This window comes from Pseudomonas sp. 58 R 3 (assembly GCF_900006605.1).
Classification (GTDB): domain Bacteria; phylum Pseudomonadota; class Gammaproteobacteria; order Pseudomonadales; family Pseudomonadaceae; genus Aquipseudomonas; species Aquipseudomonas salomonii.
Genome location: NZ_CVTT01000036.1, coordinates 1 through 54,399 on the forward strand (window position 1 = coordinate 1; position 54,399 = coordinate 54,399).

General features: G+C 61.1%; 61 protein-coding genes (1 of these 61 only partly in view). 40 read left to right on the forward strand and 21 right to left on the reverse strand.

Annotated features, from left to right (window positions below):
• Nucleotides 1-53: 53 nt before the first annotated feature.
• Nucleotides 54-1,276, forward strand: a protein-coding gene (locus tag BFP92_RS05365) for an IS3 family transposase (RefSeq protein WP_122527355.1) whose coding sequence is annotated in 2 segments (ribosomal slippage) — nt 54-405 and nt 405-1,276 — 1,224 coding nt in all. Because the reading frame shifts where the segments join, the coding sequence is not laid out codon by codon here.
• Between the two features lie 77 nt (nt 1,277-1,353).
• Here BFP92_RS05365 and htpX read toward each other — a convergent pair.
• Together htpX and BFP92_RS05375 are read right to left on the reverse strand one after the other, a co-directional pair.
• On the reverse strand, nt 1,354-2,241 hold the full coding sequence (htpX, locus tag BFP92_RS05370) for a protease HtpX (RefSeq protein ID WP_056857171.1): 888 nt from the start codon (nt 2,239-2,241) through the stop codon (nt 1,354-1,356).
• 305 nt (nt 2,242-2,546) lie between these two features.
• Nucleotides 2,547-3,758, reverse strand: a complete 1,212-nt coding sequence (locus tag BFP92_RS05375) for a pyridoxal phosphate-dependent aminotransferase (RefSeq protein ID WP_012723006.1) — start codon at nt 3,756-3,758, stop codon at nt 2,547-2,549.
• A gap of 202 nt (nt 3,759-3,960) precedes the next feature.
• Here BFP92_RS05375 and msrB point away from each other — a divergent pair, with 202 nt between their 5' ends.
• The 3 genes from msrB (at nt 3,961) to BFP92_RS05390 (ending at nt 5,533) form a co-directional block, all read left to right on the forward strand.
• The gene (gene msrB, locus BFP92_RS05380; protein ID WP_065912389.1) at nt 3,961-4,353 is read left to right on the forward strand and encodes a peptide-methionine (R)-S-oxide reductase MsrB; all 393 of its coding nucleotides are present in this window, start codon (nt 3,961-3,963) and stop codon (nt 4,351-4,353) included.
• A gap of 206 nt (nt 4,354-4,559) precedes the next feature.
• Entirely contained in the window at nt 4,560-5,045 is a 486-nt protein-coding gene (locus tag BFP92_RS05385; RefSeq protein ID WP_065912391.1) for a glutathione peroxidase, read from the forward strand.
• Entirely contained in the window at nt 5,042-5,533 is a 492-nt protein-coding gene (locus BFP92_RS05390; protein ID WP_065912393.1) for a MarR family winged helix-turn-helix transcriptional regulator, read from the forward strand. Before BFP92_RS05385 ends, BFP92_RS05390 begins: the two co-directional genes overlap by 4 nt.
• Here BFP92_RS05390 and BFP92_RS05395 read toward each other — a convergent pair.
• Nucleotides 5,487-7,796, reverse strand: a complete 2,310-nt coding sequence (locus BFP92_RS05395; protein ID WP_065912397.1) for a hybrid sensor histidine kinase/response regulator — start codon at nt 7,794-7,796, stop codon at nt 5,487-5,489. The genes BFP92_RS05390 and BFP92_RS05395 overlap by 47 nt on opposite strands.
• A gap of 163 nt (nt 7,797-7,959) precedes the next feature.
• Between BFP92_RS05395 and BFP92_RS05400 the strand changes: the two genes are divergently transcribed.
• Entirely contained in the window at nt 7,960-8,850 is an 891-nt protein-coding gene (locus BFP92_RS05400) for an ATP-binding protein (protein WP_065912399.1), read from the forward strand.
• Nucleotides 8,847-9,329, forward strand: coding sequence for a GAF domain-containing protein (locus BFP92_RS05405; RefSeq protein ID WP_065912401.1), 483 nt, complete (start codon nt 8,847-8,849; stop codon nt 9,327-9,329). The genes BFP92_RS05400 and BFP92_RS05405 overlap by 4 nt, the downstream gene beginning before the upstream one ends.
• A 25-nt stretch (nt 9,330-9,354) precedes the next feature.
• On the opposite strand, the gene BFP92_RS05410 is transcribed toward BFP92_RS05405, so the two are convergent.
• The 8 genes from BFP92_RS05410 to BFP92_RS05445 form a co-directional block, all read right to left on the reverse strand.
• Nucleotides 9,355-12,990 (reverse strand): transporter substrate-binding domain-containing protein, encoded by a 3,636-nt coding sequence (locus BFP92_RS05410; protein ID WP_065912402.1) that lies wholly within the window; start codon nt 12,988-12,990, stop codon nt 9,355-9,357.
• An 8-nt stretch (nt 12,991-12,998) separates the two neighbouring features.
• A complete protein-coding gene (locus BFP92_RS05415) occupies nt 12,999-13,625 on the reverse strand; it encodes a response regulator transcription factor (RefSeq protein ID WP_065912403.1) in 627 nt (208 codons plus the stop codon).
• Nucleotides 13,626-13,881: 256 nt separating this feature from the next.
• A complete protein-coding gene (locus tag BFP92_RS05420; RefSeq protein WP_065912404.1) occupies nt 13,882-14,277 on the reverse strand; it encodes a response regulator in 396 nt (131 codons plus the stop codon).
• A gap of 165 nt (nt 14,278-14,442) precedes the next feature.
• Nucleotides 14,443-15,774, reverse strand: coding sequence for a deoxyguanosinetriphosphate triphosphohydrolase (locus tag BFP92_RS05425; protein ID WP_065912406.1), 1,332 nt, complete (start codon nt 15,772-15,774; stop codon nt 14,443-14,445).
• A 71-nt stretch (nt 15,775-15,845) separates the two neighbouring features.
• Complete coding sequence (locus BFP92_RS05430) at nt 15,846-17,009, reverse strand: EAL domain-containing protein (protein WP_065912410.1); 1,164 nt, start codon at nt 17,007-17,009, stop codon at nt 15,846-15,848.
• Between the two features lie 91 nt (nt 17,010-17,100).
• Nucleotides 17,101-17,433, reverse strand: coding sequence for a hypothetical protein (locus BFP92_RS05435; RefSeq protein ID WP_017136180.1), 333 nt, complete (start codon nt 17,431-17,433; stop codon nt 17,101-17,103).
• Nucleotides 17,430-17,819, reverse strand: a complete 390-nt coding sequence (locus BFP92_RS05440) for a phage holin family protein (protein WP_017136181.1) — start codon at nt 17,817-17,819, stop codon at nt 17,430-17,432. Before BFP92_RS05440 ends, BFP92_RS05435 begins: the two co-directional genes overlap by 4 nt.
• Nucleotides 17,820-17,824: 5 nt before the next feature.
• Nucleotides 17,825-18,139 carry an ElaB/YgaM/YqjD family protein gene (locus BFP92_RS05445; protein WP_017136182.1) on the reverse strand — a complete coding sequence of 105 codons (315 nt, stop codon included), beginning with the start codon at nt 18,137-18,139 and terminating at the stop codon, nt 17,825-17,827.
• Nucleotides 18,140-18,512: 373 nt separating this feature from the next.
• Here BFP92_RS05445 and BFP92_RS05450 point away from each other — a divergent pair, with 373 nt between their 5' ends.
• Entirely contained in the window at nt 18,513-19,721 is a 1,209-nt protein-coding gene (locus tag BFP92_RS05450; RefSeq protein ID WP_065912478.1) for an ammonium transporter, read from the forward strand.
• An 89-nt stretch (nt 19,722-19,810) separates the two neighbouring features.
• Nucleotides 19,811-20,047, forward strand: a complete 237-nt coding sequence (locus BFP92_RS05455) for a glutaredoxin family protein (protein ID WP_065912412.1) — start codon at nt 19,811-19,813, stop codon at nt 20,045-20,047.
• 49 nt (nt 20,048-20,096) lie between these two features.
• On the opposite strand, the gene lysA is transcribed toward BFP92_RS05455, so the two are convergent.
• On the reverse strand, nt 20,097-21,419 hold the full coding sequence (gene lysA, locus BFP92_RS05460) for a diaminopimelate decarboxylase (protein ID WP_065912414.1): 1,323 nt from the start codon (nt 21,417-21,419) through the stop codon (nt 20,097-20,099).
• A gap of 166 nt (nt 21,420-21,585) precedes the next feature.
• Between lysA and BFP92_RS05465 the strand changes: the two genes are divergently transcribed.
• From BFP92_RS05465 to BFP92_RS05475, 3 genes are all read left to right on the forward strand, one after another.
• Complete coding sequence (locus BFP92_RS05465) at nt 21,586-22,497, forward strand: LysR family transcriptional regulator (protein ID WP_065912416.1); 912 nt, start codon at nt 21,586-21,588, stop codon at nt 22,495-22,497.
• Between the two features lie 118 nt (nt 22,498-22,615).
• A complete protein-coding gene (locus BFP92_RS05470) occupies nt 22,616-22,951 on the forward strand; it encodes a hypothetical protein (RefSeq protein ID WP_003189932.1) in 336 nt (111 codons plus the stop codon).
• Between the two features lie 71 nt (nt 22,952-23,022).
• Entirely contained in the window at nt 23,023-23,913 is an 891-nt protein-coding gene (locus BFP92_RS05475) for a pseudouridine synthase (protein WP_065912417.1), read from the forward strand.
• A gap of 56 nt (nt 23,914-23,969) precedes the next feature.
• Here the strand turns inward: BFP92_RS05475 and BFP92_RS05480 are convergent, their stop codons facing one another.
• Both BFP92_RS05480 and mobA read right to left on the reverse strand, forming a co-directional pair.
• Nucleotides 23,970-24,191 carry a YgdI/YgdR family lipoprotein gene (locus tag BFP92_RS05480; protein WP_017136187.1) on the reverse strand — a complete coding sequence of 74 codons (222 nt, stop codon included), beginning with the start codon at nt 24,189-24,191 and terminating at the stop codon, nt 23,970-23,972.
• Nucleotides 24,192-24,270: 79 nt separating this feature from the next.
• Complete coding sequence (mobA, locus tag BFP92_RS05485) at nt 24,271-24,873, reverse strand: molybdenum cofactor guanylyltransferase MobA (protein WP_065912420.1); 603 nt, start codon at nt 24,871-24,873, stop codon at nt 24,271-24,273.
• Between the two features lie 76 nt (nt 24,874-24,949).
• Between mobA and moaB the strand changes: the two genes are divergently transcribed.
• Both moaB and glp read left to right on the forward strand, forming a co-directional pair.
• Entirely contained in the window at nt 24,950-25,489 is a 540-nt protein-coding gene (gene moaB, locus BFP92_RS05490; RefSeq protein WP_065912422.1) for a molybdenum cofactor biosynthesis protein B, read from the forward strand.
• 22 nt (nt 25,490-25,511) lie between these two features.
• Complete coding sequence (gene glp, locus BFP92_RS05495; protein WP_065912480.1) at nt 25,512-26,699, forward strand: molybdopterin molybdotransferase MoeA; 1,188 nt, start codon at nt 25,512-25,514, stop codon at nt 26,697-26,699.
• A gap of 127 nt (nt 26,700-26,826) precedes the next feature.
• Here the strand turns inward: glp and BFP92_RS05500 are convergent, their stop codons facing one another.
• Together BFP92_RS05500 and BFP92_RS05505 are read right to left on the reverse strand one after the other, a co-directional pair.
• On the reverse strand, nt 26,827-27,156 hold the full coding sequence (locus tag BFP92_RS05500; protein WP_065912423.1) for an EscU/YscU/HrcU family type III secretion system export apparatus switch protein: 330 nt from the start codon (nt 27,154-27,156) through the stop codon (nt 26,827-26,829).
• Nucleotides 27,153-28,721 (reverse strand): flagellar hook-length control protein FliK, encoded by a 1,569-nt coding sequence (locus BFP92_RS05505; protein ID WP_065912424.1) that lies wholly within the window; start codon nt 28,719-28,721, stop codon nt 27,153-27,155. Before BFP92_RS05505 ends, BFP92_RS05500 begins: the two co-directional genes overlap by 4 nt.
• A gap of 200 nt (nt 28,722-28,921) precedes the next feature.
• Here BFP92_RS05505 and ccmA point away from each other — a divergent pair, with 200 nt between their 5' ends.
• The 10 genes from ccmA (at nt 28,922) to BFP92_RS05555 (ending at nt 36,276) form a co-directional block, all read left to right on the forward strand.
• Nucleotides 28,922-29,557 carry a cytochrome c biogenesis heme-transporting ATPase CcmA gene (gene ccmA, locus BFP92_RS05510; protein ID WP_056857150.1) on the forward strand — a complete coding sequence of 212 codons (636 nt, stop codon included), beginning with the start codon at nt 28,922-28,924 and terminating at the stop codon, nt 29,555-29,557.
• Nucleotides 29,554-30,222 carry a heme exporter protein CcmB gene (gene ccmB / locus BFP92_RS05515; RefSeq protein ID WP_065912482.1) on the forward strand — a complete coding sequence of 223 codons (669 nt, stop codon included), beginning with the start codon at nt 29,554-29,556 and terminating at the stop codon, nt 30,220-30,222. Before ccmA ends, ccmB begins: the two co-directional genes overlap by 4 nt.
• 93 nt (nt 30,223-30,315) lie before the next feature.
• The gene (locus BFP92_RS05520) at nt 30,316-31,071 is read left to right on the forward strand and encodes a heme ABC transporter permease (RefSeq protein WP_065912425.1); all 756 of its coding nucleotides are present in this window, start codon (nt 30,316-30,318) and stop codon (nt 31,069-31,071) included.
• Nucleotides 31,068-31,244, forward strand: coding sequence for a heme exporter protein CcmD (ccmD, locus tag BFP92_RS05525; protein ID WP_065912427.1), 177 nt, complete (start codon nt 31,068-31,070; stop codon nt 31,242-31,244). The genes BFP92_RS05520 and ccmD overlap by 4 nt, the downstream gene beginning before the upstream one ends.
• A complete protein-coding gene (gene ccmE, locus BFP92_RS05530; protein ID WP_017136197.1) occupies nt 31,241-31,696 on the forward strand; it encodes a cytochrome c maturation protein CcmE in 456 nt (151 codons plus the stop codon). The genes ccmD and ccmE overlap by 4 nt, the downstream gene beginning before the upstream one ends.
• 3 nt (nt 31,697-31,699) lie before the next feature.
• Complete coding sequence (locus tag BFP92_RS05535) at nt 31,700-33,688, forward strand: heme lyase CcmF/NrfE family subunit (protein ID WP_065912430.1); 1,989 nt, start codon at nt 31,700-31,702, stop codon at nt 33,686-33,688.
• Nucleotides 33,685-34,221 (forward strand): DsbE family thiol:disulfide interchange protein, encoded by a 537-nt coding sequence (locus BFP92_RS05540; protein ID WP_056857147.1) that lies wholly within the window; start codon nt 33,685-33,687, stop codon nt 34,219-34,221. Before BFP92_RS05535 ends, BFP92_RS05540 begins: the two co-directional genes overlap by 4 nt.
• A complete protein-coding gene (locus BFP92_RS05545) occupies nt 34,218-34,691 on the forward strand; it encodes a cytochrome c-type biogenesis protein (protein ID WP_017136200.1) in 474 nt (157 codons plus the stop codon). Before BFP92_RS05540 ends, BFP92_RS05545 begins: the two co-directional genes overlap by 4 nt.
• Entirely contained in the window at nt 34,684-35,868 is a 1,185-nt protein-coding gene (ccmI, locus tag BFP92_RS05550) for a c-type cytochrome biogenesis protein CcmI (RefSeq protein ID WP_065912432.1), read from the forward strand. The genes BFP92_RS05545 and ccmI overlap by 8 nt, the downstream gene beginning before the upstream one ends.
• 15 nt (nt 35,869-35,883) lie before the next feature.
• On the forward strand, nt 35,884-36,276 hold the full coding sequence (locus BFP92_RS05555) for a hypothetical protein (RefSeq protein ID WP_056857144.1): 393 nt from the start codon (nt 35,884-35,886) through the stop codon (nt 36,274-36,276).
• Between the two features lie 178 nt (nt 36,277-36,454).
• Here BFP92_RS05555 and BFP92_RS05560 read toward each other — a convergent pair whose 3' ends face one another.
• Nucleotides 36,455-36,730: a DUF6124 family protein gene (locus BFP92_RS05560; RefSeq protein ID WP_065912433.1), complete on the reverse strand. Its 276-nt coding sequence runs from the start codon at nt 36,728-36,730 to the stop codon at nt 36,455-36,457.
• Between the two features lie 590 nt (nt 36,731-37,320).
• On the opposite strand from BFP92_RS05560, the gene phnC reads away from it, so the two are divergent.
• From phnC to phnP, 13 genes are all read left to right on the forward strand, one after another.
• Complete coding sequence (gene phnC / locus BFP92_RS05565) at nt 37,321-38,154, forward strand: phosphonate ABC transporter ATP-binding protein (RefSeq protein ID WP_065912434.1); 834 nt, start codon at nt 37,321-37,323, stop codon at nt 38,152-38,154.
• Nucleotides 38,155-38,186: 32 nt separating this feature from the next.
• Complete coding sequence (gene phnD, locus BFP92_RS05570) at nt 38,187-39,188, forward strand: phosphonate ABC transporter substrate-binding protein (RefSeq protein ID WP_065912436.1); 1,002 nt, start codon at nt 38,187-38,189, stop codon at nt 39,186-39,188.
• An 85-nt stretch (nt 39,189-39,273) separates the two neighbouring features.
• Nucleotides 39,274-40,056 carry a phosphonate ABC transporter, permease protein PhnE gene (gene phnE, locus BFP92_RS05575; protein ID WP_065912438.1) on the forward strand — a complete coding sequence of 261 codons (783 nt, stop codon included), beginning with the start codon at nt 39,274-39,276 and terminating at the stop codon, nt 40,054-40,056.
• A gap of 36 nt (nt 40,057-40,092) precedes the next feature.
• The gene (phnF, locus tag BFP92_RS05580) at nt 40,093-40,797 is read left to right on the forward strand and encodes a phosphonate metabolism transcriptional regulator PhnF (protein WP_074854437.1); all 705 of its coding nucleotides are present in this window, start codon (nt 40,093-40,095) and stop codon (nt 40,795-40,797) included.
• Between the two features lie 3 nt (nt 40,798-40,800).
• The gene (phnG, locus tag BFP92_RS05585) at nt 40,801-41,238 is read left to right on the forward strand and encodes a phosphonate C-P lyase system protein PhnG (protein WP_065912483.1); all 438 of its coding nucleotides are present in this window, start codon (nt 40,801-40,803) and stop codon (nt 41,236-41,238) included.
• Nucleotides 41,238-41,828 (forward strand): phosphonate C-P lyase system protein PhnH, encoded by a 591-nt coding sequence (gene phnH, locus BFP92_RS05590; RefSeq protein ID WP_065912440.1) that lies wholly within the window; start codon nt 41,238-41,240, stop codon nt 41,826-41,828. Before phnG ends, phnH begins: the two co-directional genes overlap by 1 nt.
• On the forward strand, nt 41,828-42,904 hold the full coding sequence (locus BFP92_RS05595) for a carbon-phosphorus lyase complex subunit (protein ID WP_065912442.1): 1,077 nt from the start codon (nt 41,828-41,830) through the stop codon (nt 42,902-42,904). The genes phnH and BFP92_RS05595 overlap by 1 nt, the downstream gene beginning before the upstream one ends.
• Nucleotides 42,897-43,763: an alpha-D-ribose 1-methylphosphonate 5-phosphate C-P-lyase PhnJ gene (locus BFP92_RS05600; RefSeq protein WP_065912444.1), complete on the forward strand. Its 867-nt coding sequence runs from the start codon at nt 42,897-42,899 to the stop codon at nt 43,761-43,763. The genes BFP92_RS05595 and BFP92_RS05600 overlap by 8 nt, the downstream gene beginning before the upstream one ends.
• A complete protein-coding gene (phnK, locus tag BFP92_RS05605; protein ID WP_170875821.1) occupies nt 43,724-44,533 on the forward strand; it encodes a phosphonate C-P lyase system protein PhnK in 810 nt (269 codons plus the stop codon). The genes BFP92_RS05600 and phnK overlap by 40 nt, the downstream gene beginning before the upstream one ends.
• Nucleotides 44,530-45,252, forward strand: coding sequence for a phosphonate C-P lyase system protein PhnL (gene phnL / locus BFP92_RS05610; RefSeq protein ID WP_065912448.1), 723 nt, complete (start codon nt 44,530-44,532; stop codon nt 45,250-45,252). Before phnK ends, phnL begins: the two co-directional genes overlap by 4 nt.
• A complete protein-coding gene (locus BFP92_RS05615; RefSeq protein WP_065912450.1) occupies nt 45,242-46,387 on the forward strand; it encodes an alpha-D-ribose 1-methylphosphonate 5-triphosphate diphosphatase in 1,146 nt (381 codons plus the stop codon). Before phnL ends, BFP92_RS05615 begins: the two co-directional genes overlap by 11 nt.
• Complete coding sequence (gene phnN, locus BFP92_RS05620; RefSeq protein WP_065912451.1) at nt 46,387-46,959, forward strand: phosphonate metabolism protein/1,5-bisphosphokinase (PRPP-forming) PhnN; 573 nt, start codon at nt 46,387-46,389, stop codon at nt 46,957-46,959. The genes BFP92_RS05615 and phnN overlap by 1 nt, the downstream gene beginning before the upstream one ends.
• Nucleotides 46,950-47,699 (forward strand): phosphonate metabolism protein PhnP, encoded by a 750-nt coding sequence (gene phnP, locus BFP92_RS05625; RefSeq protein ID WP_065912452.1) that lies wholly within the window; start codon nt 46,950-46,952, stop codon nt 47,697-47,699. The genes phnN and phnP overlap by 10 nt, the downstream gene beginning before the upstream one ends.
• 132 nt (nt 47,700-47,831) lie before the next feature.
• Here the strand turns inward: phnP and BFP92_RS05630 are convergent, their stop codons facing one another.
• Nucleotides 47,832-48,563, reverse strand: a complete 732-nt coding sequence (locus BFP92_RS05630) for an ArsR/SmtB family transcription factor (RefSeq protein ID WP_065912453.1) — start codon at nt 48,561-48,563, stop codon at nt 47,832-47,834.
• A 74-nt stretch (nt 48,564-48,637) separates the two neighbouring features.
• On the opposite strand from BFP92_RS05630, the gene BFP92_RS05635 reads away from it, so the two are divergent.
• The 3 genes from BFP92_RS05635 to BFP92_RS05645 all read left to right on the forward strand — a co-directional run bounded on the left by BFP92_RS05635 (nt 48,638) and on the right by BFP92_RS05645 (nt 50,479).
• Nucleotides 48,638-49,759: a cytochrome P450 gene (locus tag BFP92_RS05635; RefSeq protein WP_065912454.1), complete on the forward strand. Its 1,122-nt coding sequence runs from the start codon at nt 48,638-48,640 to the stop codon at nt 49,757-49,759.
• Between the two features lie 115 nt (nt 49,760-49,874).
• Nucleotides 49,875-50,063 (forward strand): type II toxin-antitoxin system HicA family toxin, encoded by a 189-nt coding sequence (locus BFP92_RS05640; RefSeq protein WP_065912457.1) that lies wholly within the window; start codon nt 49,875-49,877, stop codon nt 50,061-50,063.
• An 11-nt stretch (nt 50,064-50,074) separates the two neighbouring features.
• Complete coding sequence (locus BFP92_RS05645; RefSeq protein WP_065912459.1) at nt 50,075-50,479, forward strand: type II toxin-antitoxin system HicB family antitoxin; 405 nt, start codon at nt 50,075-50,077, stop codon at nt 50,477-50,479.
• On the opposite strand, the gene BFP92_RS05650 is transcribed toward BFP92_RS05645, so the two are convergent.
• Entirely contained in the window at nt 50,476-51,672 is a 1,197-nt protein-coding gene (locus BFP92_RS05650) for an MFS transporter (protein WP_065912461.1), read from the reverse strand. The genes BFP92_RS05645 and BFP92_RS05650 overlap by 4 nt on opposite strands.
• A 178-nt stretch (nt 51,673-51,850) precedes the next feature.
• Between BFP92_RS05650 and BFP92_RS05655 the strand changes: the two genes are divergently transcribed.
• Entirely contained in the window at nt 51,851-52,465 is a 615-nt protein-coding gene (locus BFP92_RS05655) for a DUF5666 domain-containing protein (RefSeq protein ID WP_065912462.1), read from the forward strand.
• Between the two features lie 62 nt (nt 52,466-52,527).
• On the opposite strand, the gene BFP92_RS05660 is transcribed toward BFP92_RS05655, so the two are convergent.
• Nucleotides 52,528-53,532 carry a sulfate ABC transporter substrate-binding protein gene (locus BFP92_RS05660; RefSeq protein ID WP_065912463.1) on the reverse strand — a complete coding sequence of 335 codons (1,005 nt, stop codon included), beginning with the start codon at nt 53,530-53,532 and terminating at the stop codon, nt 52,528-52,530.
• A 96-nt stretch (nt 53,533-53,628) separates the two neighbouring features.
• Nucleotides 53,629-54,399: the 3' portion of an ion transporter gene (locus BFP92_RS05665; protein WP_065912465.1), read on the reverse strand. 54 nt of this gene lie beyond the right edge of the window; the window shows 771 of its 825 coding nt (coding positions 55-825); its start codon lies beyond the right edge, outside the window; its stop codon occupies nt 53,629-53,631.

A 54,399-nucleotide genomic window follows, 5' to 3' on the forward strand; every position in this document is an offset into this window, starting at 1 on the left:
TGTCCCGTCCTGAATAAGGTTTACACCTTCTGACCCAATCTCAGGAAGGCGTAATGAATTCAGGAAAAAGGCGCAGTCAGCGTGACTACTCGCTGACCTTTAAATTGTCAGTCGTCGATCAGGTCGAAAAAGGCGAGTTGAGTTATAAAGAGGCTCAAGAGCGCTACGGCATCCAGGGCAAATCTACGGTGTTGAACTGGCTACGCAGGCATGGTCGACAGAACTGGAGTCAAAGCGCGTCCATTCGTACCAAGAGATCCCGTTCCATGGATGAGCCCGACAAGCCGCTGACGCCCGAACAGCGAATCAAAGAGCTTGAAGAGCAACTCGCTCAAGCCAATCAGAAAGCTCAGTTTTTCGAAGCCGTTGTTGATGTACTCAAGAATGACTTTGGTGTCTCTGTCGTAAAAAAGCGATCCGGCAAGCCCTCTCCCAAAGGAAAGTCCAAGACCTGAGTATCAGCCGGGCTTGCCAGTTCATCGGGATATCCCGCCAGGCATATTACAAACGCATTCGAGCATGTAATGCTCGAGCCCTCCAGGCTCAGAAGGTTATGGGGTTCGTGCACGAAAAGCGCCTCAGACAACCTAGGCTTGGAACCCGAAAGCTTCATAACCTCATGCATAGCGAGCCCGAAGCCCCGGTAAAGGTTGGTCGAGACTGCCTTTTCGACATTTTGCGGGATCGCAGAGAGTTGGTTCCTCGAAAGCGGGCCTATCACAAAACGACAAACAGTCATCATCGCTTTCACAGGCACCCCAACCTGCTCAAAGAAGGGCCATCACAGGTAGTTGCTACGGCGCCAGAACAAGTTTGGGTAGCCGATATCACCTACTTGCCCACTCAAACGGGCGTGGCCTATCTGAGCTTGGTGACTGACGCCTACTCTCGGAAGATCGTGGGGCATCATGTTCACGAAAGCTTGCACACGGAGTCTGTGATTCAGGCATTCAGTAAAGCCCTCAAGTGCAGAAAAACAGAGCAAAACCTTGTTCATCACTCAGATCGAGGCATCCAATACTGCTCCGAGCTTTATCAGCGGCTGCATGTAAAGCACGGTATCCGGTGTTCTATGACCGATGGTTACGACTGCTACCAAAATGCTTTGGCCGAACGAGTGAACGGGATTTTGAAAACCGAGTTTCTCTTGCATCGGCCCAAAGATGCGGCTGAAGCCGCGCGAATGGTGGATCAATCCGTGCATATCTATAACAGTGAGCGGCCACATCTATCGCTGAAATACAAAACGCCCGATGCGGTGCATCGGGCGTTTTGAGGCTGAAATAGGTGTAAACCTATGTCAGGACTGGACAACTGCAAAGCCGTCACTGCAAAGCCATCATCGCTGAGTTATCAGCCCCGGCGACGCAGCGCATCGATACGCTCCTCCAGCGGCGGGTGGCTCATGAAGAAGCGGGCAAAGCCTTGCTTGATGCCACCGTTGATGCCAAATGCGGTCAGGCTGTCGGGCATGTGCACCGGCAGGCCTTGTTCCGAGCGCAAGTGTTGCAGCGCTGCGATCATCGCCCCGGTGCCGGCCAGGCGGGCACCGGCTTCGTCTGCGCGGAATTCGCGTCTGCGCGAGAACCACATGGTGATCGCGCTGGCCAGGAAGCCCAGTACCACTTCGGCAAAGATAGTCGCCACGAAGTAGGCGATGCCACGGCCTTCTTCGTTCTTGAAGATCACCTTGTCGACAAAGTTGCCGATGATCCGTGCGAAGAACATCACAAAGGTGTTCACCACGCCTTGTACCAGCGCCAGGGTGACCATGTCGCCATTGGCCACATGGCCGATCTCGTGGGCCAGCACGGCCTTCACTTCGTCGTAGGAGAAGCGTTCGAGCATGCCCTGGCTCACCGCAACGAGCGCGTCGTTCTTGTTCCAGCCGGTGGCGAAGGCGTTGGCTTCATAGGCGGGGAAGATCCCGACCTCAGGCATCTTGATGCCGGCCTCGCGGGACAGTTGCTCAACGGTTTGCAGCAACCATTGCTCATGCCGGGTGCGTGGCTGGGTGATGACCTGGGTGCTGGTGCTCATCTTCGCCATCCATTTGGAGATGAACAGCGAAAACAGCGAGCCGGCAAAACCAAAGACCGCACAGAAAACCAGCAGCTGATTGAGGTTCAGATCAACCCCGTTGGCCGCCATGAACCCGTTGAAGCCGAAAAGGCTCAGGGTGATGCTGGCAATCAGCACGACCGCCAGGTTAGTGGCCAAGAACAGCAGGATGCGCATCATGGTTGTAGAGTTCTCCTCATGCTTAATATGTCGCGTACTGCGGGGTATATAAGGTGCGGCCTGGGGTGATTCAACCGAGCGACTATTTCAAACTGTGTCCTACAGCATCAATGTAGAGCCTTGAAGGGAAATTCTGACCTGAAAAGTGACCGCTGATCACCACGCTCATGCCTTGGCGCCCTGTAATTACAAGGGGCTGACCGGTGCGTGGGGTGCAGTGGCAAGCGAGGAGGGGAGGCAGGCTAGAGAAGTGTTGCCAGATACTCGCTGTACGACCGAATGGCGGTCGTACAGCGACTTTTACATTACTGGCGATAGGACTTGAGGAAGTTGCCGATGCGACCAATGGCCATGTCCAGGTCATCCACGCGCGGCAAAGTCACCACGCGGAAGTGATCCGGCCACGGCCAGTTGAACGCCGTTCCCTGCACCACCAGCAGCTTTTCCGACAGCAGCAGGTCGAGCACGAATTTCTCGTCGTTGAGAATCGGGCAGACTTTCGGGTCGATGCGCGGGAAGGCATACAGCGCGCCCATGGGTTTCACGCAGCTGACGCCCGGGATCGCGTTGAGCAGTTCCCAGGTGCGGTTGCGTTGTTCCAATAGACGGCCCTGGGGCAAGATCAGGTCGTTGATGCTCTGGTAGCCGCCGAGGGCGGTCTGGATCGCATGCTGGCTCGGCACGTTGGCGCACAGGCGCATATTGGCCAGCATGTCGATGCCTTCGATGTAGCTCTGGGCATTGTGCTTGGGGCCCGAGATGGCGATCCAGCCGGAACGGAAACCCGCCACCCGATAGGACTTGGACAGGCCGTTGAAGGTCAGGCACAGCAGGTCCGGCGCGAGGGAGCCGGTGCAGATGTGCACGGCGTCGTCGTAGAGGATCTTGTCGTAGATCTCGTCGGAGAACACCACCAGATTGTGCTGGCGCGCCAGTTCGAGCATGCCCAGCAACACTTCTTTGGAATAGACCGCGCCGGTGGGGTTGTTCGGGTTGATGATCACCAGGGCCTTGGTGTTCGGGGTGATCTTGGCCTTGATGTCGGCCAGGTCCGGGAACCAGTCCGCGCCTTCATCGCACAGGTAGTGCACCGGGTGGCCGCCGGCCAGGGTCACGGCGGCGGTCCACAGCGGGTAGTCGGGCGCCGGCACCAGCACTTCATCGCCATTGTTGAGCAAGGCCTGCATGGACATCACGATCAGCTCGGACACGCCGTTGCCCAGGTAGATGTCTTCGATGCCGACACCTTCCACCTGCTTTTGCTGGTAGTACTGCATCACGGCTTTACGGGCGCTGAACAGGCCTTTGGAGTCGCTGTAGCCCTGGGCGGTCGGCAGGTTGCGGATCACGTCCTGGAGGATTTCGTCCGGCGCTTCGAAACCAAAGGGCGCCGGGTTGCCAATGTTCAGCTTGAGGATGCGATGGCCTTCCTCTTCCAGGCGTTTGGCGTGCTTGAGCACTGGGCCGCGAATGTCGTAGCAGACGTTGGCGAGCTTGTTCGATTTGCTGACCTGCATGGCGATGTGATCCTGAAAATGAACGATCCAGACGGCGTGGACACTACCGTACTGCGAAACCTGCGGGGCCCGCACCCATAAATACGTTTGAATGCCGGTAGCGCGGGTGCCAGACTGGCGTTTTGAAGAGGCGCAATCATACGTGCCGCCTGATCCATGGAAAAGACACAGATCAGGGTTTTTCAGTTGCCGAGGTGTACCGATGGATAAGTTGCAGAAAACCGTTGATGAATGGAAGGCGATGCTTGATCCGGAGCAGTACAACGTGTGCCGTCTCAAAGGCACCGAGCGACCTTTCAGCGGCAAATACAATGCCACCAAGACCGATGGCGTGTACCACTGCATTTGCTGCAATGAGCCGCTGTTCGATTCCACCACCAAGTTCGATTCCGGCTGCGGCTGGCCGAGCTTCTACGCACCGATTGCCGACAGCGCGATGATCGAGATCCGTGACGTCAGCCACGGCATGATCCGCACCGAAGTCACCTGCGCCAAGTGCGACGCGCACCTGGGGCATGTGTTCCCGGACGGCCCGCCGCCCACCGGCCTGCGTTACTGCATCAACTCGGTGTGCCTGGACCTGGTTCCACGCTGACTGATCGTTCCCGCGCTCCGCGTGGGAATGCCTCCTGTGACGCTCCGCATCACGACTTCAGAAGCGAACGCAGAGCGTTCTGGGCTGCATTCCCACGCAGAGCGTGGGAACGATCTATGTAAAAGCATCCCTGCGGTCAATTAAATTGCACACAATTGAATTGCCTACTATCTTTGCAGTTCTTTCCCCGTATTCGAGGCGCTGCCATGAGCGACAACCTGCTGAGCATCCCGTGCACCACCATCAAGGGTGAGCAAAAGACCTTGGCCGATTTTGCCGGCAAGGCCATTTTGGTGGTCAACACCGCCAGCAAATGTGGCTTCACCCCGCAGTACAAGGGCCTGGAGCAGGTTTGGCAGCAGTACAAGGATCAAGGTCTGGTGGTGCTGGGCTTTCCCTGCAATCAGTTCGGCAAACAGGAACCTGGCAACGAGGGGGCGATTTCCGAGTTCTGCGAGCTGAACTTCGGCGTCAGCTTCCCGCTGTTCAAGAAGATCGACGTGAATGGCAGCGACGCCCACCCCCTGTTCGTGCAACTGAAAAAACAAGCGCCGGGGCTGCTGGGCTCCCAACGCATCAAGTGGAACTTCACCAAGTTCCTGATTGGCCGTGATGGCAAGTTGGTTAAGCGTTTTGCCCCGACCACCAAGCCCGAAGCCCTGACCCAAGAGATCGAAGCCCTGCTCAAATGACCGACGTGCCCCGTGTGTCCCTGGCCCTGGACGACCAGCTGTGCTTCAAGCTCTATGCCGCGTCCCGCGCGGTAACGCGGGCGTACAAGCCGATGCTCGACCCGTTGGGCCTGACCTACCCGCAATATGTGGCAATGCTGGTGTTGTGGGAGTGGCACGCCGCCGCCCCGGCGCAACCCACAGTCAAAGCCCTGGGCGAGCGCCTGATGCTCGACTCGGGCACGCTGACGCCGTTGCTCAAGCGCCTGGAACAGTTGGCGTTGGTGCAGCGTCGGCGCAGCGCGCTGGATGAGCGCGAGGTGCATCTGAGCCTGAGCCCCGCGGGCGTGCAGTTGCGCGACCAGGCCCATGCCTTGAAAACCCGGCTGCTGTGCGACAGCGGCGTCGACCTGAACCAGGCCGACGTGTTGCGCAAGGGGCTGGACGAGTTGCTGGCGCAGATCAAAGGCTTGTCGAGTTCCGCACCCACAGGTCCAGCAGGGCCTTGAGCTCTTCGCGGCGAAACGGTTTGGCCAGGTAGTCATCCATTCCCGCCGCCCGGCAGCGCTCGCGCTCCTCCGCCAGGGCGTTGGCGGTCAAGGCGACGATAGGCAGTTCCGGCCAGCGCCCGCTGCGACGAATCTGCCGACTGGCCTCGTAGCCGTCCATCACCGGCATATTGCAGTCCATCAACACCATGTCGAAGCGCTGTTCTTCCAGCAATTTGAGCGCTTCGCCGCCATGGGCCGCCACGATCACTTCGCAGCCGAGCTTGCTGAGCATGCCCTTGGCCACCAGTTGATTGACCGGGTTGTCCTCCACCAGCAGGATGCGCGCGCGATGCGCCTGGGGCGCGGCCTCCATCTGGACAGGGTCGAGGATCAGTTGCGCCTCGCTGCGCAGGTTGCGTTGCAGAATCTGGTACAGCGCATTGCGACTCAGCGGGCGTGCCTGTTGCTGCAGCGGCATCAGGGCCGCGACTTCTTCGCTGGGCATGAAGTTGCCGTAGGCGGTCACCAGCAGAATCGGTGCGCTGATACCTGGGCGCAGGCGGAACAGGCACTCCGGGCAATCGGTGATCAGCAGGTCGGGGCGCAGCCCGGTCAAGTCATCGTCCTGGGAATAGCAGCGCAGCGCCAACCCCCAAGCCGGCAGCAAGGTGCCGAGCAATTCCGCCAGGCCGCTGCCGGCGTTGGTGATGGCGATGACTTCGCCCGCGAGTGGCGCTTGGCGTGCGGCCGGTAAATGTGTGGGCAGCGGCAGGTCGGCGCAGAACTGGCTGCCGAAGCCGACTTCCGAGCTGATGCTCAAGCGGCCCTTCATCGCTTCACACAGGTTATGCGTCAACGCCAGCCCCAGCCCGGTGCCGCCGAACTGGCGCGTGATACCCGCACCTGCCTGGGTAAACGGCTGGAATATCTTCACCTGCGCTTCCTGGGCAATGCCGATGCCGGTGTCACAGACTTCGATTTTTACCCGGCCATTCTCGGCACTGAGGCGCACGTCCACGCGGCCGAAGCGGGTGAACTTCAAGGCATTGGACAGCAGGTTGCTGACGATTTGCCGTACCCGTGTCGGGTCGCCAATCACCTGCGCCGCAAACAGCGGGTCGATCAGGCAGGTCAACTCGACACTCGGCGCCGCGTTCTGCGACAGCAGGTTGGCGGTGTCCTCCACCAATGAGCCGAGGTCGAACGGGATGCGTTCGAGCTCCAACTGGCCGGCGTCGAATTTCGACAGGTCGAGGATGTCGTTGAGCAGTTCCACCAGCACCTTGCCCGAATCGTGGGCGATGGACAGTTGCTGGCGTTGTTCGGCGTTCAGCGGGCTGTCCAGCGACAGCGCGATCATGCCCAGCAAACCATTGAGCGGCGTGCGGATCTCATGGCTCATATTGGCCAGGAACGCGGCGCGCGCCTGGGCCATGGCCAGGGCGGTCAGTTTGGCGGCTTCGAGCTCATCGTTGGATTGGCTCAAGCGCTGGTTGCTGGCCTTGAGCTCAAGGGTGCGTGCCGAGACGATATCTTCCAGTTGGCCCAGGTATTCGGTAAGGCGGTCCTCGGCATGGCGCCGTTGCTGGATTTCGGTCTGCATGTTTTCGAATTGCTGGTTGGCGACGTTCACCAGCACGCCGATTTCATCGTTTTCGTGACCCGGCGGGCAATCCAGGCGGGCCTGCTTGCTGGTGCTCAGCGCACGAATAATGCGCACCAGCGGCTGGGTCAGCATCACGTAGAACAGGCCCAGCAGAATGCCTGTGAGCAGCAGGCTGCGGGCGAACCCGTTGAGCAGGGTAATCTCGGCACGGTGCAGGAAACGGCTGCCAAAGGCATAGGTGTCGACGTCCAGGCGCAGCACGCCGAGGGAGTCATTGGGCATGTGGCTCAGGAACAGTCGGTCTTCAAACAGGCGGTTGGCGCCAAACAGGAAGTCACTGATGGGCCGGTACGCGCTCTCTTTGCGCGGCCGGTTCACGTCGGCCAGCACCACGCCATTGTTATCGACCAGTTGCGCGTGGGTGACGGCCGGCGAGTGCAACAGGCCCAGGGCCAGTTCCTGGGCGAGTTCGGCGTCAATGTTGTAGGCGATACGTGAAGCAGGGTTATGACTGATTTCGATCAGTGAGCGTATTTCACGGTTGATCGAGGCGTCTTCGCTGACATAATCAATGCCGATTTGGATCAGGCTGAGCAAGGTTCCCAAGACAAATCCGACTAGCACAGTCAATCGAGCTTGTTTATAAGACAAGCGGTGGGCGAACTTGATATCCATCGGGTGTTGAACCACTTCACGTTTCCCTTCGCCCGGCAAGCATAGCTGAACATCCACAGGCTATCGCTTGGTCGGCATGAATCGTTTTATACGCAGCCTCGTGGGGTCTGCCACAGGGTTGCCAATACGCCATCTTTTGCGACAACTTGCCAGAGGAATAATCGTGGACTCTCGATTGAATGCCTTTCTTGAGCGGGCCGATGCGGTTCTGGCTCGCCTGGAACCGCTGTTACCAGCACCGCGTCAAGCCATCGACTGGAATAATTGTCTCGCCGCCCGTTGGCAGCGCGAAGGCCGCAGCGGCTTTTTGCTGCCGTTGGAAGTGAGCCTGGACATGCGCCTGTCCGACCTTATCGGCGTGGACAAGCAACGTGAGCAACTGGCTCGCAACACTCAGCAATTTCTTGATGGCCTGCCCGCCAACCATGCGTTGCTGTGGGGCTCGCGCGGCACCGGCAAATCCTCCATGGTGCGCGCCTTGCTGGCCCAGCATGCCAAGGCCGGTTTGCGCCTGATTGAAATCGAGCGCGACCACCTGGCTGACCTGCCGCGCGTGGTCGAGCAACTGCTCAAGCTGCCGCAGCGGTTCATCCTGTTCTGTGACGACCTGTCTTTTGAAGCGGGTGAGGGTGATTATCGCGTACTCAAGAGCGTGCTGGACGGCTCCCTTGAGCAAGCGCCGGAAAACGTCTTGCTCTATGCCACTTCCAACCGTCGTCACCTGGTGCCGGAAAACCAGAGCGATAATGACAACTGGAAGCGCGTGGACGGTGAGTTGCACCCCAGTGAGGCAGTGGAAGACAAGATTGCCTTGTCCGACCGTTTTGGTTTGTGGCTGTCGTTCTACCCGTTCAGCCAGGAACACTTCCTGGACGTGGTCGAACACTGGATCGGCGAACTGGCCAACAAGGCCGGCTTGCAGTGGCAGCGTGATGAAGCTCTCGACATCCTGGCCGTGCGCTGGGCCACCGGGCGTGGCAACCGCAACGGCCGGTGCGCGTATCAATTCGCCCGTTACTGGGTAGGTCTCAAGTTGTTGGAGCGTCAACCATGATCGATTTACAACAGGCCGGCACCGGCCTGGACGGTTATGCCATGCTCTGCGCGCAGCTGGAATCGCTGCTCGCCGATGAGCGTGACTTTATCGCCAACAGTGCGCAGTTCTCGGCGTTCCTGTTCAACCAGTTGGACGACTTGAACTGGGCGGGCTTCTACCTCAATCGCAATGAAGAACTGGTGCTTGGACCGTTCCAGGGCCAGATCGCTTGCGTGCGTATCCCCTTCGGGCGTGGCGTCTGCGGCGCGGCGGCGGCATCGCGCCAAACCCAGCGGGTGGAAGATGTGCATGCATTCGCGGGCCATATTGCCTGTGACAGCGCTTCCAACAGCGAACTGGTGGTGCCATTGGTCAAGGATGGCCGGCTGGTGGGTGTGCTGGATCTGGACAGCCCGTCGCTGGCCCGTTTCAGCGAGCAGGACCAGGCAGGCATCGAGCAGTTGGCGGCGATTTTCCTGCGGTTGACCGACTGCTGATCCAGCAGGAGAGGGCGAGTCGCCGTTATTGACTGCCCAGCTTATGGAGCTGCACCTGCAGCGTCCTCTCCAGCTCCAGCATGAGTTTTTCCAGGGCCTTGACCCCCACGTCCAGCGTGGGGCGCGCTTCGTTGCGGGCACAAGCCTGTTCCAGTGCTTCGCATTGCGCGGCCAATGCAGTTGCCTGGACGATGCGCGCGGCGCCCTTGATCTTGTGGGCTTGCTCAATGATGGCCTGGGGCGCCGCTTGGCGGGCCATCAAGGCCACCAGGTCCTCGCGGTCCTGACGGCTGCTGCTCAACAGTTCCGCCAGCAAACGTCGGCTCAATTGCGGGTCGCCGCCGGTCAGTGCGTCCAGGCACTCAAGTTCCAGCCGCTGGCCGCCGGATTGCGGTTTGATCTGCGCCAGATGCTGCTCCAGTGCCGTAAGGCTGATGGGCTTGAACAGGCAGTCATTCATGCCCGCTTGCGCACAACGAAGTTTTTCCTCGGGTTGGGCATTGGCGGTGAAACCGAGGATCACGCAGGGCACCTGTTGCTCTCGCTGCTCGTATTCACGGATCGAACGGCTCAACTCATAGCCATTCATCACGGGCATGTTGCAGTCGGCAATCACCAGATCGAAGTGCTCCTGGCGCCAGGCCTGAAACCCGGCGGCGCCATGTTGGGCCGCCGTGAACTGGTGCCCCAGGTAACCCAATTGCTGGCACATCAGCAAACGGTTCGCCGGGTGGTCGTCCACCACCAGCACATTGAGCACCGCCGCGGCTGTCGGCGCCTGGGACTTGAGCTCGTCCAGCGCTTCAATGGGCTTGAGGCAGGTCATCCTCAGACTGACCTGTACTTGAGTGCCCACCATGGGCACGCTGCTCAGGCTCAGTTGCCCGCCCATCATCTCGCACAGGCTGCGACAGATCACCAGCCCCAGGCCCGCTCCACTCCTGGCCAGGTGCCCGGAGTTGTCCGCCTGGGCAAAGGGTTCGAACAGGCGCAATTGATCCTCCCGGCTGATGCCGATGCCCGTGTCCTCGACCACCAGCTTCATTTGCACCTCGTGGGGCTGTTCGGTGGCTTGCACCTGCACCTTGATCTTCACCTGCCCACGCTCGGTGAACTTGATCGCGTTGCTGACCAGATTGGACAGCACCTGCTTGAAGCGCAACGGGTCTATCAGCACGGCGGTGTTGTCGAGGTGGGTGTCGAATTCGAGCAGCAGGCTGAGGGTTTTCTGGCGGGCCAGGCCGTCGAAGACGCGTACCACCGACTCGATCACTTCGCGCAGGTTCACGCGTTCGGGTGCCAGGCTCAGGCGGCCGGATTCGATGCGTGCAATGTCGAGGATATCGCCGATCAGCTCCAGCAGGTCCTTGGCCGAGTTGTAGGCCACTTCGATCGCCGGGCGGTCGAGATGGCCCTGATCGGCGCGCTTGAGGGTCAGCTCGAGCATCCCGATCACGGCATTCATCGGCGTGCGGATTTCATGGCTCATGGTGGCGAGGAAGGTGCTTTTGGCGCGGTTGGCCTCGTCGGCGCGTTCCTTGGCGGTGCGCAACTCATCGAACAGTTGGCGCCGGTCACTGATATCGATCCAGCCGCCGATGATGCCCTGCACTTCGCCGTCCGAGTCGCGATAGGGCAGGATCCAGTGGTAGATCGTGAGTTTTTTGCCGTGAATGTGCAGGGTGCGATCGAGGATCAGCGGAGTGCCTTCCACCACCACCCGCTGATAGTCGGCATGGTACTGCGCGGCCTCAGGGGCCAGTGCCATGTCCATTTGCACCACACTCTTGCCGATCACCTCTTCGCGTTTGACCCCGAACACTTGCAGGTAGCTGTCATTGCAGGTCTGCAACAGGCCCTTGCGGTCGCGTACGTAGATCGGGTGCGGTGTTTCATTGACCAATGCGCGCATGAACTCGAACTGGTCATTGAGGGCGCGCTCGGCCATTTTGCGATGCTTGATCTGGCGGCGCATGTAGGCGTTCCAGGTCAGGGAAATCAGCAGCAGCAACCCGGTGCCAACGATGATTTGCGCAATCAGTTGATGGTAATTGCGCCAGTAACTGTCGGAGGCCGGCGTGTAACCGCGCCAGCGGCTGTTGATCACGCCCATTTCGTCCGGGGCAATGCTCAGCAGCGCTTTGTCCAGGATTGAGCTCAGTTCAACGGCTCCGCGTGGCGTGGCCAGCGCGAAGGTCGCGGGCAGTGTGCCGATGCTGGCGCTGATCTGCAGTTTGTCCTGGAACACCTGGGACGCCAGGAAATAGTTGGCGATGACCAACGAGTTCACCGCGCCGTCCACACTGCCTTGGGCCAGCATTTCCGAAGCCTTGAAGGTATCGCTGACTTCCACCAGGCGAATCTGTGGGAAGTTATCCTCCAAGGTTTTCTCCAGCGGGTTGCCCAGGGTGATTGCCAGGCGCTTGCCTGCCATCTGCTCCAGGTTTGCGGCCGCGTCGGGCTCCTTGCGGGTCAGCAGGACGTAGGAGTTTTCCAGGTAAGGGCGGCTGAAGCTGAGCTGAGTCTCGCGTTCGGCGCTGGGGACGATGGCCCCGATGACATCAGCTTTACCCGTGGTGAGCTGCTCGATCATGGTGCTGAGTTCGCGACTGCGCTGGACTTCAAAACGCAGGCCGGTGCGCAGGCGGATCAGTTCCAGCAGGTCGGCGGTAATACCGCGAAAGTTGCCGTCGGCATCGAAGAACGTCAACGGCGCGAACGTCTCATTGACCACGACTTTGACCACCGGGTGTTCTTTGAGCCAACGCTCTTCACGCTGGGTCAATTGCAGTTTCTTGTCGGTCAGCAGGATGTCGCTGCCGGCGCTCCAACGCTTGGCGATGCTGTCGCGCTCGTTAATGGGGACGGCCGCCAGCACCGCATCGACGATGCTCAGTAGAACGTCCTGGTCGTGGCGCAAGGCGAAGCTGAACCCATAAGCTTCATGCTTGCCGAAGTTGGCCATGTGGACGTTTTTCAGGTAGCCCTTGTTGATCATGTAATGGGTGGAAATAGTGTCCCCCAGGAACACGTCCGCCTGATCGAAAGCCACGGCATTGAGCGCGTTCTGATAAGAGGGAAACGCGCGGATATCCGCCTGCGGGTACAACTTTTCCACTTCGCTTAACGGCAGGTAGTGATAGACAAGGCTCAAGCGCAGGCCGGCCAGGCCATCGCTCAAACTGCGGGTTTCACCTTCGCGGGTCACCAGTACGGGCTGGTCCACCGCATACGGCTGCGACAGCATGAGCTTGGGGTTGGCAGCCTCAAAGCCGTTGGAAGAGCCCAGCAGGTCGATCTCCCCGGTTTCAAGCGCATGGATCGCAGCGTCTCGTGTCGGATAGCGCAACACCTTGACGGGCAAGGCCATGGCTTTGGCCAGCAGCCCTGCGTAATCGGCGGTCAGGCCCTCATAGTCGCGACCGCTGGAGGTGAGGTCGAAGGGTGGATAGTCGGGGGCCGAGGTGCCCAGTACCAGCTCGCGTTTGTACAGTAGCCACTGGCGCTGGGCCTTATCCAGTTGAGTATCGAGTTGAACGGTACCCGCGCGGCTCAATAAGGTGAAGTGTTCCGGTCCGATTTGAAGGGCTGCGGGCACGGTCGTGCTCAAGCACAGGCCGGCCAATAATATAATCAGATAGTCCTTTATACGCCTGGGCATCCGCTTTCTCACACTAGCGCGTTTCGTTTTGCCATCTCGATAAGTTCTACCAAGGACTTGGCTTTAAGTTTTTGCATCAGCCTTTTTTTGTAAGTGCTTACTGTCTTGTTACTTAGAAACATACCTTTGGCGATTTCTTTGTTCGTGCGACCTTGTGCGAAAAGTTGCAACACCATCAGTTCGCGGTCATTCACGGCCTTGAACAGTTCAAGTTCCAGTGCGTCCTTGCTGTCGACGCCATTGGAACTGAGTGCCTGGCTGGGGAAGTAGTTGTAACCCGACAGCACCGCACGAATGGCGCTCAGCAATTCGCTCAGGTCGCCTTCCTTGCACACATAGCCGTCTGCACCCGAGCGCATGCAGCGCGTGGCAAACAACGTCGGGCTCTGGGCCGTCAGGATCAGGGTTTTCATCGAGGTGTTCATTGCGTTGAATCGGCAGAGCACTTCGAGGCCGTCGAGTTTGGGAATACTGATGTCCAGAATGATCAGGTCGGGCTGGCATTCGCGAACCATCTGTATCGCATCACACCCGTTGTCCGTTTCGCCAACGATTTTATAACCCTCGTGTTCCAGCAACATGCGAATGGCCAGCCGGATAACCGGATGGTCATCAATGATAAAAACCGTGTTCATAATCATATTCCATGCAAGTGCAAATAAAGCGGGCACATTAGCTCAGAAGATGAGGCAGGAGGATGAGCGTTGGGGGGAGTAGATATAAAACAGGAGAATTCCTACATAATAAAAGGTAACGACCTACCGTTCGATAAGGCTTTGCGTCGTCGGATGTAAGCAATAGTTGAATCAGTCAGCCCTGGAACGGTGTCAGGGGTTCAACGAGGGTATTGCAGCGATTATTGACCCGTGAACAGTGTTTACAGTCCTACATTTATATCGAGGACAGTGGCGCAATCAATTCGGCCAGCGCCTCTTTATTCAGCGGCTTCAATAAGTAACCCAGCAGTGGCAAGCCGCGCTGCAGGGCCTGGAGTGTCAGGTTGGACAACTCTGTTGCCGGCAGGCTGCTCAATAAGATGGCGCCGGTGATGAAGTGTCCGCGATGGGCAATGTCTACCAGTTCCAGCCCAGGCAGGTCAGGCAGGCATTGATCGCACAGCATCAAGTCAAAGGGGCGGGCGGCGCAGGACATCGAGCGGATCGCCTGTTCGGCATTTTCCGCAAGGGTCAGTTGCTCGAAACCGAAACTCTTGAGCAGGCACTGAGTGGCCAGGAGCTGAAAGGGATGATCCTCCACCAATAGGATTCGAAGACAGGGTATGGGCATAGAAGGCACATGGCTCAGTCAGAGGGGCGTGACGTAGGAATTGTGTGTCAGGTTCGCAAGAAGCCTGCGCGATTATTCCTCGAGCCGATGTGCGAATTCGATCAGGCCGCTCTGTTCCCGTCGTAGGTAAAGTCTGTACGAGACGCAGGCGGCGAGATCAACGTTTTATTGTGGGCTGGAGCGCCCGGTCATCTCCCGTGCCATTTCGGTGGCGTAGCTGTCGGTCATGCCGGCGATAAAGTCGATCATGCGCAGAAACGAAGCGTGCAGCGACCACGCCGGGTTCGGCGCACTGTTACCCAGCAAGTCAAGGATGCGCCGGTTCTTGAACGACGGCGTGCGCCCGCCATGCTGCTCCAGGGCGGCACCGCAAAAGGCGTTCAGCAGGATTTCCAGGGTGGTGTAGGCGCCGATTTCGTGCAGGGTCTTGCGCTTGTCCTGGAAGATTTTCTTGCGTGCCATGTCCTTGGCGTCCAGTACACAGCGCTTGGCCGGGCCGTGCATGTGTTCCACCAGGTCGCCTGGCAGCGTGCCGGCGAGCAAGGCGTCCTGCTGCTCGACAAAGGCGCGTGCCGCCGCATTGGTCAGGTGTTCGATGGCCTTGCCGCGCAAAATCGCCAGCTTGCGCCGACGTGAATCCAGCGGGCCCAGTTGCCGGTAGGTCTGGGGCAAATCGTCACCCACCAGGTCGAGCAGCAGCGACTCGACTTCGGCATAGTCGAGCAGCTCCATTTCCAGGCCGTCTTCGAGGTCGATCAAGGCGTAGCAGATATCGTCGGCCGCCTCCATCAGGTAGACCAGCGGATGCCGCGCCCAGCGTTGCTCTTCCAATTGCGGCAAGCCGAGCTTGTGGGCGATCTGCTCAAGGATCGGCAACTCGCTCTGGTAACAGCCGAACTTGTGCTTCTTGTAGCCCAACGAATCCGCGTGGCGGGCGGTCCAGGGGTACTTCAGGTAAGTGCCGAGGGTGGCGTAGGTCAGGCGTGTGCCGCCGTCGAACTGATGGTATTCCAGCTGAGTGAGCACCCGGAAACCTTGGGCGTTACCTTCGAAATTGAGGAAGTCATTGCGCTCGGCCGTGCTCATGTCATCCAGCCAGCCGCGTCCGGCCGCCTGTTGGAACCAGTGGCGAATGGCATCTTCACCCGAGTGACCGAACGGCGGGTTGCCGATGTCATGGGCCAGGCAAGCCGATTGCACCACCATGCCCAGGTCGCTTGGCTCGCACCAGTCGGGCAGGGCGCTGCGCAGGGTTTCGCCGACGCGCATACCAAGGGAGCGGCCGACGCAGCTGACTTCCAGGGAGTGGGTCAGGCGTGTATGGATATGGTCGTTACTGGACACCGGGTGCACCTGGGTCTTGCGGCCCAGGCGGCGGAACGCGCCGGAGAAAATAATCCGATCGTGGTCTTTGTGAAACGGGCTACGGCCGAGTTCTTCCGGGCTGTGCAGGGGTTTTCCAAGACGTTCGCGGGTAAGCAGGGTGGGCCAATCCAAGGCGGTTACTCTCCGTGCGGTGAATGACCCTCCCAGCTTCCCGGTTCAGCGCGGCATCGGCAAGCAAAAATCTACAGGCCGGCCGCATCGATATCGATTAACAGCAAGCGCTGACCGTTATCGAAGAACTGTCCGGCAGTGAGGCAATACTGGTTGGTGGTGGCGTCGCGGTAGGTCGACGACAGGGTCAGGCGCCGCTCCTCCCAGCCTTCGGCGAGCAGGTAATAGAAATACGGCCGCCATGACCAGTTGTGGCCCAGGTAGCGGCTGTCGGCCTGCCAGGCATCCTGGCGCCACTCGAAGTTGGGCGTCAACTGGGTGCCATGGCGGTCGCACTGGTAAAAGCGCAGCAGCCATGGAAAGTCCGGCAATTGGGGCAACTGATCGAGCGGCGCGCGGGCCTGTGCCCAGCGTTGCAGGATGCTCATCAGCTCGGCCAATTGCACGCGCAACTGCATCACACGGCCACGCTCGGCGAGTTTGTGCTGTACGTAAACCCTGCGCAGTTGGGCAAAGCGCGCTACGAATGCATCAGTGGCAAACCAGTCCAACTGGGCCTGGGCGAACAGAAAACCCTGCACATAACGCGCGCCGCACTCCAGGGCAAAATTCAGTTGCGCCTCGGTTTCCACGCCCTCGGCGATGATCCAGCAGCCGGTTTTTTCGGCCATTTGCGCCAGTGCCCGCACCACGTCACTGCTCGGCCCGCCTTTAGCGGCTTCCTGGAACAGGCGCATGTCGAGCTTGAGAATATCCGGCTGCAGCGCCAGTACGCGGTCGAGTTGCGAATAGCCGGCGCCGAAGTCATCGATGGCGATGCGTGCGCCGGCCTCTCGATAGCGTGCGACCACCTCGGCCAGGCGCTGGATGTCGCCGCCCAGTTCGGTGATTTCAAACACAATGCGCCGCGGATCGACGTTGTGCGCCTGCACTTGTTTCAGGCTGGGCAAGGCTTGGCCAGGGCGCAGGCGGTTGATCCAGCGGGGTGAGATATTCAGGCTCAGAAACCAGTCGACGGGTGCTTCATGCAGGCGGCTCAAGGCGTTTTCGCGGATCTGCCGGTCCAGGCGGCGCAGGGCCACGCCCGGTGTGCGCGGGTCGGCAAACAGCGGGCCCACCGACTGCAAGTGACCATCGGCCTGACGCAGGCGGCCCAGGGCTTCGACGCCGGCAATGCGTCCGGTGGCGGTGTCGATGAAGGGTTGGAAGCAGGCGAGCGGTTGCCCGTCGATCACGGGGCCTCCTTAACAGAGCTGGCGAAAAAGGCCCGGACCTCAATCACGAGGGCCGGGCCGATTCTGTTTGCAAGAATGCAGCCAGCCAGCTTCAGCCTTTACGCTGCATGGCCAATTTGATCAGCGGGATCAAACCGGCACCCAGCCGCACCAGGCGCGTCAGGCTGCTGATGCCGCCGCCCTTGGCGCCCTTGCCGGTAAAAAAGCCCATCAGGGTCACCGCCGCCACGCCCCACAGCGGCGCGTGCTTGATGCCCAGGCTGTCTTGCCAGTTGTGGCGCATGTCGCGCATTTTGTTCAGCGGCGCCATCAGTTGCTGGGACTCGTGACGGATCTCCTGGCGATGCATTTCCATGCGCAGGCGAATCAACGCCTTGCGCATTTCCCGGCGCGAGGTGTTTTGCGGGATTTCAGTCATGCTCATGGCAGCAGGCGCTCCCGATCATTGGCCAGCTCTTCGAGGGTGGCATGGAAGGGCGTGGACTCATCGAACACCGCCGCTTTCAAACGCACCCCACAGAAGGCCGCAGCCAGGCTGTAGAACACGCAGAGGCAAATGATCCCGGTCAGGCGGTAACCGGTGTCCCACACCAGGATCATCACCAGCGTCGACAGCCCCACCAGCAATAACAGGGCAAACACCAGCGCCAACCCTGCAAACAACAGCAGGCTAACGGTGCGGGCCTTCTGTTCCTGCAACTCGATGCCAAATAATTCGACGTGGCTGTGCAGCAAGCCCAGAACGGCTGCGCCCAGGCGTCGTGAAGTGGAACTTGTGCCCGTGGACGAGCCGGTTTCGCCGATAGACATGATAGTTAGCGCCTTGTAGCCAGCAGACCAATCAGGAAGCCCACGCCGGCGGCAATGCCCACCGACTGCCAAGGGTTGGCCTGCACGTAATCTTCGGTGGCCGTGACCGCCGCCTGGCCGCGTTCACGCAGGGAATCTTCGGTCAGTTGCAGGGTTTCACGGGCTTTGAGCAGGCTTTCGTGAATCTTGCTGCGCAGCTCATCGGCCTGGTCACCAGCGAGTACGGCGGTGTCGTCGAGCAACTTTTCGGTGTCACTGACCAGGGTTTGGAAATCCGCCATCAGTATTTCTTGAGCAGTCTTAGCAGTTCTTCTGGCCATGGGTATCTCCGTGATTGGCTGATTCTGTATGTCTGAGTGTGCGTAGTTTGTGTAGATGAGTTTTCGAGTCACCGGCTTCGGTGAAGGTTCACTTCAATTGTCTGGTACAGCTTTTGCTTTGCCTTGGTGCGCAGGCCCTGAGGCTTGCGCCGAGTCAGGGCGGATCGAGGCCAATGCCTGGAAAAACCTTACCCTAAATCACACAAACTCGCGGAAAAACCCTGTCGGCAACGGCCCGTTGTGTTGATCGCTGCGCTAAAGCGGTTCACGCCTCCTCAAGAGGGGTGGGGCCGCGGGTGCCAATTTAGTGCGCGTAACCCCGGCTTGAACCGCTTTGGTGCTTTTTGCCTTGAATGCAGGCCTGCCAACCTCCATGGAAAATTTGCAAAGCGCAGTGGACACCCTCGTCCACAGCTCCAACACCCTGTTTATCCTGATTGGTGCGGTCATGGTCCTGGCCATGCACGCCGGCTTCGCATTCTTGGAAGTCGGCACCGTGCGCCAGAAAAACCAGGTCAACGCCCTGTCGAAAATCCTCAGTGACTTCGCCATCTCGACCCTGGCTTATTTCTTTATAGGCTATTGGATCTCCTACGGTGTGAGCTTTATGCAGCCGGCCGCGGTGATCAGCGCCGACCACGGCTATGGCCTGGTGAAGTTCTTCTTTCTGTTGACCTTCGCAGCAGCGATCCCTGCGATCATTTCCGGCGGCATTGCCGAGCGCGCCAAGTTCGCCCCGCAATTGTGTGCCACCGCGCTGATCGTGGCGTTTATCTACCCGTTTTTCGAAGGCATGGTGTGGAACGGCAATTTCGGCCTGCAAGCCTGGTTGCTCGCGCGCTTTGGCGCCAGCTTCCATGACTTTGCCGGCTCGGTGGTGGTGCACGCCATGGGCGGCTGGCTGGCGCTGGCGGCGGTGCTGCTGTTGGGCCCGCGTAATGGGCGCTACAGAGAAGGGCGGCTGGTCGCGTTTGCGCCTTCGAGCATTCCGTTCCTGGCGTTGGGTTCGTGGATTCTAATCGTCGGCTGGTTCGGCTTTAACGTGATGAGTGCGCAAACCCTCAATGGTGTCAGCGGCCTCGTGGCGGTCAACTCATTGATGGCGATGGTCGGCGGCACGGTCGCAGCCTTGGTGATCGGCCGCAACGACCCAGGCTTCTTGCACAACGGCCCGCTGGCCGGACTGGTGGCGATTTGCGCCGGCTCCGACCTGATGCACCCGGTGGGCGCGCTGCTCACCGGTGTGATCGCCGGTGGTTTGTTCGTGTGGTGCTTTATCGCCGCCCAGGATCGCTGGAAGATCGACGACGTGCTGGGCGTATGGCCGCTGCATGGCCTGTGCGGCGTGTGGGGCGGCATTGCCTGCGGCATCTTTGGCCAGACCGCACTCGGTGGCCTGGGCGGCGTCAGCCTGATCAGTCAGTTGATCGGCACCGCACTGGGCGTGGCCGTGGCGCTGGTCGGTGGTTTGCTGGTGTACGGCGTGATCAAGCGTGTGCATGGGCTACGCCTGAGTCAGGAGCAGGAGTATTACGGCGCGGATTTGTCGATCCACAAGATTGGCGCGGTCAGCCAGGATTGATCGGCCGCCTGGCAACCGGCTGGCTCGCTCGCCACCGTCAGGTGGGTGGGCTTAGAATGGAGGCCTGTTTTTGATCGGGTCCATTTGCCATGCTGCCTGAATGCCAGTTGTTCGGCACCCTGGGTTGCCATCTTTGTGAGCTTGCTGAAGCCGAAATCATGCCGCTCGTCGAACACGGGTTGCTGGTGGAGTTGGTGGATATCACCGACCCTGCCGACCTCACCGACGTCTACGGGCTGCGCATCCCGGTGCTTCGGCGCCTGGATACCGCGGCGGAGCTGGATTGGCCGTTCGAGACCGAGCAGGTGGTCAACTTCCTTAAATAGCGTGAGCCCGGTGGCTTGCTGACCACCAGGTTTTGGTTGTTCAAGCGCCTTAAGTGTTCTCCAGACCGCAGCGCTCATGCGCGATCAAGTCATCGTGTGATTCGCGCCGCCGTATCAGTGTGGCGTGTGCTCCCTCCACCAGCACTTCTGGCGGGCGCCCTCGGGAGTTGTATTGGCTGGCCATGCTCATCCCATAAGCGCCACATGAGAAAATCGCCAATAAGCTTGCGTCTTCCAGGACGGGCAAAGGCCGACCTAATGCGAAGTGATCGCCGGTTTCACAAATGGGGCCAACAATGTCGATTTCTTCCAGGGGCGCGCCTCCCGCGATACGGACGCTCTCGCTCAACGCCGTCCAATGGCCGGAAAAGTCGCCAAATCGGGTTGGCCAGATGACGTGATTCGCACCGTATAAAGTGGGGCGCAGCAGAACATTCATACCCGCATCAACAATCGCAATCTTGCGGTCCCAGCCTTGTTTGATGTACTCGACCGTGGTGAGTAAAACGCCCGCGTTCGCGCTGATCGAACGGCCCGGCTCAATGATGAAGCGCAGACCACGACGTTTCAGTTCTTGCAGACGCTCGCAAATAAGCGCGCCCGTTTCAGTCAATGAACAGACGGGATTACTTTCGTTGCCGTATTGCGCTGGAAAACCTCCGCCGATATTGATGAACTCAATCGAGCAGTCAGCGGCCTGAAGCCGGTTGACCATGTCTTCAATCTTGTCGATGGCAGACACGTAGGTGTGGGCCGACGGGATCGGGGACCCGAGATGAATATGAATGCCAACGACATCGACGCTCGCGTAACGCTTTGGGGCAAACAGTTCATAGGCGCGTTCAATCGGTATGCCAAATTTTGTCTGGCGGCCGCCGGTGGCTGTTTTCTCATGGGTGCCGGCATCCGCCACATCGGGATTGACCCGAATGGCCACCTTTACCCGCTTGCCGGCCGCCGACGCGATCGCATCCAGGCGCAGCAGCTCTGCCTCGGACTCCGCATTAAAAAGGAACACGCCCACGTCAACGGCATAGCTGATTTCTTCACGGGACTTGCCGACACCCGCGAACACTATCTTGTCTGCGGTCACGCCTGCCATCAGTGCCCGGTACAGTTCACCGCCACTGACCACGTCAAGGCCGGAACCTTGATCGACCAGCAGCTTGAGGACGCTGAGATTGCTGCAGCTTTTTACCGAGAAGCAAATCAAAGGCGACAGTGCAGAAAATGCTTTTTGGACTACGGCATAGTGATTTTTCAGCGACTGTGCTGAATAGAGATAAACAGGGCTACCGTGCTGTTCGACAATGGCACGTACATCCACTTGTTCTGCATGTAAATGGCCGTTGATAAAATGAAAATGATCCATCTTCCTACCTCGATTGGATGAGGCCAACTAAACGCACTGACAACTTTCTCAGCGCAGACGATGCAAGTGTGCATGGCGAAAAAATAAAGAAAAAATATCAAAATGATGGCCATCTATTCATTTCTGATATGGTTTCACCCATTCAATTCAGTGCGTGGGTTTGCTCATGAATTTCAGTTTTCGCCATGTGGAAGTGTTCTGGGCGGTGATGACCACCGGCAGTGCAACCGCTGCCGCTGCTCTCCTGAATACCTCGCAGCCCACTATCAGCCGCGAGCTGAGTCGGTTTGAAACCTTGACTCAGTTGACCTTGTTCAAACGCGCGGGCGCAAAACTGATACCCACCGAGCATGGCCTGATGCTCTTCGATGAAGTTCAGCGCAGCTATGTAGGCCTGGCGCGCGTCAAGAACGCCGCTGAGGCGATCCGGTACTTTCGCCATGGGCAAATTTCGCTGACCTGCCAGCCGGCGTTTTCGAATGCCTTGCTGCCGCAGGTGTGCCAGGATTTTTGTATTAAATTCCCGGGTGTCAGCATCAATGTCACGCCGCAGGAGTCTCCCGCTCTGGAAGAGTCACTGACGGCTCAGCGTTACCATTTGGGGCTGACTGAAACCCTTGAGACGCCACCTGGAACCCACAGCGAAACCTTGTTAAACCTTGATGTGGTGTGTGTCTTGCCCTCTCACCATGCGCTCAATGCAAAAGCAGTTCTCACACCAGAGGACTTCAATGGGCAGAATTTTGTTTACCTGGCGGCGGATGATCCCTACAGGATCAAAACCGACGCGATCTTTCACCAGGCCGGTATTGAGAGACGGCTGGTGGTGGAAACGCATAACGCCAGCGCTGTGTGTGCGACCGTCAACCTGGGTGTCGGCGTTGCAATCGTCAATCCACTCACTGCGCTGGACTATGTGGGCAGAGGTTTGCAGATCCGGCGTTTTTCCCATTCGATCTCTTACTGTGTGAGTGTCGTACGGCCGTTGCACCGCCCCGAATCGTCCAGCGTCCTCCACTTTGTGGAGGTGCTGCGCAGCAATTGCCAGCGCATCAGTGCTCAGTTGCAGAACCTCTGAGCAGACCCACTGGTCGTGTACGGGGGGTCTTGATCGCACGGGCGCGTTTTCGCGATGGCGAGTTTCCAAATATTGCGTTACTGTATGTTTGTACAGCGATTGAATAGAGGGAACGCCCGTGGTGAATGTTGAACAACTGAAAAGCAGCGTCAATCGCATGTCCGCCGACGTCGTGCGCGACGCGGTGAACGAGCTGCGCCTCGACGGCCTGGTCACGGAAGGCAAGACGCCGTTTAACAAAGTGCATTTCAATACCTGCTTTGCTGAAATCGAGGCTTTGTTCCAGCGCGCCGGTTATCACAAGCAGCTGGATGTGGTGGGTTATCAGGGCTTGTTGTACGCGCTCTACGATCCCGGCCGCTGGGAAGCGGTGGACGTGTTGCGCTGGCTCAAGGAATTTACCGAGGCGGCCAGCGCCTCGCCGGTGTTGCGAGCGCAATTGGCCAAGGCCTGAGATCCGCCCTAGGCTCAATCGTGCTCCATGCGGGATAATGCCAGCCGGTTTATCCAGGTTTCGAGCATTGCATGTCCACATCCGCTTTCTCTGCGTCCCAGCATCAAGCCAGCACCTTGTACCTGCCGCCCGGCCCCTGGGCGACGGTGCTCGATTGCCTGTGCGAGCACTTCCCGGCGATTGGCCGTGAGCAGTGGCTGGACCGCGTCGCCCGTGGCCGTGTCTTGGACATCAATGGCCAGCCAATCAGCCTGGACCTCGCCTACAAGGAAGGCCTGTGCATTTATTATTTCCGCGAAGTACTGAATGAGAAGGTGATCCCGGTTCAGGAATCCATCCTGTACGCCGATGAGCACTTGGTGGTGGCCGACAAACCGCACTTTCTGCCGGTCACGCCGGCCGGCGAATACGTCGAGCAAACCTTGTTGCGCCGCCTGATACGCCGCCTGGACAACCCCGCGCTGGTGCCTTTGCATCGCATTGATCGGCACACGGCGGGGCTGGTGCTGTTCTCGGCCAACCCGCAAACCCGGTCGGCGTATCAACAGCTGTTCCCCACGCGGCGCATCGATAAATTCTACGAAGCCATTGCCCCGGCCTTACCCGACCTGACCTTCCCGCTGGTGCATAAAAGCCGCTTGGTCGATGGCGAACCGTTCTTTCGCATGCAGGAAGGGCCGGGCGCCAGCAACACCGAAACGGCGGTGGAGGTGCGCGAGAAAAATGGTGATCTGTGGCGCTATGGCCTGTTCCCCGTGACCGGCAAGAAACACCAGTTGCGTGTACACATGACCGCGTTGGGGGCGAGTATCTGCAACGACCCGTTCTACCCCGACGTGCTCAAGGATGCTGAGGACGACTATGCCAACCCGCTCAAATTGCTGGCCCAGGGCGTGCGCTTTATCGACCCTGTGACCGGTGAACAACGTGAGTTTCGCAGCCGCATCACCCTCGACTGGTAACCGCCGGAAACGACAAGGCCCGCACATGGCGGGCCTTGTGGGCAAACGCTTAAGACTTACAGGTCTTTAACGGTGCGAACCTGATCCTTGTTGATGCGGGTCTGCTTGCCGTCAAGTTGTTCGAACTCGTAGAAGCCAGAAGCCTTGTCGTATTTAGGGGTGTCGACGGCCTGGATTTCGCGACCGTCATTCAGGGTGATCACTGTAGGCGAAGCGCAACCGGCGAGAGTGGCGAGGCCCAGTGCAAGCATGAGAGCGGCGATGGTCCGTTGAGTCATGAGTTTGTCTCCAAGAGAATTCTTTTAAATTGCTGACCTTGTGACGCGCAGGGCGTCGACAAAGTTCCTTGTGCGAGGTTCATTCTGACACGCCGGACCCAGGGTGCAACAGCTCGGGTGTATTCAGGTTGGCCAGGCGTGGGTCATCGGCGGGGCATTCCAGGCCCACTGCGCCCAGCTGCAGGAAGATCTTGCGCGGGCTGCGCTCACCGGCATCCCATGCCTGTTCTACCTGGGTTTTGAGGTGGGTGGGGATGATGCAGATCAAGGGTTCCCAGAATTCATCATGACGCACCATCACCGGCAGCTGCGGGTTGCGGCGTGCCGCCTCACACAAATCGCCCAACAGTCCTACGTCGATGTTGGGGACGTCACACGGCAGTATCAGCACATGCGCATGCCGCGCGGCGGCCAGCCCCGCGCGGATGCCCGCCAGCGGGCCGGGGAAGTCCGGGCTGTCGTCGCTCACCAACTGGTCGGCATACGGCGCGTACTGCTCATGGTTGCGGTTGCACGAGATGATCAGGTCATCGGTGAGCGGGCGGGTCAGGCGCTGCAAATGGGCAACCAACGGCTGGCCGTGCCAGGGCAGCAGGCCTTTGTCCTGGCCGCCCATGCGTTGGCCACGGCCGCCGGCCAGCAGCAGGATCGAACAGGGCGGGGGCAAAGAATCAAGCGACATGGTGGTTCCGCTGCGGCAGGCAAATGGGGGCCTGTGATATAACATCGGGCTGTTCATTCGACAACCGGACCGAGCCATGAAAGCCAAGGCTGATGCGCCTTTCGTACCCCTCAATATCGCAGTGCTGACCGTCAGCGACACCCGCACCCTGGACACCGACACCTCCGGCCAGGTCTTCGTCGATCGCCTGACCGCCGCCGGCCACAACCTGGCCGAGCGTGTGCTGCTCAAGGATGACCTGTACAAAATCCGCGCCCAGGTCGCCCACTGGATCGCCGAAGACGTGGTGCAAGTGGTGCTGATCACCGGCGGCACCGGCTTCACCGGCCGCGACAGCACGCCCGAAGCCGTCAGCTGCCTGCTGGACAAGCAGGTCGACGGTTTTGGCGAGCTGTTCCGCCAGATCTCCGTGGCCGACATCGGCACCTCCACCGTGCAATCACGCGCCCTGGCCGGCCTGGCCAATGGCACGCTGGTCTGCTGCCTGCCAGGCTCGACCAATGCCGTGCGCACCGGTTGGGACGGCATCCTCGCCGAGCAGCTGGATAACCGTCACCGCCCATGCAATTTCGTTCCCCACCTGAAGCAGGCTGAACCCTGCGTATCCCGTGGATAAGCCAGGCAAGACCGGTGCCCTGATGCCGGTGGAACAAGCGCTGCAGCAATTGCTGGACATGGCCGAAGCGGCGCCGATTCGAGAGCAGCAGGTGCTGCCCCTGGCCGACTGTGATGGTCGCGTATTGGCGCAGGACCTGATCTCCACGCTCGACCTGCCGCCCTGGCCGAATAGCGCCATGGACGGTTACGCCCTGCGCCTGGCCGACTGGACCGGCGAGCCGCTGCCCGTGAGCCAGCGCATCTTCGCCGGCCAGGCGCCGCAGCCACTCGCCGTCGGCACCTGCGCGCGCATCTTTACCGGCGCGCCGGTGCCCGCAGGCGCCGATTGCGTGGAGATGCAGGAAAACGCCGTGGTCCACGCCGACGACCGCGTGGGCTTCACCGAGCGTTTGCGGGCCGGCCAGAACATCCGCGCCCAAGGCCAGGAAACCACGGTCGGTGAGTTGGTGTTAAACGCCGGCACTCGCCTGGGCCCGATTGAACTGGGCCTGGCCGCCTCCCTCGGGCATGACTGTTTGAGTGTGGTGCGCCGGGTGCGCGTGGCCGTGCTGTCCACCGGCGACGAATTGATCGAACCCGGCCTGCCGCTGGGGCCGGGGCAGATCTACAACAGTAACCGGCGTGTGTTGTGCAGCTGGCTTGTGCGCATGGGCTGTGAAGTGATTGATGCCGGGATTCTTCCGGATGACCTGGAAAAGACCCGCACACGCCTGGCCAGCCTGGGCAGTGTCGACCTGATCCTGTCCACCGGCGGTGTCTCGGTCGGCGAGGCGGACTTTCTCGGCATCGCCCTGCGTGAAGAGGGCGAACTGGCCCTGTGGAAACTTGCGATCAAACCGGGCAAACCGCTGACCTTCGGGCACTTTCGCGGTGTGCCGGTGATCGGCCTGCCCGGCAACCCGGCCTCGACCCTGGTGACCTTTGCACTGCTGGCCCGGCCTTATCTGCTGCGCCGCCAAGGCGTGCGGGACGTGGCGCCGCTGCGTTTCGAAGTGCCGGTGGGGTTCGTATGGCCTCAGCCGGGCAACCGTCGCGAGTACCTGCGCGGGCGTATCGAGCAGGGCCGGGCGATTATCTACCGCAACCAGAGCTCCGGCGTGCTGCGCAGCGCGGCGTGGGCCGAAGGGTTTGTGGAGGTGTTGGAGGGGACGACACTCGATATTGGCGACCGCGTTAATTTCATTCCCTTGAGTGAAGTCCTGAACTAGACACCGTTCAAAAATGTGGGAGCGGGCTTGCTCGCGAAGGCGGTACATCAGTCACACCTGAGTTGACTGACACACCGCCTTCGCGAGCAAGCCCGCTCCCACAGTTGATTTGTGTACATCTGATAACTCAGTAATCATCCCCACGCTCAGTCACATCCCGCTCCAACGGCTCGGCATTCGGGTCATAGCCCACCGGGAATTTACCCTTGAGCGTCCACGCGAACGCAATGATCTCGGCCACCGTGCGGTACAGCTCCTCCGGGATGCTGTCGCCCAATTCCATGCGCGCCAGCAGTTTCACCAGCTCGGCATTCTCATAGATCGGCACTTCATGTTCCCGCGCCAACTTCAAAATGGCTTCGGCCAAGGCATCGTCGCCTTTGGCCGTCAGGGTTGGCGCTTGCTGGCCGTCGTACTTGAGGGCAATCGCCTGGCGCGGCGGGGTAGGGTTTTTCATGCGGTTTCATCCACCCAGCGTTGCTCCAATCCGGTTCGAGGCCCGCGTGGCGGCGTGCCGAGGTGGCAGTCCAGGTCGCCGACATTGATACCCGAGGTCACCAGGCGCTCGCGCAAGCTGCCCAAATGGCTTTCGATCAGGCTGGCGGTGAACGGGCGTGAGGCCCACAGCTGACTGGACAATTTGCCCTGGGTCAGTTGCGCCTGCACCTGCAACGGGCCCAGTGGTTCCATGTCGAAGGCCAGCTCGACGCGCCAGAGCATTTGCTTGGGGTCTTTCTTGTCCTTGCGCTCCGGTTGGTCCTTGTCCGGCGGCGGCTCTTCACGCTGGAACTTGACCTGCAACGGCACAATGTCCTGCAAGGTGCGCATGGGGATTTCCAGCTGCCAGGTGGTTTGCTGCCGGCCATCGGCGGTGGTGCCGGTTTGCTCCAGGCTCGACAGCTGGTGGCTTTGCAGCCGGGAAATCGCCCCGGCGGCCAGGCGCAGCAGGTTTTCCAGGTCGCCTTCGCCTGAAAGCTTGGCCATCAGCCGGTCCGGCAGCGGAAAGCCGGCCGGGGCTTGCCGTGCGCCGATCTGGCCGAGGGTGCTGAGCGGGTTACGCACGAAATTGGGCAGTACCTGGGCCAGCGTATTGGCGGCGAGGATGGCGTTCAGATTCGTCGCGGCGGGCAGCAGTTCGGCGACCAGCCGCAACAGGCTGCCTTTCATATCCAGTGGTGGCACCTGCGGGTTTTGCCCGGCGAGCAATTTGGCTTCAAGAAACACACCGCTGTTTTGTACCAACTGCGCCAGCACCTTGGGATTGCTGACTTGCGCCAGATCGGGCAGGGCGTTGAGCAAGCGCGCGGCGGCGGCGCGCAGGTCGCTGGAGGTGGTGTCGTCGGCAGGCAGGCTTTGCAGCGCGGTGAACAGCACATCCAGCGAGCCTTGGCGACTTTGCTGGGTCGACAGCTGTTGCGCCACGGCCAACTGATCCTTGAGCCCGCTCAACGGCACGAAATTCAGGGTTTGCGCATTCTGCACCACGGCGCTGAGCAAGCTGCCGACCCGCAACGGCTGCGGGCTTTCCAGGCTCAACGTGGTGCCGGCCAGGGCGTTATTGAGCACGCTGACCAGTGAGCGATAAATCGCCGGTTGTGCGCTGCCTTGCGGCAGCATCTGGGTGGTCAGCACCTTGGCCTGCAACAGCGTGCCCACCGGCATTTGCGTGGTGTCGATGCGCGTCAGCGCAGCCACATTGGCGCTCAAGGCTTGCTGCAAAGTGATGCTCAGGTTGCCGGTCGGCGTCTGGCTCACCGCCACGTTGCTGCCCAACGGCAACGGCTGGGCGCTGCTGGCCTGCACCAAGGTCTGGCGGCCGCCTTCGAGGGTCAACTTGAGCAACAGCTGAAACGCGTCACCGCCTTGTTTAAGCGCAATCACCTCGGCGTTGGCGGTTTTTCCAGGGTCGATCAGGCCGGTCTGCGGCTCCAGCAGTTTCAACAACTCGCCGGTCGGCGGCAGCGGGGCAGGCCCGGGCGTCGGTGCTGGCGGCAGCGTAGGAAGGTTGATCTCACCGGTCATCGTGCGCGTCGTCTCTGGGGAAATTGCCCTCTTTAGAGTAGGGCATCACATGTATAATGCCGCCCGTCTGCAAAGAGAGCGGTAAAAACCTCACAACTATTTGATCCAGCTCTCTAAAATCGGTCGCCAAAGCCGTTATTGTGCATTTCTCTATAACGGCCGCTGCACCGCCGACTTGAACCGTAAAGGCCCGCGATCTTTTGACCAGCCCTCTTCTAGAAGCCGTAGCGCTTGCCTGTGAACGCGACCTGCGCCTGCTGTTCGAGCACCTCGAACTGCGGCTGGCGGGCGGCGACATGGTGCAGATCAGCGGCCCCAACGGCAGCGGCAAGACCAGTTTGCTGCGCCTGCTGGCCGGGTTGATGCAGCCGACGGCCGGTGAGGTTCGACTTAACGGCAAGCCCCTTAACGAGCAACGCACCGAGCTTGCGCGCAACCTGATCTGGATCGGCCACGCCGCCGGCATCAAGGACGTGCTCACGCCGGAAGAAAACCTCAGCTGGCTCAGCGCCCTGCATCATCGGGCGTCCCGCGATGCCATCTGGCAGGCACTGGCCGCGGTCGGCCTCAAGGGCTTTGAAGACGTGCCTTGTCACACCTTGTCCGCTGGCCAGCAGCGCCGCGTGGCGCTGGCGCGTTTGTATCTGCCTGGCCCGCCGCTGTGGATTCTCGATGAGCCTTTCACCGCCCTCGACAAGCAAGGCGTCGCCCAACTCGAAGAACACTTGGCCCAGCACTGCGAGCAGGGCGGCCTGGTGCTGCTCACCACCCACCACACGCTGGTGCGCAGGCCCGCCGGTTACCGCGACCTGGATTTAGGGCGGTGGTCGGCATGAGTGTGTTCGCGCTGTTAGTCACCCGTGAAGCCCGCCTGCTGTGCCGCCGCCCGGCCGAATTAGCCAACCCCTTGGTGTTCTTCGCCATCGTCATCGCACTGTTCCCGCTGGCGGTCGGCCCGGAGACTAAACTGTTGCAAACCTTGTCCCCAGGATTGGTGTGGGTGGCCGCGCTTTTATCGGTGCTGCTCTCGCTGGACGGGCTGTTTCGCAGCGATTTTGAAGACGGTTCCCTCGAACAGTGGGTCCTTTCGTCGCACCCCTTGCCACTTCTGGTACTGGCCAAGGTGCTGGCACACTGGGTTTTTTCCGGCTTGGCGCTAGTATTGCTCTCGCCGCTGCTGGCGATGATGCTCGGCTTGCCCGTTGAGTGCCTGCCGGTGTTGCTCCTGTCCTTGTTACTCGGTACGCCGGTGCTCAGCCTGTTGGGGGCGGTGGGCGCAGCGTTGACCGTCGGTTTGAAGCGGGGTGGCCTGTTGCTGGCCCTGCTGATTCTGCCTTTGTATATCCCGGTGTTGATCCTGGGCAGCGGCGCCTTGCAGGCCGCGCTCATGGGCATGCCGGCGACCGGTTACCTGCTGTGGCTTGGCAGCCTGACCGCCCTGGCGGTAACCCTGACACCCTTTGCTATAGCGGCTGGCCTGAAGATCAGCGTCGGCGAATAATGAGGTCTGGTTAAGCGACATAATCAGCTCTTCAACATAAGAAAGACCCTGAGCTTTGCGCAATGACGCACAGCCACCGTGATGGAAACAGCAATGAACTGGACCTGGTTTCACAAGCTCGGCTCGCCCAAATGGTTTTACGGCATCAGCGGCAAGTTGCTGCCGTGGTTGAGCGTCGCCGCCATTTTGCTGATCGGCATCGGCCTGGTCTGGGGCCTGGCCTTCGCGCCGCCGGACTACCAGCAAGGCAACAGCTTTCGCATCATCTATATCCACGTGCCCGCCGCCATGCTGGCGCAGTCCTGCTACGTGATGCTGGCCGTGTGCGGCATCGTCGGCCTGGTGTGGAAGATGAAACTGGCCGATGTCGCCCTGCAATGCGCCGCGCCCATCGGCGCGTGGATGACCGCCGTGGCGCTGGTCACCGGCGCGATCTGGGGCAAACCCACTTGGGGTTCGTGGTGGGTGTGGGATGCGCGGCTCACCTCCATGCTGATCCTGCTGTTCCTGTACTTCGGCCTTATCGCCCTGGGCAATGCCATCAGCAACCGCGACAGCGCCGCCAAGGCCTGCGCGGTGCTGGCGATTGTCGGCGTGATCAACATCCCGATCATCAAATACTCGGTGGAGTGGTGGAACACTCTGCACCAGGGCGCCACCTTCACCCTCACCGAAAAACCGGCGATGCCCGTGGAAATGTGGGCGCCGCTGCTGCTGATGGTGCTGGGGTTCTACTGTTTCTTCGGCGCCGTGCTGCTGATGCGCATGCGCCTCGAAGTGCTCAAGCGTGAAGCCCGCACCAGTTGGGTCAAGGCCGAAGTGCAAAACAGCCTGGGAGCGCGCGGATGAACTTCAACTCATTCGGTGAATTTCTCGCCATGGGCCATCACGGCCTGTATGTCTGGACGGCCTATGGCATCTGCCTGGCGGTGCTGGCCCTCAACGTCGCCGCGCCGATCCTGGCCCGCAAGCGTTACCTGCAACAAGAGGCGCGTCGTTTGCGCCGGGAGACCGATAAGTGAATCCGCTGCGTAGAAAGCGTCTGTTGATCATCCTCGCCATCATGGCCGGCGTCGGCATTGCCGTGACCCTGGCCCTGAGCGCCTTGCAGCAGAACATCAACCTGTTCTACACCCCGACCCAGATCGCCAATGGCGAAGCGCCTGTCGACACGCGCATTCGTGCTGGTGGCATGGTCGAGAAGGGCTCCTTGAAGCGTTCCGGCGATTCCCTTGACGTGACCTTTGTGGTCACCGACTTCAACAAAGCCGTGACCATCACCTATCGCGGTATCCTCCCGGACCTGTTCCGTGAAGGCCAGGGCATCGTCGCCTTGGGCAAGCTCAACGCCGACGGTGTGGTGGTAGCCGATGAAGTACTCGCCAAGCACGATGAGAAATACATGCCGCCGGAAGTGACCAAGGCGTTGAAAGACAGCGGCCAATCGGCCCCAGCACCTGCCAAGGAGGGCTAAGCCATGACGTCCGCACTGTTTATTCCGGAGCTGGGCCAGCTGGCGATGATCCTCGCCCTGTGCTTCGCCATCGTCCAGGCCGTGGTGCCGTTGCTCGGCGCCTGGCGCGGCGACCGCCTGTGGATGAGCCTGGCGCAGCCGGCTGCCTGGGGCCAGTTCGCGTTCCTGGTGTTCGCATTCGGCTGCCTGACCTACGCCTTTATGACCGACGACTTTTCCGTCGCCTATGTCGCCAATAACTCCAACAGCGCCTTGCCGTGGTACTACAAGTTCAGCGCCGTGTGGGGCGCCCACGAAGGTTCGTTGCTGCTGTGGGCCTTGATCCTCGGCGGCTGGACCTTTGCCGTATCGGTGTTCTCGCGCCAACTGCCGCAGGTCATGCTGGCCCGCGTGCTGGCGGTGATGGGCATGATCAGCATCGGCTTCCTGCTGTTTTTGATCATGACCTCCAACCCGTTCACGCGCATCCTGCCGCAGATCCCGATGGATGGGCATGACCTCAACCCGTTGTTGCAAGACATCGGCCTGATCGTGCACCCGCCGATGCTTTATATGGGCTACGTCGGTTTCTCCGTGGCCTTTGCGTTTGCCATCGCCGCCTTGCTCGGCGGGCGCCTCGATGCAGCCTGGGCGCGCTGGTCGCGGCCGTGGACCATCGTCGCCTGGGCGTTTCTCGGTATCGGTATCACCCTCGGTTCGTGGTGGGCCTATTACGAGCTCGGCTGGGGCGGCTGGTGGTTCTGGGACCCGGTGGAAAATGCTTCCTTCATGCCTTGGCTGGTCGGCACCGCGCTGATTCACTCGCTGGCCGTCACCGAAAAACGCGGCGTGTTCAAAAGCTGGACGGTGTTGCTGGCCATCGCCGCGTTTTCCCTCAGCCTGCTGGGTACTTTCCTGGTGCGTTCGGGCGTGCTGACCTCGGTGCATGCGTTTGCGTCCGACCCGGAGCGCGGCGTATTCATCCTGATCTTCCTGCTGTTTGTGGTTGGCGGCTCGCTGACCCTGTTTGCGTTGCGTGCGCCGGTGGTCAAGAGCCAGGTCGGCTTTAACCTGTGGTCGCGAGAAACACTGCTGCTGGGCAATAACCTGGTATTGGTGGTGGCCGCGTCGATGATCCTGCTCGGCACCCTTTACCCCTTGGTGCTGGACGCTTTGAGCGGCGCCAAGCTGTCCGTCGGCCCGCCGTACTTCAACGCGTTGTTTATACCGTTGATGGGCCTGTTGATGGTGGTGATGGCGGTCGGCGTGCTGGTGCGCTGGAAAGACACGCCGGTCAAATGGCTGGCCGGCATGTTGATGCCGGTGCTGCTCGGCAGTGTGGCTTTGGCGGTGATCGCTGGTTTCGCCTATGGCGACTTCAACTGGGCGGTGCTCGCCACCTTCCTGCTGGCTGCCTGGGTATTGCTGGCCGGCGTGCGCGATATCTTCGACAAGACCCGCCACAAAGGCCTGATCAAAGGTCTGCCAACATTGACCCGCAGCTACTGGGGTATGCAGGTCGCCCATATCGGCATCGCCGTGTGCGCCCTCGGCGTGGTGCTGTCCAGCCAGAACAGCGCCGAGCGCGACCTGCGCCTGGCGCCGGGTGAGTCCATGGACCTGGCCGGTTACCACTTTATCTTTGAAGGCGCCAAGCATTTCGAAGGCCCGAACTTCACGTCCGACAAAGGCACTGTGCGTGTGGTGCGCAACGGCAAGGAAGTGGCGGTGCTGCACCCGGAAAAACGCCTGTACACCGTGCAAAGCTCGATGATGACCGAAGCCGGGATCGACGCCGGTTTCACCCGCGACCTGTATGTGGCGCTGGGTGAACCCTTGGGCGACGGCGCCTGGGCGGTGCGCGTGCATGTAAAACCGTTCGTGCGCTGGATCTGGTTCGGCGGTTTGCTCACCGGTTTCGGCGGGTTACTCGCCGCGCTGGACCGGCGTTATCGGGTCAAGGTCAAAGCCCGGGTGCGTGAAGCCCTCGGCCTGCAAGGAGCGGCGGCATGAAGCGTTGGTTGATGGTGTTGCCGCTGGCGGCCTTTCTGGTGATGGCCGTGTTTTTGTATCGCGGCTTGTACCTGGACCCAGCCGAGTTGCCTTCGGCGATGATCGGCAAACAATTTCCGGCGTTCAGCCTGCCGACGGTACAGGGCGATAAAACCCTGACCCAGGCCGACCTGCTGGGCAAACCGGCGCTGGTCAACGTGTGGGGCACCTGGTGCATCTCCTGCCGCGTCGAGCACCCGGTGCTGAACAAACTGGCCGAGCAGGGCGTGGTGATCTACGGCATCAACTACAAGGACGACAATGCGGCGGCCTTGAAGTGGCTGGCCGAGTTCCACAACCCGTACCAGTTGGATATCCGCGATGAGGACGGCAACCTCGGCCTTAACCTCGGCGTGTACGGCGCCCCGGAAACCTTCTTTATCGATGCCAAGGGCGTGATCCGCGACAAGTATGTCGGCGTGATCGACGAAGTGGTGTGGCGCGAGCAACTGGCCGCCAAGTACCAGGCACTGGTCGATGAGGCCAAGCCATGAAGCGTCTGTTAGCCGCTGCTGTGTTGGCACTTGGACTGGTCGGCGTTGCCCATGCGGCCATCGACACTTACGAGTTCGCCAAGGACGGTGACCGCGAGCGTTTCCGCGAACTGACCAAGGAACTGCGCTGCCCCAAATGCCAGAACCAGGACATCGCCGACTCCAACGCCCCCATCGCCGCCGACCTGCGCAAAGAGATCTTCCGCATGCTGGGGGAGGGCAAGGACAACCAGCAGATCATCGACTTCATGGTCGACCGCTACGGTGATTTCGTGCGCTACAAACCGGCCCTTACCGGCAAGACCGCGCTGCTCTGGTTCGGCCCTGCCGGGCTGTTGCTGGCCGGTGTGGTGGTGATGGCCGTGATCGTGCGCCGCCGCCGCGCCGCGCCGACTGATGGTTCCGATGCGCTCTCCCCGGATGAGCGCAAACGCCTCGACCAATTGCTGGACACCAAGACTGATGATTGATTTTTGGCTCGCAGCAGGGTTGCTGCTCCTGATTGCCCTGAGTTTCTTGTTGATCCCTGTATTGCGCGGCCGCCGTGCCCAACGTGAAGAGGATCGCACCGCGCTGAACGTGGCGCTTTATCAAGAACGCGTGGCCGAGCTGCAAGTGCAGCAGGACGAAGGCGTGCTCAATGCCGCGCAACTCGACACCGGCCGCGCCGAAGCTGCGCGTGAGTTGCTGGCTGATACCGAAGGCGTAGAAAAACCTCGTGAGTCGCGCCTGGGCAAACCACTGCCGTTGTTGGCGGCGTTTCTTGTGCCGGTCCTGGGCGTTGCGCTGTACCTGCATTACGGGGCGAGCGACAAGGTCGAACTGACCCGCGAATTCTCCCAGCCGCCGGTGTCGATGCAAGACATGACCCGCCGCCTGGAGCGCGCCGCCGCCGCCCAGCCGGACTCGGCGGAAGGCTTGTACTTCCTCGGCCGCGCCTACATGGCTCAGGACCGTTCGGCCGATGCCGCCAAGATCTTCGAACGCACCGTCGCACTCGCCGGTCGCCAGCCCGAACTGCTCGGCCAATGGGCGCAAGCGCAGTACTTTGCCGACAACAAACAATGGTCGCCCAAGGTGCAGGCGCTGACCGATGAAGCCTTGAAACTCGATCCCAAGGAAGTCACCAGCCTCGGCCTGCTGGGTATCGCCGCCTTTGAAGGCCAGCGTTATCAGGAAGCCATCGACTACTGGAACCGCCTGTTGGCGCAGTTGCCGGCGCAAGACAACTCCCGTGTCGCGCTGCAAGGTGGCATTGACCGCGCGGCCGAGAAGCTCAAGGAAAGCGGCGGTATCGTTGCGGCAAAAACCGTGATGAAAGTGCGCGTGGACCTGGCAGCCGACGTGAAGGCCAAAGCCCTGCCCACCGACAGCGTGTTCATCTTCGCCCGCGCCGTGAATGGCCCTCCGGCACCGTTGGCGGCCAAGCGTGTCACCGTGGCTGAACTGCCGGTCACCGTCGAGCTGGGCGATGCGGACGCAATGATGCCGCAGTTGAAACTGTCGAACTTCCCCGAAGTCCAACTGGTTGCGCGCATATCCCGGGCCGGTCAGCCGACCACTGGCGAGTGGATCGGCCGCAGCCAACCCTTGGCCAGCACCACCACTGCACTGCAGCAGCTGACCATCGACACTCCGGACAAATAATTCGAGGAAACGCCTATGACCGCATTTGCACGCATCACCCTGCTCAGCCTGGTACTCGGCTTGAGCGCTTGTGCGGTCCACCGGCCTCCCGCGCCCACCGGCCCGACCATCCCGCCGTCAGGCCCGGCGACCCAGCCGGGCACCAAACCGTCCGGCCCGGTAACACCGCCGCCGAAACCTGTGCCAAGCAAGTCGCCGACCTTCGCCCCACCACCGGGCGCCGCCAGCCACTGGGACGGCAAGATGCAGGTGTATGTGCTCGACGAACAGCCCGACACCTTCTACCGCCAGCGCACCTACTACCGCTGGAGCAACGGCTGGAGCCGCTCCATCAGCCCGAACGGGCCGTGGGAAGACACCGATGTGCACGGCGTGCCGCCGGGGTTGAGCAAGCAGTACGCGCAATAACAAAAGGCGACCTTTGAAAGGTCGCCTTTTTCTTACCTTTGAAATACATCCCTCCAAACACTGAAGATCAACTGTGGGAGCGGGCTTGCTCGCGAAAGCGGCGTGTCAGTCACTGAATAGGTTGGCTGGTGCACCGCATTCGCGAGCAAGCCCGCTCCCACAGGGGATCACCGCGCTATCAAACGACGGGGCACTCCCGATTCAGCGCTTGATCCACCAACAACTGCGCAATCTCAACCATCTGCACCACCGCCAGCACCTGCTTGCGGCTTGAGCCATCCAAGTGCTCGGCACAGTCGTAGGCACACACCGTCGCCGATTCCAGCATCTCGCTGGCATTGCTCAAGGCTACTTCAGTGCTGAGGCCGGGGCGGACGGTGAAGATGAGGTTGGGCGGGGTTTGTGGGGTGTCATCCGAGGCGGATGGCGGGGGATTGGGTGTGACTTTTTTCATGGTGAAGCTCCTATGAATGAGCACCTCCATCTCGCTACCACACGATGTAAGGAGGCGACTGTACACGGGGTGGTAGACCGGTCATAGAAACCCGGCAGGCCGAAGCCTCCCGTGCACAGCCGCCACAAAGCAGCCCGCACAAAAAAACGCCCGTAAGCGTTTTGGGGATCTATGAAAGAACCGGGCTACCACACCCGTTCGCTGATTTTGCAGCGACCCGCGAAGGTTAGCGGCGAGGTTGCTCGGACGCAACCCGAAATCTGTGTAGGGCATGTCCTAACAAGAGGGCTGCTAAGAAGAGAGAGCCATACGCAGGCTACCGATCGTTCCCACGCTCTGCGTGGGAATGCATCCCGTGACGCTCTGCGTCACCCCAGCGCAGGGTTCGGGACGCGGAGCGTCCCAGGCGGCATTCCCACGCAGAGCGTGGGAGCGATCGGTCAGGTGGCTTTGCAACCTTTCACAAAACCTTCATCAATCCGCCGCCCGCCAGTCATGTGCAAGTAATAGCACTGACACCTCCCGCGCCTACTGTCGTTTGAACTCAACCGCAGCCCTTGTGTGGCTGTTCAAACCAGACAGAGAAGCCCATGACTCACGCTATCCATGTCGATCACTTGAACAAGACCTTTGCGAAGAAATCCGCATTGGTCGACCTCGAACTCACCATTGCATCCGGTGAGATGGTCGCGCTGATTGGCGCTTCCGGTTCCGGCAAGTCCACCTTGTTGCGCCATTTGGCGGGCCTGGCCTGTTGTGACAAGAGCAACGGCGGCAGCGTCAAGGTGCTGGGCCGGGAGGTTCAGGCCAGTGGGCGCTTGAATGGCAAGGTGCGGCGGTTGCGCGCAGACATCGGCTACATCTTCCAGCAGTTCAACCTGGTCAACCGCCTGAGCGTGATCGACAACGTACTGCTCGGCTGCCTGGGCCGTATGCCGCGCTGGCGCGGCAACCTCGGTTTGTTCAATGCCGAAGAAAAGGCCTTTGCCCTCGAATCCCTCGCCCGCGTGGGCTTGGCCGACCTCGCCGGGCAGCGTGCTTCGACCTTGTCCGGCGGCCAGCAGCAGCGTGTGGCGATTGCCCGCGCATTGACCCAGCGCGCCGAAGTCATCCTCGCCGATGAGCCTATTGCCTCGCTGGACCCGGAGTCGGCGCGCAAAGTCATGGAGATCCTCGCCGACATCAACCGCCGCGATGGCAAGACCGTGGTGGTGACCCTGCATCAAGTCGACTACGCCATGCGTTATTGCCCGCGTGCCGTGGCCCTTAAAGGTGGGCGCATTCATTTCGACGGGCAGGGCAGCGCCATGAGCAGCCAGTTCCTCAACGATTTGTACGGTGCCGACGTCGACACCAGCCTGATGTTTTCCGACCAGACCCCCACTGCCGTCGCCACGCCTCGGCTGGCCATGGCGCGCGCTTGAAACCCTACTCACTACCCACAGGAATCCCGTCCATGTTGAACCGTATCGGCCACGTGTTTCTGTCTGCAGTGTTGCTGGCCGGCGCCGCCATGGGCACTGCCCAGGCCGCCGACAAAACCATCAACTTCGGCATCATGTCCACCGAGTCTTCGCAGAACCTCAAGAGCATCTGGCAGCCGTTTTTGGATGACATGCACAAGAAGACCGGCCTGACCATCAACGCCACCTTCGCCTCCGACTACGCCGGGTTGATCCAGGGCATGCGCTTTAACAAGGTCGACGTGGCGTGGCTGGGCAACAAGGCCGCGATGGAGGCGGTGGACCGTTCCAACGGCGAGATCTTCGCCCAGACCGCCGCCGCCAACGGCGCCGCCGGTTACTGGAGCGTGCTGATCGTGCGCAAGGACAGCCCGATCAACAACGTCGACGACATGCTCAAGAACGCCAAGAACCTGACCTTCGGCAACGGTGACCCGAACTCCACCTCGGGTTATCTGGTGCCGGGCTACTACGTGTTCGCCAAGAACCATGTGGACGCCGCCACCGCGTTCAAACGCACGCTCAACTCCAGCCATGAGGTCAACGCACTCAGCGTGGCCAAGGGGCAGTTGGACGTGGCCACCTTCAACACCGAAAGCTGGGACCGCCTGGAAGTCACCCAGCCGGACAAAGCCGCGATGCTCAAGGTGATCTGGAAATCGCCGCTGATCCCGGCCGACCCGATGGTGTGGAGCAAGGCGCTGACGGACAGCGAGAAAACCAAGATCCGCGACTTCTTCGCCCACTACGGCGACACCGATGAAGAGAAGGCGGTGCTCAAGAACATGCAACTGGGCAAGTTCCTCGCCTCCAACGACGACCAACTGCTGCCGATCCGCCAGCTGGAGCTGTTCAAGCAGCGCACCACCATCAGTGCAGACGACAAGCTGGAAGCGGCCGACAAGGCCAAGAAGCTCGCCGACATCGACGCCGACCTGGCCAAGCTGCAACAGCGCATCTCCGAGCTGGACAAGAAAACTGCGGCAAACGGCTAACCCCCTGTAGGAACCGGGTCAATGTGGGAGCGAGCAAGCCCGCTCCCACATTAGGTCCAGTTCCAACCTTTACCGAGAGTGACCCATGACTACCTTGCATGCTGAAGCAGTGGGTAAAAGAACCTGGCCGCAATACCTCGGCTGGGGCCTGTTTCTGGTCCTGCTGGCCTGGGCCTGGCACGGTGCCGAGATGAACCCGCTGGCGCTGTACCGCGATTCCGGAAACATGGCGACCTTCGCCGCCGACTTCTTCCCACCCGACTTCCACGAATGGCGCGCCTACCTCAAGGAGATGATCGTCACCGTACAAATCGCCCTGTGGGGCACGGTGCTGGCCATCGTCTGCTCGGTGCCGCTGGGCATTCTGTGCGCCGACAACATCACCCCATGGTGGGTCCACCAACCGCTGCGCCGGGTGATGGACGCCTTCCGTTCGATCAACGAAATGGTGTTCGCCATGTTGTTCGTGGTCGCCGTCGGCCTCGGTCCATTTGCCGGTGTATTGGCCTTGTGGATCAGCACCACTGGCGTGCTTGCCAAGCTGTTTGCCGAGGCCGTCGAAGCCATCGACCCAGGCCCGGTAGAAGGCGTGCGCGCCACCGGCGCAAGTGCCTTGCAGGAAGTGATCTACGGCGTGATCCCGCAAGTGATGCCGCTGTGGGTGAGCTACGCGCTGTACCGCTTCGAAGCCAATGTGCGCTCGGCGACGGTGGTGGGCATGGTCGGCGCGGGCGGTATCGGCGTGATCCTCTGGGAAAACATTCGCGCCTTCCAGTTCGTACAAACCTGCGCGGTGCTGCTGGTGATCATCGTGGTGGTGAGCGGTATCGACGTGCTGTCCCAACGCCTGCGCAAGCAGTTCATCTGACGCCGGAGGGGTGCCCGCGCGGCGCTTTTTTTAAGCATGCAGTTGTCTAGACAAGATGAGCCGGTGTACCGCGAACTCGCGGACATCCTGCGCCGCGAATTGAGCAGCTACCAGGCCGGTGACTTCCTGCCCGGCGAGGTGCACATGGCCGAGCGCTTTGGCGTCAACCGCCACACCTTGCGCCGTGCCATTGACGAACTGGTGTTCGAAGGCAGCCTGTTGCGCCGTCAGGGCAAGGGCACCCAGGTGCTCGACCGCCCGCTGATTTACTCGATGGGCGCCGAGACCTCCTACAGCCAATCGCTGTCGGCCCAGGGCGTGGGCGTTGAGGCGGTGTTGCTCAAGCGCCGCTACTGCTACGCCAGCCGCGACGAAGCCGAGCATTTGGGCATCGCCGAGATGGCGCCGATGATCGAACTGCAAACCCTGCGCAAGCTCGACCACCAGCCCGTCAGCCTGATCCGCCATCGCTACTGCGCCAGCCGTGCGCCGTTGCTGGCCGATTACACCGGCGGCTCCCTGCGCCAGTACCTGCGTGAACGAGCGCTGCCGCTGACCCGCACCCAAAGCCTGATCGGTGCGCGGTTGCCCAACCGTGATGAAGCCGCGCTGCTGATGATGCCTCGGCACTTGCCGGCCCTCACGGTGTTTACCCTTTCCTGCGATCGCGACGGCCGCCCGGTGGAGCTGGCGCAGTCCACCAGCCGTTCGGATCGCTTTCAGTACCAAGTGGTGACTTGAATGATGAATGTGTCCCCGCGACAACATTGGATCGGCGTATTAGCCCGCGCCCAGCTCAATGAACTGCAACCCCACGCAGCGGCCTTGAAAGACGCCGAGTACCAACTGATCCGCGCCCCGGAAATCGGCATGACCCTGGTGCGCGGGCGCATGGGCGGTGACGGCGCGGCCTTCAACGTCGGCGAAATGAGCGTGACCCGCTGCGTGGTGCGCCTGGCCGACGGCCGCACCGGCTACAGCTACCTGGCCGGGCGCGACAAGCTGCATGCCGAGCTGGCCGCATTGGCCGATGCGCATCTGCAAGGCACGCAACCGAACCTGTGGCTCAGCGACTTGATCACCGCATTGGCCACTGCCCAAGCCAAACGCCGCGCCGAAAAACAAGCCGACACCGCTGCCACCAAGGTCGAGTTCTTCACCCTGGTGCGAGGAGAAAACTGATGAACGCTCACCTGTTGCAACCGGCGTTTGTCGAGCCGGTGCTGGATGCCCAACGCGGTTTTCGTGCGGCCCTCAAGGCGCTGGCCGAACCCGGTTTGCTCCAGCATCTGCCCTCGGCCCCACGCCTCGACGGCCTGGCGCCCGCTACTTACGCGCTGTGCCTGGCCCTGCTGGATAGGGACACGCCGCTGTGGCTGGCGCCGAGCTTCGACACGCCGCTGATCCGCGCCAACCTGGCCTTCCACTGCGGTTGCCCGCTCACCGATAAACGCGAAGACGCGGTGTTCGCGCTGCTGGGCGAGCAAGACCTGCTCGACCTCGGCGGCTTTGACCACGGCAACGACCGTTACCCGGATCAGTCCTGCACCTTGCTGGTTCAGCTTACCGACCTGGAATCCGGTCGCGGCCTGCACTGGCGCGGCCCAGGAATCAAAACCCAGCGCCTGGTCAACCTGCCGGTGCCGCAAGCCTTCTGGCCGGAGCGCCAACGCCGCGAAGCCTTCCCGCGTGGCCTGGACCTGTTGTTCACCGCCGGCCACCACCTGATCGGCCTGCCGCGCAGCAGCCGCATAGCACAGGAGCACGCCTGATGTACGTAGCCGTCAAAGGTGGCGAACAGGCCATCGACAATGCCCACCGCCTGCTGGCGAAAAAACGTCGGGGCGATACTGCGATTCCCGAGTTGAGCGTGACGCAAATCCGCGAGCAATTGCCGCTGGCGGTGGCACGGGTAATGACCGAAGGCTCGTTGTTCGACGAAGAGCTGGCGGCGCTGGCGATCAAGCAGTCGGCAGGGGATTTGGTCGAGGCGATCTTCCTGCTGCGCGCCTACCGCACCACGCTGCCGCGCTTCAGCCCGAGCCTGCCGATTGATACCGCGCAGATGTCCTTGAGCCGGCGCCTGTCGGCCACGTTCAAGGATGTGCCCGGCGGCCAACTGCTCGGCCCGACCTTCGACTACACCCACCGCCTGCTGGATTTTTCGCTGCTGGCCGAAGGCGAATACCCAGGCCCGCAGACCACGGCCGATGCGCAGATTGACGCCTGCCCACGGGTGCTCGGTTTGCTCGCCAAAGAAGGCTTGATCAAAAACGAAGCCGACGACAACGCCAGCGTCGCCGACATCACCCGCGACCCGTTGGAATACCCGGCCAGCCGTGCCGAACGCCTGCAAGCTCTGGCCCGTGGCGACGAGGGTTTTCTGTTGGCGCTGGGCTATTCGACTCAACGCGGTTACGGCCGCAATCACCCGTTTGCCGGTGAGATTCGCATCGGCGACGTCGAGGTGTGGGTCGACCCCGAAGAGCTGGGCTTTCCCATCTGCCTGGGCAGCATCGAAGTCACCGAGTGCGAGATGGTCAACCAATTCGTCGGCTCGGCCACTGAGCTGGCGCAGTTCACCCGTGGTTACGGCCTGGCGTTCGGGCATGCCGAGCGCAAGGCCATCGGCATGGCGCTGGTCGACCGCTCGCTGCGCGCCGGGGAATACAACGAGGAAGTCGTTTCACCGGCCCAGCGCGAAGAGTTTGTGCTGGCCCACTGCGACAACGTCGAGGCGGCGGGGTTTGTCTCGCACCTCAAACTGCCTCACTACGTGGACTTCCAGTCCGAGCTGGAACTGATCCGCAAACTGCGCCGACCGGCCGAGGGCAACCGCCATGAATGACTTGACCCAAGCGGCTGTGCGCGACCCGGCGTACAACTTCGCCTACCTCGACGAACAGACCAAACGCATGATCCGCCGCGCCTTGCTCAAGGCCGTGGCGATCCCCGGTTACCAAGTGCCGTTTGGCGGCCGCGAAATGCCATTGCCCTATGGCTGGGGCACCGGCGGCATGCAATTGACCGCCGCGATCCTCGGTGATGATGACGTGCTCAAGGTGATCGACCAGGGCGCCGACGACACCACCAACGCCGTGTCGATCCGGCGCTTTTTCGCCCGCACGGCGGGGGTTGCCACCACCGAAGCCACGCCCGACGCCAGCGTGATCCAGACCCGCCACCGCGTCCCGGAAACGCCCTTGCAGGCCGGTCAGATCATGGTTTACCAGGTGCCGATCCCCGAGCCGCTGCGCTTTATCGAACCCTCGGAAACCGAGACCCGCACCATGCACGCCCTGAATGATTACGGGGTGATGCACGTCAAACTCTACGAGGATATCGCCACTTTCGGCCATATCGCCACCAGCTACGCCTACCCGGTGATGGTCGATGAGCGCTACGTGATGGACCCGTCGCCGATCCCCAAATTCGATAACCCCAAACTCGACATGAGCCCGGCGCTGATGCTGTTCGGTGCCGGTCGCGAAAAGCGCCTGTACGCGGTGCCGCCGTACACCCAGGTCACCAGCCTGGACTTTGAAGACCATCCGTTCGAAGTGCAGAAGTGGCAACACAACTGCGCCATCTGCGGCAGCCACGATTCCTTCCTCGATGAGCTGATTCTCGACGACGCGGGAACCCAGAGTTTTGTGTGTTCCGACACCTGGTACTGCGCCCAACGGGTCAAGGAGAACAACCAGTGAGCCAGCCGTTATTGCAAGTGCGTGACCTGTCGCTTTTGTATGGCCCGGAGAAGGGCTGCCAGGGCGTGAGCTTTGATCTGTACCCCGGCGAAGTGCTGGGGATTGTCGGCGAGTCCGGCTCGGGTAAATCCACCTTGCTCTCGCTGCTGAGCGGACGTTTGCCGCCGCAAGCGGGGAGCATCGGCTACCGCAGCAAGCACGGCGAATGGCTGGATTTGTACAGCGCCAGCGAAGCCGAGCGCCGCACCTTGTTGCGCACCGAGTGGGGCTTTGTCGAGCAGAACCCACGGGACGGCCTGCGCATGGGCGTGTCGGCCGGTGCCAACATCGGCGAACGCCTGATGGCCCAAGGCGTGCGCAACTATGCGCAACTGCGCGGTGCCGGTCTGGATTGGCTCGGCCAGGTGGAAATCGACCCGCAGCGCATCGACGATTTGCCGCGCACCTTCTCGGGCGGCATGCAGCAGCGCCTGCAAATCGCCCGCAACCTCGTCTCCAGCCCGCGCCTGGTGTTTATGGACGAACCCACCGGCGGCCTGGACGTGTCGGTGCAAGCGCGCCTGCTCGACCTGTTGCGCAGCCTGGTACGTGAGCTGGATTTGGCGGTGGTGATCGTCACCCACGACCTGGCCGTTGCGCGCTTGCTGGCCGACCGCCTGATGGTGATGCGCCGCTCCCGCGTGGTGGAAACCGGGCTCACCGACCAGATCCTCGACGATCCACAGCACCCTTACTCTCAATTGCTGGTGTCCTCGGTATTGCAGCCATGACAAATGCCTTGATCGAGGTCCGTGACCTCTCGAAAACCTTCACCCTGCATCAGCAACACGGCGTGGTGCTCAACGTGCTGCGCGGTGTGAATTTCAGCGTGCGGGGCGGTGAATGCCTGGTGCTGCATGGCCAGTCCGGCGCGGGTAAAAGCACCTTGCTGCGCACGCTGTACGGCAACTACTTGCCGGCGGGCGGCAGTATTCGTGTGCAGCATGCCGGTGAGTGGCTGGAGCTGGTCGGCGCCGAGCCGCGTGACATTCTTCAGGTGCGCCAGCAGACCCTTGGTTACGTCAGCCAGTTTCTGCGCGTGATCCCCCGCGTGGCCTGCCTGGACGTGGTGATGGAGCCGGCCCTGGCGCGTGGCTGGGCCAAGGCCGATGCGCAAGCCCGTGCCGAACAGTTGCTCACGCGCCTGAACATCCCGCAGCGCTTGTGGCCATTGGCGCCCGGCACCTTCTCCGGTGGCGAACAACAGCGCGTCAATATCGCCCGCGGCTTCATGGTCGCCTGGCCGGTGATGTTGCTGGACGAACCTACCGCGTCCCTGGATGACAACAACCGCCAGGTGGTGCTGGAACTGATGAACGAAGCCAAGGCCGCCGGCGCGGCGCTGATCGGCATCTTCCACGACCGCGCCGCCCGTGAAGCGGTCGCCGACCGCCATTTCGACATGACCCCTGCAGCCGTTGCCGAAGAGGAGTACGCCCATGCCCGCTGAACAAATCCTCACCAATGCCCAGGTCGTCACGGCTGAGCGCATGTTCCTGGGCACGGTGGTGCTGCGCGACGGCAAGCTTGTCGACCTCGCCGAAGGCCGCAGCCAGTTGCCCCAGGCCCAGGACCTGGGCGGTGATTGCCTGCTGCCGGGCCTGGTGGAGCTGCACACCGACAACCTGGAAAAACACATGACCCCGCGCCCAGGCGTGGACTGGCCGTCGATCTCGGCGGTGCTCAGCCATGATGCGCAAATTATCGCGGCGGGGATCACCACGGTGTTCGACGCGGTGTCGATCGGCGATGTGAACCCCAAGGGCAACCGCATGAAAAAGCTGCCGGCGATGCTCGATGCCATCGCCCAGGCTGAAGGCGCCGGCTTGACCCGCGCCGAACACCACCTGCACCTGCGTTGCGAGCTGTGCCACCCGGACACCCTCAGCGTATTCCGCGACCTGGTGGAAAACCCGCTGGTGCGTCTGGTGTCGGTGATGGACCATTCGCCGGGCCAGCGCCAGTTCGTGCTCGAATCCAAGTACCGTGAGTACTACATGGGCAAGTACCACCTCAACGACGAAACCATGGATGCATTCATCGTGCTGCAAATGGCCAACTCCAAGGCGTACAGCGACCGCTATCGCGCCGCCATTGTTGCGCATTGCCTGGAACGCGGCCTGTCGGTGGCCAGCCATGACGACGCGACGCTGGCGCATGTGGAGGAGTCGGCGGGCTACGGCATGACCATCGCTGAATTCCCCACCACGCTGGAGGCGGCCAAGGGCTGCCAGGCGCTGAACATGAAAGTGCTGATGGGCGCGCCGAACGTGGTGCGCGGCGGGTCGCACTCGGGTAATGTGGCCGCCGCCGGCCTGGCTGCCGAGGGATTGCTGGATATACTTTCCAGTGATTACTACCCGGCCAGCCTGTTGCAGGCGGCCTTTGTGCTGGCCGATCAACAGGATGGCGGCGACCTGTCGCGGGCCGTCAAGATGATCAGCCTGGCGCCTGCGCACGCGGCGGGCCTGACGGATCGTGGTGAAATTGCGATTGGCCTGCGAGCGGATTTGGTGCAGGCCCGTCGCTGCGAGGGGCTTCCTGTAGTGCAACAAGTCTGGCGACAGGCGAAGAGGGTGTTTTGATGGCAGGCAGGTTGATCTATCTCATCGGGCCATCCGGTTCGGGCAAGGACAGCCTGCTGGATGCCGCACGCCCACGCTTGGCCGAGCGCGGTTGCCGCATTGTGCGCCGCGTCATCACCCGCTCGCCGGAAGCGGTGGGCGAGGCCGCGCAGGGGGTGAGCCCCGAGCAGTTCGCCGTGCTGCTGGCCGAGGGCGCATTTGCCCTCAGTTGGCAGGCCAATGGCTTGTCGTATGGCATTCCCAAGGCCATCGACGAATGGCTGGCGGCGGGGGACGATGTGCTGGTCAATGGCTCGCGTGCGTATCTGGCGCAAACCCGTGAGTGCTATCCAAGCTTGCTGGTGCTGCTGTTGACGGTGGATCAGGCCGTATTGCGCCAGCGCCTGATGGCGCGCGGGCGCGAGTCCCAGGCCGATATCGAGGAACGCCTGGCGCGCAATGTGCGGTTCACCGCCGATTTGATCGCGGGCAATGGCGCCGGCTTGTTCGTGCTCGACAATTCCGGCCCGCTGGAAAATACCGTCGAGCGCTTGCTCTGCTGCCTCGATCACGGGCATACCGCATGCGCCTGACCTTGCTGGGCACTGGTGACGCGCGGCAAGTTCCGGTGTATGGCTGCGAGTGCGCGGCGTGCGGTCTGGCGCGCCGCGATGCCAGCCTGCGCCGCCGCCCGTGCAGCGCGTTGATCGAGTGCGGCGACCAGCGCTGGTTGATCGACAGCGGCTTGCCCGACCTCTGCGAACGCTTCCCGCCGCGCAGTTTCAATGGGATTTTGCAGACCCACTATCACGCCGATCACGCTCAGGGTTTGTTGCACTTGCGCTGGGGCCAGGGCTTGATCATTCCGGTACACGGCCCCGCCGACCCGGAGGGTTTGTCCGACCTTTACAAACATCCGGGCATTCTCGATTTCAGCCAGCCGTTTGCCGAGTTTGAAACACGCACGTTCGGTGAACTGCGCGTCACCGCATTGCCGCTGCAACATTCAAAGCTGACCTTGGGTTATCTGCTGGAAGGCGAGGGGCGGCGCATCGCCTACCTCACCGACACGGTGGGCTTGCCGCCGGCCACGCGGGCCTGGTTGCAACGTGAACCGTTGGACGTGTTGGTACTCGACTGCTCCATGCCGCCGCAGCCGCAAGCGCCGCGTAATCACAATGACCTGACGCTGGCGTTGCAGAGCATCGAAGAAACCGGCGCGCAGTTGGGTGTGCTGACCCATGTAGGGCATACGTTGGATGCGTGGCTGCTGGAGCACCGACGCGAGTTGCCACGGCATGTGACGGTGGCCTGGGATGGCCGGATTATTTGAACAGCGCATAACCCTGTGGGAGCTGGCTTGCCTGCGATGGCATCAACTCGGTGTGCCTGATGTACCGAGGTGCCTGCATCGCAGCGATGCGGCGACCCGACAAGCCCGCTCCCACATTTAGACTGTGTTGCATCAGGTAGATAGGCTTTTGCTTTGCACTTGATCTGGCTCTTGCTTCAACCACTCTACTCCAAAGCGCGCTGCAAACGCCTTGCGCCCGTTGGCCGTGACACCCAGCGCGCGGCTGTCCAGATCCTGGGTGACCCATCCGCGATGGATCGCGCACTGCAAAACCGCTGCGCCCAACGCCCCGGCCAAATGCGGGCGGCGCATGCTCCAGTCCAGGCAGGCGCAGGCGAAACGCCGACGCTGCGCACGCACCGCAGGCAGATCCAGCCCCAACGCGATCATCGCGGTTTCGCCGGGGGCCGTCAGTGCGTAGGTGCCGTCGCCAACTAGCCAACCAGAGGCGATGAAATGGTCGTGCAATTGCACCGCCAGCGTCCCGGCCATGTGGTCGTAGCAGGTGCGTGCGAGCTGCAGGCGGTTGGGCGTGTTGGGCACAAATGCCTGGGCGGTGTTGCGGCTGATCACCATCAACCCTTCGATGGCCTGGGCCACGTGCGCGCCGGCGAGGCTGTAGTAACGATGGCGGCCCTGGGTGTGCAGCTTCAGCAGGCCATCGTCCTTGAGCCTGGCCAAGTGGGCGCTGGCCGTCGAGGTGCTGACGCCGGCGATCACGGCCATCTCGGTGCTGGTGCGCGCATGGCCATCCATCAGCGCGCAGAGCATTTTTGTGCGCGCAGGCTCTGCTATCGCACCGGCGATTTGTGAGAGTGCTGCGTCATCATCAAAGGCGTTCATATTTCGTTCCTGAACGAATCATTGCCGCGTGGGAGCGCCGATAGTATCGCTTCTTCAAGCACAGGAAGTCCCGGATGACACCGCTGCAAGCTGCTACTCATGTTGATCCCTACCCGTATTACGCCAGCCTGAGGCGCCATGAAGAACTGCTGTTCGATGCCGAGCTGGGCCTGTGGATCGCCAGCCGCGCCAAGACCGTAGAGGCGGTGCTGGCACACCCGGACTGTCACGTGCGCCCGTTACACGAGCCGGTGCCCAAGGCGATTGCACAGGGCGCGACGGGGCAGGTTTTTGCGCGGTGGATGCGCATGAACGAAGGCCCGGCGCATCGATGCCCACGGGCGGCGATTGAGCCGGCGTTGGCGGTGGTGGAGGCGTCGGCCATCGCCGAGCGGGTCGCTCGGTTGATCGACAGCGTGCAGAGCCTGGATGCGCTGATGTTTACCTTGCCAGTCGCGGTGGTCGCGTCGCTGCTGGGGTGCCCGGCGCCACAGTTGGCGCGTGTCGCTGGGCTAACGCGGGCGTTGGTCGCCGGCCTTTCACCGCTGAGCAGTGAAGCACAGTTGTGCAATGCGCAGTCCGGTGCGTCGCAGTTGCAGCAGATGTTCCGTGATGTCTTGGAGGAAACCGCGCTGCTGGCCCATATCCGCAGCGGCAACTGGGAGGACACGCAGGTATTGGCGGCCAATCTGATCGGGCTGTTGTCGCAGACCTGTGAAGCCAGCGCCGGGTTGATCGGCAACTCGCTGGTGATGCTCGCGCGGCACCCTGAGCGGGTTGCGCAGATTGTGCGCACGCCAGCCCTCGCCACGGCACTCGTGGAGGAGGTGGCGCGTTACGATTCACCGGTGCAAAACACACGGCGATTCGTGGCGGCGCGCTGCACCATTGGCAACCAGGTGTTGGCGGCGGGAGAAAGTGTTTTAGTCCTGCTGGCGTCGGCCAATCGCGACGCTGAGGCCAACACCGATCCCGACAGTTTTGTGCTGGCGCGCACGCAACGGCGGCTGTTCAGCTTTGGTATAGGGCGCCATCAGTGCCCAGGCCAACAGATGGCGTTGACGATCGCCGCGCAAGCGCTGTTGGCCTTGCTGCGTTATCAGCCCGATTTGCTGGCTGACGCTGGCCGGTTTTGCTACTGGCCCTCGCTTAACGGCCGTATCCCCAGGTTCAGTGCTGCGACGCTAAGCCAGTAACCCTTCTGCATTTCAATATTCAGCAAAACACCCGGCAGTCCGACTAACAAAAACTGTGCTTGAGTAAAGATAACTCTAGGGTTACTTTTATTCAGGCCAAGCCAAGGAGGCAGGGGTGCAAAGCAGGCTATTGATCAAGGAGCTGCAAGAGGCGGGTTGGGTGCTGGATCGAGTCACGGGCAGTCATCCTATTTTTACCCACCGCTATAACCCATACACGATCCCGGTGCCTCATCCCAAAAAGGACCTGCCTCAGGGCACCGTCCGCAGCATCAGAAAGCGCGCCGGGCTGTTTCAGTTTTAAGGAGAGCATGCATGCAATACCCAATGTGTATCGAATGGGGCGATGACTTCACCGCCACCGGTATCCAGATCCCCGATATTCCAGGCGCGGTTACCGCCGGGGACAGTTTTGAAGAGGCCTACAACGCTGCGGTAGAAATCGCCCACATCATGCTGCAAGAAATCGCGGCCGAAGGCGGGGTGATTCCGATGCCGACATCGGTGGCCAACCACCATGCCCACGAAGACTACGCAGGCATGGGCTGGGGCATGTTGGAGCTGGATATCTCGCCCTATCTGGGCAAGACCGAGAAGGTCAATGTGACCTTGCCCGGTTATGTCATTCAGCGTATCGACCGTTATGTGCGCGAGCACAAGGTCAAAAGCCGCTCGTCATTTCTGGCGGATGCGGCGTTGGAGAAGTTGGTGCGTTCTTAAGCGGTAGCCACCGCAGCCTGGCGCGAAGCGCTCAGGAACCGTACCAATGCCACCAGCGGGAATGCACTGCCCACCAGCATCACACCCAGCCAGCCGCCGTGTTCATACACGCTGCTGGCAATCGCCGAGCCGAAGGCGCCGCCGATGAAAATGCTGGTCATGTACAACGCGTTCAGGCGGCTGCGGCTGTTGGCGTCGAGGGCGTAGATGGCGCGTTGGCCGAGGACCATGTTCATCTGCACGCAGAAGTCCAGGACCACGCCGGTCAACGCCAGGGCGATCACGCTGTACAACGGGTGTACAAAAGCCGGCAGGAAGCTCAACGCGGCAAACACCATGGCCAGCAGCGAGGCGCGGTGCGTGTGCCCGGCATCGGCCAGGCGCCCGGCGATAGGCGCAGCGATGGCGCCCAAGGCACCGACCAGGGCAAACAGGGCTATTTCGCTTTGGCTCAGGCCATGGTTACGCGCCAGCTCCAACGGGACGGCGGTCCAGAACAGGCTGAAGGTGGCGAACATGCAACCTTGGTAGAACGCGCGCTGGCGCAATAGCGGTTGCTTGCGCAGCAAGGTGCCCAGCGACCCTAGCAGTTGGCCATAGCTGGCGTTGTGGTCGGGCTGGCGCTTGGGAATGGTCAGCATCAGCACCGCACTGATAAACACCATCACCGCGGCCGCCGCCATGAACATTGCACGCCAGCCAAAGTGGTCCGCTACCAGGCTGGACACCGGCCGCGCCAGCAGGATGCCCAGCAACAGGCCGCCCATGATGCTGCCGACCACGCGGCCCCGGGACTCGGCGGGCGCCAGGTGCGCGGCCAGCGGGATAAGAATCTGCACCGACACGGAACTGAATCCGATCAACAGCGACACAAGCAGGAACACATTCGGCTGCTCGGCAAACGCTGCACCCAGTAGGCTGGCGATGGCCACCAGGTTGGTAATGATCATCAGCTTGCGGTTTTCCAGCAGGTCGCCCAGCGGCACCAGAAAGAACAGGCCCAGGGCATAGCCGATTTGCGTGAGTGAGACGATCAGGCTCGCCAGTGCCGGAGTCAGGCCGATGTCCGGCGCGATCAACTCGATGATCGGCTGGGCGTAGTAGATGTTGGCAACAATGGCGCCGCAACAGAACGCAAACAGCATCACCATGCCTCGGGTCATGGTGCTTGAAGCGTGTGAGGTAGCCGTCATGGTTTTCTCGTTAAAGCGAAGGAAGGTGGCGTGCGAGAGTAAAGACAACGCCAGCGCCGGTGTAGAGCGCGCGCATTGATATCACTCATGCCGCAAATTAATGACTGAATCGTTAACTTTTGGGGCGAGCGCCAATGATACATTCAGACATAACTGTCGAAACAGGAAATCCATTGCGATGAAAATCACGCTGAACAAGATGCTCCTGGCCTCCACCCTGGCTGCGGCCATGGCCATTGGGCTGGCCAACGCCGCCGAGGCCCCACGGGTTGGCGTACGCGGCGCCATTACCGCGATGGACGGCGACGCCATGCACGTCAAGGTCAACAGTGGTGAAGAGGTTGTGGTGCGTCTCACGCCCGCCACCCAGGTACGCGCCGTCACCCTGGCCAAGATCGATGAGATCAAGCCCGGCAGCTACATTGGCTCCGCCGCCATGCCGAACGCCGATGGCACCCTGACTGCGCTGGAAGTCCACGTATTCCCACCGGCCATGGCCGGCACAGGCGACGGGCACCGCGCGTTCGATTTGAAAGAAGGCAGCAGCATGACCAACGGCACGGTGGGCGACCTGGTGGTGAGCAACGGGCGCACCCTGACCGTGAAGTACAAGGGCGGCGAGCAGAAGATTGTGGTGCCGGAGGATGTGCCGATCGTGAACCTGGAGCCGGGCGATCGCAGCTTGCTCAAGGCGGGCGTGAAGGTGGTGTTGTTTGCGGCGCAAGCGCCGGATGGGACCATTACGGCCCAGGCGATCTCGGCCGGCAAGGATGGGGTGACACCGCCGATGTAACCGCCAAACACAAAAACAAATGTGGGAGCCAGCTCCCACATTTTTTTACCGCGTACCTTCAGTTATTGACCGGAATAGATCTGGTCAAAAACCCCACCATCATTGAAGTGGGTCTTCTGCACGGTGCGCCAGTCACCAAAGGTTTTCTCCACCGACAGGAAGTCTACTTTCGGGAAGCGGTCGGTGTACTTGGCCAGCACTTTCGGATCCCGTGGGCGCAGGTAGTTGTTGGCGGCAATTTCCTGGCCTTGCGGCGACCACAGGTACTTCAGGTAGTCCTCGGCTGCGACGCGGGTGCCTTTCTTGTCGACCACTTTGTCGACCACCGACACCGGCGGCTCAGCTTCGGCGGAAACGCTTGGGTAGATCACTTCGAACTGATCACGGCCGAATTCACGGGCGATCATTTCGGCTTCGTTCTCGAAGGTCACCAGCACGTCGCCGATCTGGTTGGTCATGAAGGTGGTGGTGGCGGCACGGCCGCCGGTGTCCAGCACTGGCGCATGTTTGAACAATTCGCCGACGAATTTCTTGGCCTTGTCTTCATCACCGCCGTTTTTCAGCACATAACCCCAGGCCGACAGGTAGGTGTAGCGGCCATTACCCGAGGTTTTCGGGTTGGGCACGATCACTTGTACGCCATCTTTAAGCAGGTCGGGCCAGTCCTTCAGGGCTTTGGGGTTGCCCTTGCGCACGATAAACACGGTGGCGGAGGTGAACGGCGCGCTGTTGTTCGGCAGGCGGGTCACCCAGTTGTCCGGTACCAGTTTGCCGTTGTCCGCCAGGGCGTTGATGTCGGTGGCCATGTTCATGGTGATCACATCCGCCGGCAGGCCGTCGATCACTGAGCGCGCTTGTTTGCTGGAACCGCCGAACGACATCTGCAGGGTCAGCTTGTCGTTCGGGTGCTCGGCTTCCCAGTGCTTTTGGAAGGCGGCGTTGTAGTCCTTGTAGAAGTCGCGCATCACGTCGTAGGAGACGTTAAGCAGTGTGACCGGTGCCGCTTGCACGGCACCGGCCAGGGCCAGGCCCGCGGCCAGAAGAGAGGCGCTGAGGATTTTTTTCACTGCTCATTCCTTGTTGTTCGAGAGAAGACTGGGGGCAATTTGCCAGCAACTATAGCCGGGCCTGCATAGGCGTTTAAAGATTAAAACGTACTGTGCTTATTCCACTTTATGAAACAGGTTACTGCCGCAGCGCGAGCAAAACGCCGCGTTGGGTTCGTGGCTGTTTTTCTTGCACACCGGGCAATCGTGTTCCAGCTGTTCACCGCGCATGGCGCTGGCCAGTTCAGCGGTAAAAATCCCGGTGGGCACGGCGATGATCGAGTAACCGGTGATCATCACCAGCGACGAAATCACCTGGCCCAGCGGCGTCTTCGGCACGATATCGCCAAAGCCTACGGTGGTGAGGGTCACGATCGCCCAGTAGATGCCCTTGGGAATGCTGGTGAACCCGTGCTCCGGGCCTTCAATCACGTACATCAGGGTGCCGAAAACCGTGACCAGGGTGCACACGCTGACCAGGAACACCACGATCTTCTGCTTGCTGCCGCGCAGCGCCGCCATCAGGTAGTTGGCTTGCTTGAGGTACGGGCTGAGCTTGAGCACGCGGAAAATCCGCAGCATCCGAATGATGCGGATAATCAGCAGGTATTGGGCATCGCTGTAATACAGCGCGAGGATGCCGGGCACGATGGCCAGCAAGTCCACCAAGCCATAAAAGCTGAAGGCGTAGCGCAAGGGTTTGGGCGAACAGTACAGCCGCAAGCCGTACTCGATGGCGAAGATCAGCGTGAAGCCCCATTCGATGTAGGCCAGCACATTGGCGTAGTTCTGGTGGATTTCGTCGATGCTGTCGAGCATCACGATCACAATGCTGGCGAGGATGATCAGTAGCAGGATGCCGTCAAAGCGCCGCCCGGCTGCGGTGTC

Excerpts from the sequence above, each read along its gene's own strand:
- htpX (WP_056857171.1), bottom strand. The coding sequence starts at position 2,241 with ATGATGCGCATCCTGCTGTTCTTGGCCACTAACCTGGCGGTCGTGCTG.
- BFP92_RS05375 (WP_012723006.1), bottom strand. The coding sequence starts at position 3,758 with ATGCAGGTCAGCAAATCGAACAAGCTCGCCAACGTCTGCTACGACATT.
- msrB (WP_065912389.1), top strand. The coding sequence starts at position 3,961 with ATGGATAAGTTGCAGAAAACCGTTGATGAATGGAAGGCGATGCTTGAT.
- BFP92_RS05385 (WP_065912391.1), top strand. The coding sequence starts at position 4,560 with ATGAGCGACAACCTGCTGAGCATCCCGTGCACCACCATCAAGGGTGAG.
- BFP92_RS05390 (WP_065912393.1), top strand. The coding sequence starts at position 5,042 with ATGACCGACGTGCCCCGTGTGTCCCTGGCCCTGGACGACCAGCTGTGC.
- BFP92_RS05395 (WP_065912397.1), bottom strand. The coding sequence starts at position 7,796 with ATGGATATCAAGTTCGCCCACCGCTTGTCTTATAAACAAGCTCGATTG.
- BFP92_RS05405 (WP_065912401.1), top strand. The coding sequence starts at position 8,847 with ATGATCGATTTACAACAGGCCGGCACCGGCCTGGACGGTTATGCCATG.
- BFP92_RS05410 (WP_065912402.1), bottom strand. The coding sequence starts at position 12,990 with ATGCCCAGGCGTATAAAGGACTATCTGATTATATTATTGGCCGGCCTG.
- BFP92_RS05415 (WP_065912403.1), bottom strand. The coding sequence starts at position 13,625 with ATGAACACGGTTTTTATCATTGATGACCATCCGGTTATCCGGCTGGCC.
- BFP92_RS05420 (WP_065912404.1), bottom strand. The coding sequence starts at position 14,277 with ATGCCCATACCCTGTCTTCGAATCCTATTGGTGGAGGATCATCCCTTT.
- BFP92_RS05435 (WP_017136180.1), bottom strand. The coding sequence starts at position 17,433 with ATGAGCATGACTGAAATCCCGCAAAACACCTCGCGCCGGGAAATGCGC.
- BFP92_RS05440 (WP_017136181.1), bottom strand. The coding sequence starts at position 17,819 with ATGTCTATCGGCGAAACCGGCTCGTCCACGGGCACAAGTTCCACTTCA.
- BFP92_RS05445 (WP_017136182.1), bottom strand. The coding sequence starts at position 18,139 with ATGGCCAGAAGAACTGCTAAGACTGCTCAAGAAATACTGATGGCGGAT.
- BFP92_RS05450 (WP_065912478.1), top strand. The coding sequence starts at position 18,513 with ATGGAAAATTTGCAAAGCGCAGTGGACACCCTCGTCCACAGCTCCAAC.
- BFP92_RS05455 (WP_065912412.1), top strand. The coding sequence starts at position 19,811 with ATGCTGCCTGAATGCCAGTTGTTCGGCACCCTGGGTTGCCATCTTTGT.
- lysA (WP_065912414.1), bottom strand. The coding sequence starts at position 21,419 with ATGGATCATTTTCATTTTATCAACGGCCATTTACATGCAGAACAAGTG.
- BFP92_RS05465 (WP_065912416.1), top strand. The coding sequence starts at position 21,586 with ATGAATTTCAGTTTTCGCCATGTGGAAGTGTTCTGGGCGGTGATGACC.
- BFP92_RS05475 (WP_065912417.1), top strand. The coding sequence starts at position 23,023 with ATGTCCACATCCGCTTTCTCTGCGTCCCAGCATCAAGCCAGCACCTTG.
- BFP92_RS05480 (WP_017136187.1), bottom strand. The coding sequence starts at position 24,191 with ATGACTCAACGGACCATCGCCGCTCTCATGCTTGCACTGGGCCTCGCC.
- mobA (WP_065912420.1), bottom strand. The coding sequence starts at position 24,873 with ATGTCGCTTGATTCTTTGCCCCCGCCCTGTTCGATCCTGCTGCTGGCC.
- moaB (WP_065912422.1), top strand. The coding sequence starts at position 24,950 with ATGAAAGCCAAGGCTGATGCGCCTTTCGTACCCCTCAATATCGCAGTG.
- glp (WP_065912480.1), top strand. The coding sequence starts at position 25,512 with ATGCCGGTGGAACAAGCGCTGCAGCAATTGCTGGACATGGCCGAAGCG.
- BFP92_RS05500 (WP_065912423.1), bottom strand. The coding sequence starts at position 27,156 with ATGAAAAACCCTACCCCGCCGCGCCAGGCGATTGCCCTCAAGTACGAC.
- BFP92_RS05505 (WP_065912424.1), bottom strand. The coding sequence starts at position 28,721 with ATGACCGGTGAGATCAACCTTCCTACGCTGCCGCCAGCACCGACGCCC.
- ccmB (WP_065912482.1), top strand. The coding sequence starts at position 29,554 with ATGAGTGTGTTCGCGCTGTTAGTCACCCGTGAAGCCCGCCTGCTGTGC.
- BFP92_RS05520 (WP_065912425.1), top strand. The coding sequence starts at position 30,316 with ATGAACTGGACCTGGTTTCACAAGCTCGGCTCGCCCAAATGGTTTTAC.
- ccmD (WP_065912427.1), top strand. The coding sequence starts at position 31,068 with ATGAACTTCAACTCATTCGGTGAATTTCTCGCCATGGGCCATCACGGC.
- BFP92_RS05535 (WP_065912430.1), top strand. The coding sequence starts at position 31,700 with ATGACGTCCGCACTGTTTATTCCGGAGCTGGGCCAGCTGGCGATGATC.
- BFP92_RS05540 (WP_056857147.1), top strand. The coding sequence starts at position 33,685 with ATGAAGCGTTGGTTGATGGTGTTGCCGCTGGCGGCCTTTCTGGTGATG.
- BFP92_RS05545 (WP_017136200.1), top strand. The coding sequence starts at position 34,218 with ATGAAGCGTCTGTTAGCCGCTGCTGTGTTGGCACTTGGACTGGTCGGC.
- ccmI (WP_065912432.1), top strand. The coding sequence starts at position 34,684 with ATGATTGATTTTTGGCTCGCAGCAGGGTTGCTGCTCCTGATTGCCCTG.
- BFP92_RS05555 (WP_056857144.1), top strand. The coding sequence starts at position 35,884 with ATGACCGCATTTGCACGCATCACCCTGCTCAGCCTGGTACTCGGCTTG.
- BFP92_RS05560 (WP_065912433.1), bottom strand. The coding sequence starts at position 36,730 with ATGAAAAAAGTCACACCCAATCCCCCGCCATCCGCCTCGGATGACACC.
- phnC (WP_065912434.1), top strand. The coding sequence starts at position 37,321 with ATGACTCACGCTATCCATGTCGATCACTTGAACAAGACCTTTGCGAAG.
- phnD (WP_065912436.1), top strand. The coding sequence starts at position 38,187 with ATGTTGAACCGTATCGGCCACGTGTTTCTGTCTGCAGTGTTGCTGGCC.
- phnE (WP_065912438.1), top strand. The coding sequence starts at position 39,274 with ATGACTACCTTGCATGCTGAAGCAGTGGGTAAAAGAACCTGGCCGCAA.
- phnF (WP_074854437.1), top strand. The coding sequence starts at position 40,093 with ATGCAGTTGTCTAGACAAGATGAGCCGGTGTACCGCGAACTCGCGGAC.
- phnG (WP_065912483.1), top strand. The coding sequence starts at position 40,801 with ATGAATGTGTCCCCGCGACAACATTGGATCGGCGTATTAGCCCGCGCC.
- phnH (WP_065912440.1), top strand. The coding sequence starts at position 41,238 with ATGAACGCTCACCTGTTGCAACCGGCGTTTGTCGAGCCGGTGCTGGAT.
- BFP92_RS05595 (WP_065912442.1), top strand. The coding sequence starts at position 41,828 with ATGTACGTAGCCGTCAAAGGTGGCGAACAGGCCATCGACAATGCCCAC.
- BFP92_RS05600 (WP_065912444.1), top strand. The coding sequence starts at position 42,897 with ATGAATGACTTGACCCAAGCGGCTGTGCGCGACCCGGCGTACAACTTC.
- phnL (WP_065912448.1), top strand. The coding sequence starts at position 44,530 with ATGACAAATGCCTTGATCGAGGTCCGTGACCTCTCGAAAACCTTCACC.
- BFP92_RS05615 (WP_065912450.1), top strand. The coding sequence starts at position 45,242 with ATGCCCGCTGAACAAATCCTCACCAATGCCCAGGTCGTCACGGCTGAG.
- phnN (WP_065912451.1), top strand. The coding sequence starts at position 46,387 with ATGGCAGGCAGGTTGATCTATCTCATCGGGCCATCCGGTTCGGGCAAG.
- phnP (WP_065912452.1), top strand. The coding sequence starts at position 46,950 with ATGCGCCTGACCTTGCTGGGCACTGGTGACGCGCGGCAAGTTCCGGTG.
- BFP92_RS05630 (WP_065912453.1), bottom strand. The coding sequence starts at position 48,563 with ATGAACGCCTTTGATGATGACGCAGCACTCTCACAAATCGCCGGTGCG.
- BFP92_RS05635 (WP_065912454.1), top strand. The coding sequence starts at position 48,638 with ATGACACCGCTGCAAGCTGCTACTCATGTTGATCCCTACCCGTATTAC.
- BFP92_RS05645 (WP_065912459.1), top strand. The coding sequence starts at position 50,075 with ATGCAATACCCAATGTGTATCGAATGGGGCGATGACTTCACCGCCACC.
- BFP92_RS05650 (WP_065912461.1), bottom strand. The coding sequence starts at position 51,672 with ATGACGGCTACCTCACACGCTTCAAGCACCATGACCCGAGGCATGGTG.
- BFP92_RS05655 (WP_065912462.1), top strand. The coding sequence starts at position 51,851 with ATGAAAATCACGCTGAACAAGATGCTCCTGGCCTCCACCCTGGCTGCG.